Raw genomic sequence first — 57,671 nt, forward strand, 5'->3', positions numbered from 1 at the left:
GTCATTATTACAAGTGAAAAGCATACAAAGCAAGATAAAGATTTTGTGAAAAAATTCATGAACGCAACGGCAGAAGGATATAACTTTGCAATTAAAGAGCCAAAAGAAGCGGCTGATATTTTAATTAAAAATGTACCGGACATTAATAAAGAGTTAGTACAAGAGAGCCAAAAATGGTTAAGTACGAAGTATCAAGACGATGCGAAAGCGTGGGGAGTACAGAAGGAAGAAGTTTGGACGAATTATATGAATTTCTTACACGATAACAAAGTTATTAAAAAGAAAATTGATGTAAAAGATGCCTTTACAAACGAGTTCCTTCCAAGCGAAAAATGAACGGATTACAAATAAAAGATGTTGTGAAAGCATTTGATGGGAAAAATGTACTAGAAAAGATTAGTGCTTCTATACAAGAAGGTGAGTTTGTCTCGTTTGTAGGCCCAAGTGGTTGCGGAAAAAGCACGTTATTAAATCTGATTGCGAGTGTTGAAGAGGCAACTAGTGGTGAGGTAATCTATAACGATACCCTTGTTCAAAAACAGGATATTGTAAGTTATATGCCGCAACAAGATTTGTTGCTCCCGTGGCGTTCAGCACTACAAAATATTGTTCTTCCATTAGAAATTGATGGGAAGCCAAAGAAAGAGAGACTTACAGAAGGAATGGAAGCCCTACAACAATTTGGTCTAGCTGAATACGCAAATCATTATCCAGATGCATTATCCGGTGGTATGCGTCAGCGTATTAGTTTCCTTCGTACCTATTTATGCGAAAAGCCGATTATGCTGCTTGATGAACCCTTTGGTAAGTTAGATGCATTTACAAAAATGGAAGTGCATCGTTGGCTTTTAGATTCATGGCATCAAGAGAAGCAAACAATCGTGATGGTAACCCATGACTTAGATGAAGCGATTCTATTATCTGATCGTGTATTCATTATGTCACAAAGGCCAGCTACGATTGTAGGTGAAGTAAAGGTTAACTTACCACGTCCTCGAACGATGGAAATGTTAACATCTCTTGAGTTAAAAGAAGATAAGGCCGAGATTTTAGGGATATTGGCTCCTTATATGCGGAAGTAATGAAAGCTTCTTAACAGTTTTTGTGACTGTTAAGAAGCTTTTTGTTTTAGAGGGAGAAACAATGGGTTAAATGATTGAACAAAGAGTGGATTCACTCATTTTAGATTTTACAAGTCTGTATGCAATGGAGAAAATGTCCAAAGGAATTTTAAAAGAAAAAGAGGAACCAAAAGATTCATAACGAATAAAATATAAGAGCATGGTGCATGCTTATTATAAGACAATAATAATTTATAAAGGAGTGAAAGGATAAGATGACTTTATCAACTGTTCTTCAAATGGTTTTAGCTTGATATGGGAGAAGTCTGCCCATTTTTAAAGTTTAAGCCAAACTGAAGACAGCAGGTAAAGAACCTTAATCCTTTTTTACAATAGTAATGTGTAATGGGTAAGGTGTGTTCACCTTACCCATTTTTCATATATACAATTAAATAAGATCTTTATTTTGCTGTTCTCCCTATTTGGCTTGTTAGTTATAAAGAAAAGGAGAGAACAAAAATGAGCGTATTAACAGTAGAAAATCTTACACATACGTATGGAGATAAAACCATTTTATATAATGCTTGTTTTCGATTATTACAAGGTGAACATGCGGGGCTTGTCGGAAGTAATGGTGCAGGAAAGTCAACATTGCTTCGGCTTTTAATAGGAGAAGTTTTGCCTGATGGGGGAATGATTGAATGGTTTCCGCATGTAAAGGCGGGGTTTTTAGAGCAGCACATTGATTTACAAGAAGGAACAACAATTGAGGAATATTTACAAAGTGCATTTTCTCATTTGTATGCGATTGAACGTGAAATGATAGTCATTGCTGAAAAGATGGCAAAGGAAACAGACTTAGATAAGTTATTAGTACACTATGGTGAATTACAAAATATACTAGAGGGTTCAGATTTTTATCAAGTTCATACGAAAATAGAAGAAGTAGCAGCTGGTTTAGGATTGTTAGACTTAGGGATGAAAAAAGATGTTTCAAAATTAAGTGGTGGCCAGCGTACAAAGTTATTACTTGGGAAGCTTCTTTTAGAGAAGCCACATGTTTTACTATTAGATGAACCAACAAACTATTTAGATACAGTTCATATAGATTGGCTAAGGGCGTATTTACAAGCGTATGAGCATGCCTATATTGTTGTGTCACATGATGAATCATTTTTAAACAATATTACGAATGTTATTTATCATTTAGAAGGGCAAACAATAAAGCGCTATACGGGGAATTATGAAAGATTTTTAGAAAGTTATCGCTTGCAGAAGCAGCAATTGCAAGTGGCTTATACGAGACAACAAAAGGAAATTGCAAATTTAGAGAGTTTTATTCAAAAAAATAAAATTCGAAAAGCAAAGCAGGCAAAAAGCCGTGAAAAGGTATTGGAGAAAATGAAAAAAATTGGAAAACATAACGATGTACCACGGCCGCGTTTTTATTTTCAGATTCACACTGAGCCTGTGAGCCGCATATTACAAGCACAGCAAATTCAAATTGGTTACGTGGAGCCATTGCTTCCATCCCTTAATTTACAAGTGAAAAGGGGCGAAAAGATTGCAATTGTTGGTCATAATGGAATTGGAAAAACAACAATGCTAAAAACGTTGTTAGGACAATTAGAACCATTAAGCGGGAGAGTTCATATTGGAGAGCGGGTACAACCTGCATATTTTGCTCAAGAAGAATTTAGGGTAGAAGTTACACCACTTGAGCAAGTATGGTCAGGGCGTCCGGATATGACGCAAAAAGAAATTCGGCAATCCCTAGCAAGATGTGGTTTGAAGGCCGATCACATTCGGCAATCTCTATGCTCTTTAAGTGGTGGAGAACAAACGAAGGTACGTTTATGTGAACTTATGTTAATGCGGAGTAATGTTTTAATTCTAGATGAGCCGACGAATCATTTAGATGTACAGGCGAAAGAGGCATTGAGAGAAGCTTTAGAACACTATCAAGGAACAATTTTACTCGTTTCTCATGAACCTTCTTTTTATGAGTCTTGGGTGACGAGAGTTTGGAATCTGGAGGAAATGAACGTTACTAAAAAATAAGAGAGCCGTTTATTTAGGAGTGTAATGGGCAAGGCATAAAATATTTTAGTATGAAGATCATGAAGCAGCTACATGTTACGTAGCTGCTTTCATATTATTTATTGATTTACTTGTAGTCGTTCTTGAATGAATAATAGTAATTTAACAATACTGTCTTCCGTATAAATATCACATTTTTGTCGATGAAATTCACCATGTTCGTTATAAAAAATAAGTTCTCCTTTACCAGCAACTTCGTTTATCAACATATGAAAACTAAGTGGCGTTGCTACGATGGAGCCGTTATCATCTCGTAAAAGTATTTGGCATAGTGTTCCTTGTTGTGCCTCTTCATATAAAAAATCGTAATGAAAGGATTGAGAGAGTTTTTCTATCTGAGATAATAGTAGGGTTTGTATAGCATGTTTATCTTGCATACAGTATAACCTCTTTTCGTTTGTTTATATAAAGTATTTGCTGTTCTAGTATATTAACGATAGGGATACTTTGTACATAGCTATTGCTCATTACGTCTAGAGACTACCAAATAGATAATTAGAAGAAAGAAATCCATTATTCGTAAATAAATTATATTCAGAAAAATCCTATTGACAAAATTTTTCGTGAGATTTACTATTAGTACCATAGTTTTTGAAAAATTTAATACAAATACTCTTATCCAGAGAGGCGGAGGGACTGGCCCTATGATGCCCGGCAACCGAGCTTATGAATTATAAGCTAAGGTGCTAATTCCTGCAAAACGATTTTCGTTTTGGAAGATAAGAGAGGAGCCTATTTTGTCTATTCGACACCTCTCTTATTTGAGAGGTGTTTTTTGTTTAAGAACAGATATATATAAGGGGGAATTGTATATGAAAAAGTTGTTGTTAAGTATTGTAAGTGGAACGGTATTGTTATTAGGCGCATGTAGTGCTGATTCGGGGAAGGAAGCAAAAGCGCTAGATGAGAAAAAGATTACAGTTGGTGTAACAGGTGGACCACATGAACAGATTTTTGAAAAAGTAAAAGAAGTGGCGGCAAAAGATGGTCTACAAGTTGATTTAAAGGTATTTAATGATTATGTAGCACCAAATGTATCGTTAGACGAAAAAGACATTGATGTGAATAGCTATCAAACGAAATCCTATTTAGATGTATTTAAAGCAGAACGCAATATGAAATTGACAGAAGTATTTTCAACGGTAACGTTCCCAATGGGAGTATATTCTAAAAAACTGAAAGATGTAAAAGAGTTAAAAGATGGAGATGCAATTGCTGTACCCAATGATCCAACGAATGAACTTCGGGCATTAAAATTATTTGAAAAAGCAGGTGTTTTAAAGGTTGATCCAAAAGCAACCGAGAAAGCAACTGCAAAAGATGTGATTGAGAATCCGAAGAATTTGAAAATTGTTGAATTAGAGGCGTCACAATTACCAACGCAGCTAGATGAAGTGAAAGCAGCGGCGATTAATACGAATTTTGCATTAGGTGCAAAACTAAATCCAGCTAAAGATTCTATTTTCCGTGAAGGAAAAGATTCACCATATGTAAACTGGGTGGTTGTTCGTACGGGAAATAAGGATGATGCAGCTGTAAAAAAATTAAAGAAAGCGTATCAATCTAAAGAAGTTAAAGAGTTTATCGAGAAAAAATTCGATGGTTCTGTTTTGCCATCTTGGTAGGAGCTGACTATAATGATTGAACTGAAAAATGTATCCAAAGTATTTACAACAAAAAAAGGTAAGGTTGAAGCTCTTAAACCAATTTCTCTTAAAGTAGAGAAAGGAGAAGTATTTGGAATCATCGGATATAGTGGCGCTGGTAAAAGTACATTAATCCGTTGTGTAAATTTATTAGAAAAACCAACAACAGGAAATATAATTGTAAATGAAAAAGATTTAACAACTTTATCTACAAAAGAGTTAGCGCAAGCGAGACAAAAAATCGGAATGATTTTTCAAGGATTTAACTTATTAAAAACAGTCAATGTTTATGAAAATATTGCATTACCTTTACGTCTAGCTGGGATTCCAAAAACTGAAATTGAAAAAAGAGTAGAAAAATATTTACGTATTGTTGACCTTTTTGATAGAAAAGATGCATATCCAAGTGAGCTTTCTGGTGGTCAAAAACAGCGTGTTGCGATTGCGCGTGCACTATCCTATGAACCAGAAATTTTGCTAAGTGATGAAGCGACAAGTGCATTAGACCCAGAAACAACAGATTCTATTTTAGATTTGCTACTAGAGATCAATGAGAAAATAGGTATTACGATTTTGCTAATTACACACGAAATGAATGTAATTCAGCGTATATGTGATCGAGTTGCTGTAATGGAGAATGGGGCTGTGGTTGAGAGTGGCACAGTAAAGGATATTTTTACAAATCCGCAACATGTAACCACGAAAAAATTTGTAAACAGCGCTTTTGCAGCTGAAATTCCGGAAGAAGTACAGAAAGAGCTAAAAAACACTGGGGAGATTGTAACACTTTCGTTTATAGGGAACTCTTCAGGAGAACCAGCATTGGCTGTTGCTACAAAACGATTCCAAGTGTATCCCAATATTTTATCTGGTAATATTACACAATTAAAGCATGAAGCGTACGGTAAACTCGTTGTTCATATGCAAGGTGAAGAAAACGAGGTACATAGAGCTTTAGTATTTTTACAGGAACAAGGAATCATCGTAGAAGGAGGTAGGAAAGAGTATGGGAAACAAGTCCTTTTTGGATGAATGGAGTAACGTGATATGGGAAGCAACGATTCAAACGTTTCAAATGACATCAATTTCACTACTTATATCAATTATTATTGCATTGCCACTAGGAGTAACACTTGTTTTAACAAGGCCTGGTGGTCAACTAGAGAATAAAATCGTATACCCTATTTTTAATACAATTATTAATGTCATTCGTTCTATTCCATTTATTATTCTATTATTCTTCATTCTACCGTTTACAAAACTGCTTATGGGAACTTCAATTGGTGTGAAAGGTGTGATTGTACCGCTTGTTGTATTTACAGCTCCTTATATTGCACGTTTAATGGAAACAGCTTTACTAGAAGTGGATCGTGGTGTAATTGAGGCGTATCAAGCGATGGGAGTTTCTACTATAAAAATTATTTGGCACGTTATGGTTAGAGAAGCGCGTCCATCGCTTGTGCTCGGCTTGACCATCGCAACGATTGGATTAATCGGTGCAACTGCGATGGCTGGACTTGTAGGAGCAGGTGGTCTTGGAGATTTAGCATATCGATTCGGTCATTTGCGTTATGAGCCAGAAGTGATGTATGCAACAGTCTTTATCCTAATTATTCTTGTTCAAGGATTACAATCTCTAGGGAACGGGATTGCGAGAAAATTAAAGAAAGATTGAAAAAGTGCGGTAGCTCTAATATAAGAGGTACCGCACTTTTTTATTTTTTGGAATATAGGTATAAATAAAATTAAGACCTAATTTTTTTAGATATCATATCGTGGTATCATTTGAATTTTTCGTGTAAAATAATAGTAAAAATATGTAATAGAAGAATTAATAGCATATATTGAAGAACAAGGATGATTACTTTTATTCATAAAAACCGGAAATTGTGGCGTGATGTGATGTTAGAGAAGGTAAATCGTTTGTTAAAGCATTATAAAAATATGGAAAATATTGTCGTTTCGTTGGAGGATATGAAAGAAATTTCAGCGAAGTATTTAGTATTTACAGCACCAACAGTTTTATTATTTCATCAAGGAAAAGAAATACTTTGTGAGTCACGATTTATTTCCTTAGGGAATATAGAATTAATATTAAAAATATTCGGAAAATAAAAGGGGGATTTCATATGGGATTTGTAATAGCGGCATTATTGTTTTTAGTTTTAATTGGAATGATTGTAAAATCAATTAGATCAAATAAACGGAAAGTAAATCTTTATAAATCAGGTACTGGTGATAGTACGTCCACTACGGCTACTTCTACACCATTTTTCTTTGCAGGATCTGATAGCGATAATTCACATGATTGTGGAAGTTCGTTTGGAGGAGATAGCGGTTTTTCAGGTGGTGATGGCGGCAGCTGTGGCGGAGGTGGAGATTAAAAAAATACGCTCTTTATGGGCGTACTTCTTTTTAAACAAACGTTTGATTAGTTGACTTGAATCCGTATAGAATCAGCTAAACAAACGTTTGTTTAAATGCAATGTATTAATAAATAAGGAATATATGATGTTATAAGGGGAATGAACATGGAGAAGAAGCCGAAAGTTAAAAATAAAGGGAAGGTAGCTTTATTTTTATTAGTTGCAGGGGGAGTATTTATTGTTAAACTTGGTTTGAAGGTTGGAGCTATTCATACACTTCGAACATGGTTTGAGAATACTTTTTCTTAAATAAGGAATATGACCTCTTGTAAAAGAGAGTTTATATTTGTTAATATTAGACTGAACGGTCGGTTTGGTGAGGTGTGAACATGAGGAAGAGTGCAGAAGAGATAAAAAAAGAAATAGCGTACCAAGCGGAAGAGTTATTTTCACAAAAAGGATACGCTGCAACATCTATGGAAGATATTTGTGAAATTACTGAACGTAGTAAAGGTAGCATTTATTATCATTTTAAAAGCAAGGAAGAATTATTTTTATTTGTAGTAAAACAACATACGTATGATTGGCTTGAAAAGTGGAATGAAAAAGAAAAGCATTATCATACGAGTACCGAAAAATTATATGGGCTTGCAGAGTACCACGTGGAAGATATACAACAGCCTATTTTTAGTGCCGTGGAAGAGTTTTCTACAAGTCAAATTGTGAGCAAAGAAACTCTGGATGAAATGCTGGTTTTAGCAAGGGCATCATATGGTGTTTTTGAAAAATTAATTGAAGAAGGTATAAAATCTGGAGAATTCCGTCAAGGAGATACCAGGGATCTTATGTACATTGTAAATGGCTTATTATCAGGGCTTGGGGTACTTTACTATGAGCTAGACTCTACAGAAATGAAACGCATTTACAAGAAGGCAATAGATGTACTGCTACAAGGAATGGCAGCTGAATCTTAAATCAGCAGCTTTTCTTTCATACTAAATTAGACTGGACGGTCGGTTTATAAAGGAGAGATAGTATGAAATCTTTATTTAAAAATCGAGCATTTATGCTTGTTATGGCATCTGATATTTTACAGCAGTTTGCAATTTGGATTCGAAATATGGCACTTTTGTATTTCGTTATGGAGCGAACAAATAATGATCCCGTTTCAGTTTCATTATTATCGATTATGGAATACGCACCCATTTTTGTTTTTTCATTCATTGGTGGTGCGTTAGCAGATCGCTGGAATCCGAAACGAACGATGGTAGTAGGAGATATGCTGAGTATGTTATCTATTATTGGGATTGTTTTCTTGTTAAAAATGGATTATTGGCAGGCTATATTTTTTGCAGCGCTTGTTTCAGCGGTTGTTGGACAATTTTCTCAGCCTTCATCGTCACGAATATTTAAACGCTACGTAGAAGAAAAACATGTTGCAAACGCAATTGCAGTAAACCAAACGCTACAGTCACTATTTATGATTTTTGGGCCAGTTGTAGGATCGATTGTTTATACACAGCTTGGGTTGTTTATTTCACTATATAGCTTAATTGGATTGTTTGTGTTATCGGCTATTACTCTTTCGTTTTTACCAAGATGGATAGAAAAAGAGAAACCTGAGAGTATCTCATTATGGAATGATATAAAAGAGGGATGGAGGTATGTCCTTCAAACAAAAAATTTATGTATGATTACAATTACTTTCGCGATTATGGGGTTAGCAGTAGGATTAACAAATCCATTAGAAATATTTCTTGTTATTGAACGATTGGGAATGGAGAAGGAGGCTGTTCAATATTTAGCAGCTGCTGATGGAATAGGTATGCTCATTGGAGGCGTCGTTGCAGCAGTCTTTGCTTCAAAAGTGAATCCGAAAAAAATGTTTGTGTTTGGTATGGGTGTTTTGGCTATGTCTTTTCTTGTAGAAGGACTGTCTACATCATTTTGGATTACTAGTTTGATGCGGTTTGGAACGGGAATTTGCTTAGCTTGTGTGAACATTGTTGTTGGAACACTTATGATTCAGCTTGTACGGGAGAATATGGTAGGACGTGTAAATGGTACAATTTTACCGCTTTTTATGGGAACTATGCTAATTGGAAATTCACTAGCTGGGGGATTAAAAGAAGCGACTTCACTTATTATTGTATTTTGTATAGCGATGTCACTTATTTTACTCGCGATTTTACCAATTTTACGTATGAGAATAAATGAAGAAGTTAGAAATAAAAAAGAGGATGCAAATCAAAAGGGGGTTACGGATTCTTTGGTGTAGGAATTCTACTAGAACAGGAGCGATTCATGCTCCTTTTTTATCCCGCATTAACGGGCAGTAAGCCCCCCACTGATTAAAGTTTCACTTTATATGGGGATCTTTTGACAACTATATGTACCAAATATATACTGATGTTGTAAAAATAATTTTACAGGTTAGGAGAAAAGATGTGAAAAACCAAATTTACGCATTGCGCACTGAAAATCATATTTCACAAGGTGCATTAGCTGATAAATGTAAAGTATCGAGACAGACGATAAATGCAATTGAAAATAATAAATATGATCCAAGTTTAGCTCTGGCATTTCGTTTAGCTGAAGTATTAGGGACAACGGTTGATAAATTATTTTTGTATAAGCAGTAGAGTTTTTATATAAATACGGATTGAAAGACCGACATAAAACCATTCCTTTTAGGTGGGAGAGAGCATCCGCCTATGGGTAGGAGCGGTCGGTGTCTTTTTTACCCCATGCCATGTGAAAACAGAAGGAGAAAACGAGTGGAGAACTCCTTTTGTTTTCATAACCACGACTTAGATGTCGGGAAATTAAAATAGATATATATGGTAGTGGGAGGTATCGATAGAATAATAGAAAATGTCCCTTTCTGCATGCAGAAAGGGACATTTTCTATTATAGTGTTTCCGATTTTGGAGCAGGTGGTGTAACAGAAGTCGCATTTTCCGGTACTCGTGTTAGTATGAATCCGCCGATTATAAATAAAACGATAATGCTTAGTACACCAGCATTTGTTCTTCCTGTTAGCTGAGTTGTTACACCGACTAATACGGGTCCCATAATAGCTGCGAACTTACCGAAAATATTATAGAATCCGAAGAATTCATTTGCAGATTCTTTCGGTACCAACTTTGCAAAATATGAGCGGCTGAGCGCTTGAATTCCGCCTTGAGAAGTTGCGACAAGCATTGCTAAAATCCAAAAGTCGAGTGTTGTTTTTAAAAAATAAGCGTATGCACAAATAATGATATAAATAATAACACCGACATATAGCATTTTCTTGTCTTTGAACGTTTCAGATAGTTTCCCATACAGCAAGGCGAATGGACAAGCGACAATTTGTGTTACAAATAAAATAATAAGTAAGTTTGTCGCACTAATACCAAGGTCTGTGCCATAAGCTGTGGACATTGTAATAATTGTATCGACGCCATCAATGTAGAAGAAATAAGCAAGCAAGAACAAAAATACAGTGCGATATTGACGGATATTTTTAAATGTATTAGCTAAGCGCTTAAAACTCATTGTGATCGGTTTTGGGTGCCGTTCAATATAATGCGTTTGTTCCACATTTTTGAGCATCGGAATCGTAAATAATCCCCACCAAAGAGCTGTAATTGCAAAGGAAATTTGACTGGCGATACCAACTGATAATGGGATTGTTCCTTTTTGGGCAAGGATAATTAGAGTGAGGCATCCAATAAATGGAATTGTACTTCCGATATAGCCTAATGCAAAACCACGAGTTGAAATACGGGTCATTCGATCTTCTGTTGTGATATCTACTAAAAATGCATCATAGAAAATGTTTGCTCCAGCAAATCCAACTAAAGCGAGCATATAGCAGCCTAGTAGTAAATACCACTGTGATGTTGGAACAACAGCTAGCATACTTGTAAACATAATACCGAGTCCAAAAAAGAATGTGAAAAAGCGTTTTTTAAAGCCTTTATAATCGGCAATTGTACCGAGAATAGGAGCGAGAATAGAAATTAAAAGTGTTGAGAGAGAATTTGCATATCCCCAATAAGCTGTTGAAGTTGCTCCAGAGAGACCTGCTTCTTTTGCAGCAGCTTTGAAATAAATAGGAAATAGTGCAGTTGTAATGACGAGCGAGTATACCGAGTTGGCCCAGTCATACAATATCCAGCTTTTTTCTTGTCTGGACATTTTTTTCATAGAATGTTCCTCCTTATAGTCGTTCTAACATTAGTGTACAAAAATAGAAATAGGAAAAAGAGAAACAGAGGTAAGTTTTACGTATTTTTTACATAGATACACATTTCTTTACAATTGAAGTAAATCCTCTATTATAGTTCCGTCAGTTTCACCAAGGTATAATCCGAGCAACCGTGCAATGGTCGGTCCCTCGTCAATAAGACGCATATAAGGAATAATTGCACCTTGGCGAATGCCTTTTCCAGCGGCGATGAAGATGGTCTCATAGTTTGGTTTTGTTGGAGAATAGCCATGCGTACCGAACGTGTATTTTTTACTGGGAGTTACATCTTTTTCCGAGATTTCTTTTATAAACTCTCCTGTGTAGTTTTCGGTGAAGTAATAGCCTTCTCTTGCTTCAAGCATAAAAAGACAGTTTCCATCAGCACCGCGCTCTTTTGCGCCTTCATCATGAAGGATAAATTCGATTCCATTGTGTTTATCTTGAAGGAGTTCTTCAAGAAGGTGTTGGACAACTTGTATAGTTTGGATATCATTTTTATCCTTTACATGTACGTAAGCAGAGCCATCACAGCTTTGGCAATAAGCTTTCCAATTTGTTAATTTACCATCTTGATTTACTGAAATGAGTCCTTTTTGATGGAAAAGAACATTTAATTGAATAGCCTTATTCTCACTTAGAGCGCTATGATCACCGAGGGCAATAATTGTACTTGCTTCGTATATACCAGTTTCTTTTAATGCTTTGATAATCTTCCCCAGTCTCTCATCGTGCCGCTGAATAGCAGCTGTTGTCTCCGTAGAAGAAAATCCATGATAATGCCTTTGTGTATCTAAATCTGTAAAGTGAACAAACATGACGTTCGGTTTTTTTGTTTGTATGGTATGTACGGCTGAGGCGAGGACAAAATCATCAAGTTCGGGCTGTGACAATCCTTTTCTAATATGGCCAAAACGACGATTTAAATCTAGCTGATACAACGGGCTTCCACTAAATAATGAAACAAGAACTTGATTTTGCCACGGTCTGTTTGGAAAAATTTCAGGTAAGTTGTAGTCAATTTTTGCTCTTCCTGTAACAGGCCATAGAAGTGCAGCCGTTGTTAAATTCGCTTTTCGTGCCTCGTCATATAATGTCGTTCCTTTAATAGAACGGCGGTACCAATGCCAATCTGATGATTCCCTGCCAGGCTGAAGTAATGTATTGCTTACAACACCATGTTTGTTAGGATAGTTACCAGTTACAATAGTGGCGTGACTTGGATATGTTACAGAAGGATAAATAGCTTCTACTTTTTTTGCAATTGCACCTTGTTCTATTAAAGACCGAAAATGAGGAAGTTCTTGTAATATAGGAAAATCTAAAGCTGATAAACAGTCAAAAGATAAAACAATTACATGATTTGTTAATGGCTTGCCCATTGTGTATACCTCCTGTTATATAAGCTATTATTATATATTACTATTAATACCTAGTAATAAAAATGTCTTTCGGAGAAGAAAGTATTTTTTATATATTCAGACTGATAAGAGTATAATGTGCGTAAGAAGAAATCAAGAGGGAAGAAAGATGGAAATCTTTTTAATAATTAGTGTCCTAACAGTAATTGTTGTTTTCTTTGTGTCGTTCATGTTACGAAAAAGCTTTCCGAATCGCTCATTTGATATTACGTTTGGTCTTATTATCATTATAATTTGTTTTCTAATCACGTTATTTTTTATTGGTGGATTTGAAGGTATGGCATATGGTTTCTTATGTTTCTTTATACTAATTGGAACAGTTGTTGGAATGTTACTTCATCAAATTGTAAAATTGTTTAGGGCGAAAATAAAAAATTGATAAGGGACATTTAGTAGATCCCTGCAAATTTTATGATACTTATTATTGTATATCACTATTAATATCTGATTATAAAAAATCATCCATGAGGAAGGTTTATTGTTTATTTTTTGAATTTTAAAACATATAATAATTATAGGAAAATTGATGGAAGGAGGAAATGGAATGAATGGATTTGAAGTGTTTTTTATAATTGGAGCTGTAACAATTCTCATTGTATTTGCTGTTTCATTTTTATTAAAGAAGCAATTTCCAAAGAGACCGTTTGATATTATATTTGCACTTATTTTAATTCTCCTTTGTTTAGCTTTCTTTCCTTTTACTATCTTCGCTATTGGAGGATGGGATGGAATGGGTTATGGTATTGCATGTTTCTTTGTTTTAGTGGGAACAATCATCGGTATGATTACTCATCAATTTGTAAAACTCTTTCGGAAAAATTATGTGTAAATTCAGTATAAAACAGAAAAAAACGAAAAGAATATATAAAAATAAGAAAATTAGCTATTGTTTTAAAATAGAATTTATATTATGATATTCAACAAATTTATTTCGTTATAACGATGAAAAAGGATTAGTACATGTCCCACCTTTTTTCTAGAGAGAGAATCCGTTTGGCTGGAAGATTCTTAAAAAGGCGATATGGAACCTACCTTTGCGTTCTGCATATGCAGCGGGAAGTTCCCGTTATCAAAAAGAGAGCATGTACAATTTATTTGTGCATGAATCAGGGTGGTAACGCCGGCAAAAGCTCGGTCCCTATTTAGGGGACACGGGCTTTTTTTATTTTCTAAAGGAGGAAAAGAATATGGCAAAAGAACAAGTTCAAGCTATTACAAAAATGGAAGAAGACTTTGCTCAGTGGTATACCGATATTGTGAAAAAAGCTGAGTTAGTTGATTATTCAAGTGTAAAAGGATGTATGATTTTACGTCCGTATGGATACGCGTTATGGGAAAATATGCAGAAAGTGATGGATGGGAAATTAAAAGAATCCGGTCATGAAAATGTGTATATGCCAATGTTTATTCCAGAGAGCTTACTACAAAAAGAGAAGGATCATGTGGAAGGATTTGCACCTGAAGTAGCATGGGTTACACATGGAGGAGACGAGAAGTTAGCGGAACGACTCTGCGTTCGTCCAACATCTGAAACTTTATTTTGTGAGCATTTTTCAAAAATTGTCCAGTCTTATAATGATTTACCTAAATTATATAATCAGTGGTGTTCGGTTGTTCGTTGGGAAAAAACGACGAGACCATTTCTTCGTACAACTGAGTTTTTATGGCAAGAAGGTCATACAATTCATGAAACGGCAGAAGAATCTCAAGAAGAAACGTTAAACATTTTAAACCTGTATGCCTCTTTCTGTGAAGATTACTTAGCAATTCCAGTAATTAAAGGACAGAAAACGGAAAAAGAAAAATTTGCAGGGGCGAAAGCAACATATACGATTGAAAGTTTAATGCATGATGGAAAAGCGCTTCAAACAGGAACATCTCATAACTTTGGGACTAATTTCTCTGAAGCGTTTGATATTAAATTTTTAGATCGTAATGGAAAATGGCAATATGTACATCAAACATCTTGGGGCGTATCAACAAGAATGATCGGTGGACTTATTATGGTTCATAGTGATAATAACGGGCTAGTGATGCCGCCAAAAGTAGCACCAGTACAAGTTGTTATTGTACCAATTGCTCAGCATAAAGAAGGTGTGTTAGAAAAGGCAACCCAGCTACAAGGACGTATTCAAAAAGTTGCGCGCGTAAAAATAGATGCTAGTAATAAAACGCCAGGTTGGAAATTTAACGAGTATGAAATGAAGGGTGTTCCAATTCGATTAGAAGTTGGTCCAAAAGATATAGAGAAGAATCAAGTGGTACTTGTCAGACGCGATACGAAGGAAAAAGAATTCGTATCAATGGATCAATTAGAAGAGCGTATCACATCATTACTTGATGAGATTCACGATTCTCTATTCAATAAAGCAAAGGCATTTCGCGATGAAAACACATATAGTGTTACAGCCTTTGAAGAAATGAAGCAAGCGGCTGATGAAAAGCAAGGGTTTATCAAGGCAATGTGGTGTGGTGAGCTGGCTTGTGAAGAAAAATTAAAAGAAGAAGCAGGAGTATCATCGCGTTGTATACCATTTGAGCAAGAAGAATTAGTACAAGAATGTGTATGCTGTGGGAAGAAAGCAGAGCATATGGTGTATTGGGGCAAGGCGTATTAATTATGTAAGTTTTAAAATAGACCTTTATCTCGAACTTATAAAATTTGAGATAAAGGTCTATTTATATGTTTGTTTAAATTTACAGTATGTATTTTGGGGATGGAGTTATTTTGTTTTAATTATTTCATTTGTTTCCTATGAACCAATAGAACAATATCGAAAAGGAACGATGGCGGATGTGTTAAGATTAAATTAAATGATAATTTGATTTTGGCAAGGGAGGATGGCGGAAACTTAGGTGATAAGGCACAAGGCATGAACGTCATGTATGCAAGCGATGATCTTGTTCCACGATGTTAGGATTCAAAGCATTTCGTACAGCCACTTACATACTGAGTGGCATAGAAGCGATGCATATGATGAAAAAGAAGCAACTTCATCAAGGGGTAAAGCCTGCCCAAAATCAAAAAAATTTCATTGATAAATTGTTTGGTATCGCATCATAATCGGTAATTTAGTAGGAAATTTAGGTCCTACTTTTTTGAAAATTTATTTTTGCACCAGAACCAATAACTGTATACGTGCACCTTCTTAAGATAGATAATTAATGTTTATGAAAACATAAAAAAGAAGGAAGAGAATTATAAAAATTCTCTTCCTTTTTTTTTACGCGAAATTTCATGTTTATTAGCTGTTTAGTTCGTCGGAAAATACTGTAGAATTTACCTATTCTATTATGACAGTATAAAACATGGTTTTAAGATGTAATATTGCATATTAAAATATATTGCTATTTATGTAAGCGCTTACTATAATAAAGGTATAAAGATTCATAACATCTTAATATTAAAAGGGAGGAAATGATTATGGCAATCGCAATGGCAGTTTTAACATTCTTAGGTGGAGTAATTCCATTAGTAACAACACTTATAAAAGCATTCATGTAATATAATTCTCTGCACTTATTTTTTGAAATTATCATACAAATGATCTGTATATCAAAGATGAATTGATGTGCAGATCATTTGTGTGAGCAAACTTTAAACAAGAAAAAGAATCCCAGAAATCATAAGGGATTCTTTTTCTTTATGTCTTCGGAAACTTTGCAATAGAACCTAAAAAAAGCTATATGATAAGGATGTCGGAAGAGATAAGATCTTTTATAACATACATTACCCCGTTATATCATGTTTATTAAATTATACTTTATGGCATATTGAACAAGTTCACTTTTTTTAGAAAGATTAAGTTTGTTCAACATTCTCGTCTTATGAGTATCAACCGTTTTTATACTGATAGTTAATTCTTGAGCAATTTCAGACAATGAAAATCCTTTAACAAGAAACTGCAATACCTCCCGTTCACGTGGGCTTAGAATTACATAAGGATTTCGGGACTCTGTTTCGTTTTGCAATCTTTTTAGCATCGTTGAAATTTCCTTTGGGCGAAGGTATAGGTATCCATCCATAACGGAATCAATAGCAGTGTATAATTCTTCATCTACGGCTGCTTTAGGGACGTAACCTGAAGCTCCCGCGTTCATGATTAATGTTATATAGTCTTCGTCTTCGTGCATGGTGAGCACTATGACTTTCGCTTGTTCATAACGTAATTTAATCTCTGTGAGAACTTGGATTCCATCTAAGCGCGGCAAAGATATATCCAATATCAGAATATCGGGCCTTAAAATGTCGTAAAGCCGGAGTGCTTCAAGTCCATCAGAGGCTTCACCTACAACTTTTAAGGACGGTCTTTTTTGCAATAGTAGTTTTAAACCTGATCTCATCAAGGCGTGGTCATCAACTAGCATTATGTTGATTGTCTTTTTCATCATGACACCCTTCTCTCTGTTTTAATGGGATAGACACCCTAACTTCGGTCCCACCGATATTGTGAGTTTTGATAAAAAATGAACCATCCAGTAATTCGGCTCTTTCCTTCATTCCATATATTCCGATCCGATTTTGCTGGCGAGCTTTTTCAAAATCGGTCTCACGTATACCGTGACCGTTATCATGGATGCTCAACTCGATAGAACAATCCTTGATTTCCATGTTAATCACAATCTCAGTTGCTACTGTATGTTTCACTACATTGGTAAGACTTTCTTGAACAATTCGGTATAGTGCTACAGCAGTATGACTATCTATGGTAGCAATGTCATCATCGGGAGCGTGTAGAATTACAGTAAGAGCGAATTTTTCTTCAAACTTTCTTGCATGTTTCCTTAATGCCGGAATTAAACCTATATCATCAAGGATGGGTGGTCTTAATTCTACCGCTAAATCTCTAATTTCTCGCAAAATACTTGCCGCAGTTTCTCGGCTTACATTAAGTAACTCCTGTTGCTCGATATCTTTAACTTCATTAGCCAAAATCCGCATTGTAACCATTAGAAAAGTAAGGGCTTGGCTTGTTTCATCATGAAGTTCACGAGAAATTCTTTTTCTCTCCTCCTCATGAGCGGATAATAGTTTCAAAATCAACGTATCTCGAAGGGCATCCTTTTCTTGAAGTTCCTTCAATAATTTTTCTACTGCAGTGCTGGAACTAATTAGGTTGTCAGCCATTTCATTAAAAGCCCGTGCTAATTTTCCAACTTCATCGTCACTCTCTGCTTTAGCCCTTAAGGATAAATTACCGGCTGATATGCCTGTTGCTGTATCAACTAAACTATTGATTGGTCGAGTAATGATACGAGTCACATAATAAGCTATACCTGCAGCCCCCATACAGACCAAAAATGTAGCAACAACCAATTCTATTATTTTAGTAAAAATATAGCTTTTCGCCTGTTTTTCTGCCATTCCAACTCTAACAAATCCTACATCTCCCTCTTCGATTGGAACCAGTATGTCATGGATATTTCCTTCATCTGAAGTTAGTATAGCGTAATTTCCAGTATTGATATCATCAGGCTTATGTGCGTTTAATATTCCTTTCGGTAAGTGTTTGGAGAATGTATTTCCGACAAGAACATTATTATTGTTAATGACCAGTATATAACGAACGTCTTTGTTAGCTTCCTGTGCCCGGGTAATGAGAAGATGAATCGAATAGTAGTCATCAGTCAGAATGTAATCCGAAGACAATGCCGCAATATTTTCAGCAATATTTACACCACGTTTTTTAAGGTCCTCTGTCATGATTTTTGTGAGTGATTCCCAAATGATACATCCCAATACTAGAGCGAGAAAGAGTAGCGAAACGAATATAGCTCCAAATATCTTTTGGTTTATTTGTAATTTATTCATCCATTTCATAGGTGACCCTCATATAATTGGGGTTCAAATGGAACAAAACGATCAATGAACAGTCCCTGAAACGCTGGTTTTATTATTTTTTGTTCGTGCATAGAAATGAAACTTTCCTTGATAATTCGCTTCTCTTCATCAGGTAAATTACTGCTGATGACAACAGGACCGGTACCAATCGGTTCCGTTTTTTCAATAATTTTCAAATCCTTAATCAGTTCTGGATTTTTAAGTTTGGTACGCTCAAAGACTAAGCTATCAACAGCTGCAGCGTCAACAACACCATTTATCACAGCGCTTAGGGAGCTTTCATGATTATATGTAAAAACATAACGACCAAAGAAATGCTCAGGCGTTTCACTTAATTCAGCTAATTTTTTCCTCACAAAAATATATCCGGAATAACTGGTTGGATCGCTAAAAGCAATGTTTTTCCCTCTTAAATCATGTATACTGGATAGTTCATTTTTGCGGTTTACGACGACATAACCATAATAATATGGAACTCCCATTCGCTCTTGCATGGCAATTGCTTCAAGTCCTTCAACATGTCTGTAGGTAATATATGCTCCTGTTGAAAGTATGGCTATATCAGCACCTCCATTCATCATCAACATACTAATTTCATTATAACTCTTGCGCTGAATTAGAATTGCAGGTCTATGAAGCTTCTCTCCGATATAGTTAGCTATTTTCCTATAGTACATAATTGTATCAGTCGGTGATAACACACTTGAAATTGCGATCCGTACAGGAGAGGGCTTGTCACCTTGTGAACTAACAGGCATGGTGTCAGATTCGGAGAAAATAATTTGAGGGCTTGAACGCTCATGCTGACATCCCATTGAAAGTAAAGTAATAAGCAATATAAAAAAAAGCCTCAACCAATTTATCATACTTTCCTCCATTCTTGCAGGCGAGGGATTTATGTAATATGTGAAAATACCCTAATTGAATCCGATTTACCGAATCCTACTCGATTCAGGGTTTTCAAAATTTATATTTATATATTACTTCAGAACGATCCACGAAATCTATGGAAGATTGTATACAAAACTACTATTTATGTCGAAGGTGTGACAGCAAATAGCCATAAATGGTTTTATGTAGGATATTATCTTACATAAAATCAGATATTTGCTGATAGTTTAACGAGTTGACATATAAGATAATTTAACAAAGGAGGGATGATATAACACAAGTATTTTTGAAAACGTTTCCGACAAGTTGGCCTCTATTGAAATACTAAATTTCATGCCAATCTAAGTTTTTTCCGTAAATCAAAGTAAAGAAATCGAGGTAGATAGTATGTTCTCATTTTTGAAACCTAAAATCGCTACTACAAAAATAGCATCAGACCAGGTTCAAAAAACCTATAGGCTTTTCCGGCTACAATCTTTATTAGGCGTGTTCTTCGGTTATATAGCTTACTATATAGTACGTAACAATTTTGCCTTATCTACTCCTTATCTGAAGGAACAACTCAATCTTAGTGCCACAGAAGTAGGATTATTAAGCAGTTCCATGCTTATCGCTTATGGAATTAGTAAGGGTTTAATGAGTAGTATAGCAGACAAAGCTAATCCTAAAAGGTATATGGCGCTTGGTTTGCTTCTGTGCGCTATGGTCAATATTATGATGGGCTTCAGCACCGCATTCTGGATGTTTGCAGTTCTCGTTGTTCTCAATGGATTTTTTCAGGGAATGGGAGTTGGACCTAGCTTTATTACTATTGCAAACTGGTTCCCGCGTAAGGAAAGAGGAACTGTCGGTGCCATATGGAATATTTCGCACAATATAGGTGGAGGCATCGTAGCGCCTATCGTTGGTGTCAGTTTTGCTATGTTAGGCTCCAATCACTGGCAAGCGGCAAATTACCAGGTTCCGGCTGCAATAGCTATTGTTATGGCAATGGTGATACTAACCCTTATTAAAGGCTCACCGGTAAGCGAGGGCTTGCCTCCGTTAAGCGAAATCATCAAGGATGAACCCGATTCGAAAATGCAACAAAGGGCTGATTCCAAACCGCCAGTAGACATGAATGCTTGGCAGATTTTTAGGAATTATGTTTTATTTAACAAAAATGCATGGTTCGTTTCCTTGGTAGATGTTTTTGTTTACATGGTTCGTTTCGGCATTATAAGCTGGTTGCCCATTTATTTGTTGAATGTAAAACATTTCACTAAAGAAGAGATGAGTGTTGCCTTTTTATTCTTTGAATGGGCAGCCATTCCTTCTACTCTTCTGGCCGGTTATCTATCAGACAAGTTATTCAAAGGGCACCGCATGCCGCCAGCAATCATTGCTATGACATTGATATTCATCTGTATCATTGGTTACTGGCAAAGTACATCTTTACATTGGGTCACTATTTTCGCTGCTATTATTGGATGCTTGATTTACATTCCGCAGTTTCTGGCTTCAGTACAAACTATGGAGGTGGTTCCACCTTTCGCCGTTGGTTCCGCGGTTGGTTTGCGAGGTTTTATGAGTTACATTCTAGGTGCATCTTTAGGTACTACACTCTTTGGTGTAATGGTTGACAAGGTAGGATGGAATGGTGGTTTCTATGTATTACTAGCGGCAACTGTATGTTGCATCATATGCTGCATATTGACCCATCGAGGAGCAAAAGAATTCAACAAAAAACAGGTACTTCAATCCTGAAACAACTATATTCTGAGGATATTTCCATTATACAGTACTCAAAGTCAGTGTGCTGCTCAACGTAACCAATTTGGTGTCGATGCAGATATAAAGGTGATCAAATTGCAAACAGAGGCGTATATCATAGATAAAAAGACAATAGCCCTAGGTAGCCTTGAGCATTTAGAACCAGAAGATGAAAAAAAATCAGAGGAAATTGGCAACGCTCTTGGCCTATTATTGGGAAAAAATCTATTCACATTTCAGATATACAGTTAAGGAAGTGCAGAAATTGGTGGATTTTCCAATTAAAAAACCAACTTATACAGCAAAAGGCTATGAGCTAAAGAAGGAAAAAGTTGATACAGATATTACACTTGGAAAATCAAAACCAATTATTAATTCAAGATATAAAAAAGGGGAGTTCAGTTATACGATTTATCAATCAGCGATTATGGAAAAAGGAAAGGATCCATTTTACTTTTGGGTTAATGACAACGATAAGATAGAACATTATGAGCTCAAAGGGGCTAAATTCACCTTTGCAAAGACGACGGGAAGTAATGTAAAGGGTATTAAGATGATTGTTCCAGCAAAAGGAAAGGACAGTTCCTATCAAATTGTAATCATTGATGATATTTTAAATAAGGCTGAATTAGAGAAAATCATGATTTCCTTTTTGAAATAAAAAATAGAGTCTCAAGAAAAGAATCTTGAGACTCTATTTTTATTTCAGTTTGAACGAAATCTTCATGTGTTAAAAGAAATTAATAATCTATAAAACAAAAAAGTGAGATGGAATTTTTGTTTTGGGGGTACTTCAAAATATTAGCTTGATGGGCATGTGGTATATCAACTTAAGAAAACAAATCCACCCTAAAACGAAAAAAGTGAACTTAATTATCATGAATAAATGCGGCGTGAAAAATGTTGTTAGGGGCATATTTCAAAATCTTAGAGAGAATAAAAAAAGATATTGTCATATTCTTAAATCTATAATATAATGAATTTACATAATTCTTAATATTCAGAAATTAAGAGAGGGGGAATTATTATGACAATCGCAATGGCAGTTTTAAAATTTTTAGGTGGATTAATTCCAGCCATACAAGAGCTTTTAAAAGCATTTATGTAAGTTCATTATTCCGCAATTATTTATAAAAATTATCATTTGTGTGAGCAAAGTCCCTTTAGCATTATGAAGGGACTTTTTAAAATTTCTACATACTTGAGGTTCCGTCACATCAACATCAAGTTAAAAAATTGGTTATTTCCAAAATGAAAAAATGAGATTAATTCTTATAATTTTGTACGCTAAGCACATTCAAACCTAAAAAAGGTCAATTTCCCCGTTAAGAAATCGACCTTTTTTATTTTCACTTATGAAATCTTACAAAACTGTCATCTTTATGTAAGGTTATTAGATAGTTCAACTATTATTTCAATGTAATAATAAAAGTATAAGAAATACATACATAAAAAAATATATTGTAAAGAGGTAACCATACGATGATTTTAAAAATAGCATTTATCCTTTTTGGAGTAATCTTAGTATTATGGGGTATATATAGTACGAAAACATATGAATCATTTTTAGATAAAATCACTGGAATAGGACAGCTTTTAGGAGGAATTACATGTATAATTGCTGGAATTTTATCCTTTATAATTAAATAATTTATATATAAAAGAAGACCGAGATAGAAAACAATCTAGTTCGGTCTTCTTTTTCATTTAATCGAAATTAAACTTTGAAATATTAGTTTACTTTCAATACACTTGTTAACTAAATATTTTTCTTTAACAAAATAAGTTGATTTTTTCTATCCCTCGTGAATTTCTTTAATGCTTTTTCCTTCTAAAATAAAAAAAGGGCCTTATTAAGGATCTTTTTTTTATCTACTCGTTAACTTTTTTCATTTTACTTACAAAAAGACTTATTGAAGTTCTGTCGGAATTAATAAAATTTCATCAAGTATGATAACTTCCCTGACGTTAGCTGTCAGGGAAGTTATATTATAATAGGCTATATCAATTGTGATTGGAGTGTTATTGGATGCAAACAAAAAAAGTTTATCTTTATGTATTTAATACAATGTCAGACTGGGAATAAGGATATTTAATTGCTGAACTAAACTCAGGAAGATATTTCAAAAAAGATTTAGCACCTTTAAAAGTAGTTACAGTAGGAGTTAATAAAGAAATTATTACTACGATGGGAGGACTGAGCATAAAACCAGATATTTCCCTTGATGAATGTACTCTTGAGAGTAAAGATCTTTTAGTTTTACCTGGAGGGAATACTTGGAGAGAAGATATTCATCAACCTATCTTGAAAAAAATTGGCGAAGCTTTAAAGCTTGGCACTATTGTTGCTGCAATTTGTGGTGCAACTGAAGGCCTCGCGAATATGGGATACCTAGATTCTAGAAAGCATACAAGCAATAACTTAGAGTATATTAAAATGGTCTGTCCTAATTATAAAGGAGAAAAATTTCATGAGATGGGACCTGCGGTATCTGGTGAGAATTTGGTTACTGCATCAGGAGTAGCTCCTCTGGAATTTGCGATGGAAGTACTGAAAAAATTAGATGTATTTGCACCAGATACATTACATTCATGGTATAACCTAAATAAGACTCATAAACCTGAATACTTCTTCCAGTTAATGAATTCAATAAATAGATGAGCTAAAAAAATCAACTTAGCAGTTTTATATTAGTTTAAATAATTACTATGCTTTAGATGATGTCAAAGCATGGTTTTTGTATATAACTTAAAAATGTTTATGGAAGTAAAAAACTTACAAAGCACTCCTGAAGTTGTTATAAATAGAAACTTGAAAACCCTGAATTATGGCCTCTTTAATAAAGTCCATAATTCGGGGTTTTGATGTATTAAATATCCGTTTTATCAAAAGTAATCCCATATTTTTTGATTTTCTTATACAAATTAGCGCGCGACATTCCTAATTTTTTCGCCGTAATGCTTTTATTCCCATAAGTCTGTTGCAAAGTTTGAAGAATGCGTGTTTTCTCAAGACTTTCTCTTTCATCAGTGAGTGAGGGCATAGCTTGGTTAACAGGTGGTGAAAAAGATTTTGCTTGCGGCAGTAGCTTGAGAATGTCTGATTCGTATATTTCGTGGCCTTCGTGAAGGACAATCAACCTTTCTATAATATTACGTAACTCGCGGATGTTACCTGGCCAAGAATATTTATTTAATCGTTCGGTTGCCTTTTGATGAACGAAAGGAGTTGATTTGTTATATTTGAAAGAAAACTCTTTGAAGAAATGATGAGCTAAGTAGGAAATATCGTCCGTTCGTTCCCGAAGTGGAGGGATGCAGACAGTAAATACGTTGAGTCGATAAAATAAATCAGATCGGAAGGTTCCGTTTGATACCATATCTTCTAATATACGATTCGTTGCGGCGATAATTCTGACGTTAATTTTTTTCGGTGTTTGTCCTCCGATTCGATAAATCTCTTTTTCTTGTAACGCTCTAAGTAGTTTCACTTGCATATCAAGTGGGAGCTCTCCTACCTCATCTAGAAATAAAGTACCTCCGTCTGCTAATTCTATTTTTCCAGGTTTTCCTCCTTTAGCAGCTCCAGTATATGCGCCTGATTCATAACCGAATAATTCACTCTCAAACAAAGCGTTGGGAATGGCACCGCAATTAATCGGAATAAATGCTTTTTTACTTCTTAAACTCGCCTTGTGGATCGCTTGTGCAAAAAGCTCTTTTCCAACACCGCTTTCCCCAGTAATCAAAATCGTCGCATCTGTCTTCGCTACTTTTTTCATGTCATGAATGATGTGCTGGATTGCTAAGTTGTTTCCTTTTATATTGCTGAAGGGATCGTCTCTATTATTTTGAATCATTTGTTGTTTTAGTTGCTGCAATTCTTCAGATGTAGAGGATAACTTTTCATTCAATTTAATAGTCGTGGTAATATCTTTTTCTACGGACATAGAACCAATCAGTTCGTTGTTCTCATTATATATTGGAGTTGTGCTAATCAATACATGCTTATCTGGCCGCGGGAGGTGATAAATATCCCGAACAGGTTGCTGACTCTCAAGAACTTTTAAATTCATAATATCTTCTTTTGAGAAAAATTCCTGGACATTCCTTCCGATAATCTTTTCCTTCTTTATGGCATACATTTTTTCTGCTGCTTCATTCCAATAAAGCATTATCCCTTTCGTATTTACAATAGAAATCGCTTCTTCTACAGAAGAGAGAAGTGTATGCAATGTAGGAATCGCAAAGGTATCAGATTGTTTCATAACATATCCCCCAATGATTTTAAATCGTATACAAAAGTAGACACTCGTAGACAGATTTGTTGCTAAAAGGATACAACTTTTTCAAAACAATGTAAATAAAATTGATTGAATATTAATAATGTTAGGTTAATTTATGTTTGGCACGATACTTGCTAATAAAAAAGCAAGACACTTTTAAAATACAAACATGGAGGAGATAGGAATGAAGATTAGCAAAATATACACAACAATTGACGCACACGTAGCGGGGGAACCATTACGTATTATTACAGGCGGAGTGCCAGAGATAAAAGGAAAAACGCAATTAGAAAGAAGAGCTTATTGTATGGAGCACTTGGACCATCTTCGCGAAGTTTTGATGTATGAACCGAGAGGGCATCATGGGATGTATGGTTGTATCATTACGCCGCCGGCAAGTCCTCATGCTGATTTTGGGGTATTGTTTATGCATAATGAAGGCTGGAGTACAATGTGCGGTCATGGAATTGTCGCTGTCGTCACAGTAGGAATTGAAACGGGTATGTTCGAAGTGACAGGCGAAAAGCAAAAGTTCATTATTGATAGCCCTGCAGGAGAGGTTATTGCGTACGCAAAATATAGTGGAAATCAAGTAGAATCCGTATCATTTGAAAATGTTCCTTCTTTTGTTTACAAGAAAGATGTTTCTATAAAAATTGATAGCTATGAATTTCAAGTAGATATTGCTTTTGGAGGAGCATTTTATGCTGTTGTAGACAGTAAAGAACTTGGTTTGAAAGTGAATTTTAAAGATTTATCAGCTATTCAAACGTGGGGCGGAAAAATTAAACACTACATTGAAAGCCAAATGGATGTAAAACATCCTCTCGAAGAAGATTTAAAAGGAATATACGGCGTTATCTTTTCAGATGAACCAAATGAAAAAGATGCAACGTTACGAAATGTAACCATTTTTGCTGATGGGCAAGTAGATCGATCTCCGTGCGGCACAGGCACTTCCGCAAGACTTGCAACTCTTTTTGAAAAGGGTGCCTTGCAGAAGGGAGAAAGTTTCATCCATGAGTGTATCACTGACGGACAATTTGCCGGAGAAGTACTGTCAGTGACAAAAGTAGAGGAATACGAGGCGGTTATTCCAAAAGTTACTGGCCAGGCGTTTATTACAGGGTTTCATCAATTTTTATTGGACCCAAGGGATCCGCTGAAGCGAGGGTTTTTATTGGCTTAATGTTTGATGGAGAGGTTGCCTGTTGGGGTGGCCTCTTTTTTATTTGGGGTTGGGGGGCGGAATTTGTCGGCTGGTCGATATGTTGCGTCGAATCGCTGATATATTGGATAGAATGTTCGATATCATTTTATTTAGATGAATATAAATTGTAATCCAACAATTTAGCTTTGAAGGAAAAGTAGAGTGGCATATGGAACAAAATAAACATGGTGAAATATGCTATTATCTTCATATAAAAGTGCGCAAAAAAGATACCGTGGCAAGAGTGGAAGTGGTGTATCTGGTGGAGAGTTCATGATGGCTATATATTTTGTGTATTGTTTATAATGACTTTTATAAGCTATGAAAAAAAGAAGGTGTTTCAATATGTTGATAAACAAAATCGTATTAGATCTGATTGGGGAAATTAAAAAAACTGATCTTTGGAGAGTAATGCCTCCTGCTGAAAAGGAACGTTTAGAAGAAATTATAAAGTTTGTCGGTGGACAAGATATAGATAAAGTAAGAGAGGGAAAGCCTGTGAAACCCGCTATCTATCAATTTAAAGTTACATTAAAGGGAATTCGCCCACCGATTTGGAGAAGATTTCTGATCGATAATCAAATGACATTTGTAGAGTTACATGACATTATTCAAATTGTAATGGGATGGCAAAATTCTCATTTATATCGTTTTGACACTGGAGATGCGTATGTTGAAATCCAAGACGATTCATTTGATTTCTTCCCATCTTCTGTTGAAACATACGATGCACAAGAAACACAGGTAGGAGAATTAATAACAGAAGAAAAACAAAAATGTGTATATACATATGACTTCGGTGATGATTGGGATCACCAGCTAGTACTAGAGAAAATATTACCAATTGATGAGAAGATTACTGTTCCTACATGTCAAAAAGGAAAACGTGCATGTCCACCTGAAGATTGCGGAGGCGTTTATATGTATAACGAAATCCAAACCGCATTAAAAGGTGAAGATGAGCTAGACGAAGGAATGGAAGAATGGCTCGGAGAATTTGATCCAGAGGAATTTGATTTGGCGTTTGTTAATGGGGTTTTGGAGATGTATGCTGCTGGGGAAGTAATATATGGTGGAAATGATGAGGGAGAGTGAGGGTATGGCGCAAGCTGTCTCATTACAAGATTTGTGTAAGGAATTAGAGAAAGAAGAATTGATTGCATTAGTGAAGCATTTGGCAGATCAGTATATGGATATTGATATGGCTGTAATGGAATGGTATGCATTACAGAAGGGAACTGAAAAGAAAGCACCTGTATCAAATAAGCTACTTTGGGAATATTGGGACCGAGCAGAAGCAATTATTAGTGACTTTAACGATTACGGCGGTGGACCTGAACATCTTGAATATGATGTTTATGAATATTTGGAGAAAATGACGGGCGTATTATCTCAGTATTCGATTTCTACTGAAGAGAAAAAGTTACTCATTAATAGAGTGTTTACGCAATATGCAATCGGTAATTCTGGATTTGATGATGTGCTAATGGACAAAATCTATGAAATATGTGAGTCTGATTCGGATTGGAGACATATGGTTCAGTTACTTCAAAAACACCCTAGTGATTGGAATCGAACGCTTATTATGCGCATTTATAAAGATCAATTACAAGATGGAGAAGCGTATTTAGAGTTGCGCTTACAATCTTTAAAATATGGGATGGACTATTGGGATTTAGTAACATATTACCTGTCACAAAGTCAAATCGATCAAGCAGTTGAGGTAGCAGAAGCAGGAGTAGAGAACGGACAAGGTAGACAAACAGAATTATTCGCATTTCTATTAGATTACTATGCGGAGCAAGAGAAACTGAATCAATTGCAAGCTTTAATAGACCGTGCTTTCCAGAAGCAATCAGATATTGACCTAATACGTGATCGCGCATTTATATACTTTAAACAGAAGAATGATTATGAAGAGGGAAAAAACATTTTAATACGAGCATTTCGCACGGATTATCGCGATAAAAGCCATTATGAAGATTTTCATTTCATGAAAGAGCACCTCGCAGCTGAAGATTGGGCAGAAGTACAAGACGAGATGATAGGAATTGTTCAAAAAGAAAGTACAAAGGATTACTTGGAAATTTGTTATGACAGTGAAATGTATGAGGAGATATTAGAAGTCATTTTAGATACTAGAAGAATAGCGTTTGAATCTCCCTATACAAACTTTGATGACTTGGCAGATAAACTCATAGACAAGTACCCGAGGGAAATTATTGAATACTATTGGATCAAAGGCTGTCTTCTTATCCAAAACGGCAATCGCAAACGCTACAAGCAAGCTATAAAACACTTCGAAAAAGTAAAAGATATTTACGAAACGAAACTACAAGAACAAGACGTATGGAAAAAACGTCTAGAAGCACTAAAAATACAGCATAAAACGAAGCGAGCATTGTTAGATGAGTTGAGAGTAATTGAATGAATGAAGGAGCTATTTCAGTTTGAAATAGCTCTTTTTTGTGTTTAGAGTCGCGAATTTTGTCGTTTGGCCGATATATGGTGAGAAATGGTCGATATATTTGGAAAAGCGCTGATATATTTGAAGGAACGGTCGATATCGTTTTATTGATTATGATAGTTATGCGAATGTATGTTCTTTTTGAGACGTTTTGTAGTACAATTGAAGACAGATGATAGGGAAGAAAATCTTACTGCAAGAAAAATATATAATCTATTAAAATTGGAGTAGGCGTAGTCATAAATGATACGTCTACTCCGCAAACATAAATGATTACAGCCAGGTTTACCATAACTTCATATAGAACATGCCTCCATGTAGATTGAATCCCAATCATAAGTAAGGAACAGAAATATAATGTTTAAAATTCCAAAAAATGAAAGAGGATGATTGTAATGGGAGAAAAAGAAATCGATTTGCTTCTTTCTCATATGATTATGGATGTTATAGACGAGCATGTCGCTTTTAAATGGGAACCTATAAAAGAACCGTGTATCAATTCGTATACGGGAAGAGTAAGCTATGATTATTCTGGGGAAGTCAAGAAAATGACAAAAGAGGATCTAAAAGAGATTGAAAAGACATTGGGGGAAAATAATGTTTCCGTTAATTTTGATTCTAAATTGGACGAGCTGTTAGGTACAATTCATATTAATAGCTGGACTGCCACTTATACATCAAACTTCGGAAAACATTGGATCAGTTTTAGAGATTTAGTTGAGGAAAAGTATAATGAATGGAAGCATGCTAACTTTGAATTGTCTGATGAAGAAGGTGAGGAAATAAACGAAGAGTTAGCAGAAGAGCTAGATGATTTGTTTTTTTCCTTTTTACGGGATACTTCTCATGAAATTTATTTAGCTAAGCTGTTGAAAAAAATGGAATGATTATATGTTGAAAGCCCGGCAATAGCTCGTTGGTACCATTCATTATATACGACGGGTAGGTTTGTGTGCAGTTTTACAAGAATGAGTGTAACTAACTATTTTGTTGCTCGTGCTTCGTGCAGGGAGAATAGAAGTAAATCCGAATTTAGAACAAGGCCATCGTCATATGGCATTAAAGATGATTAAGTTAGTAGGTTTAGATAAAGAACCGTCGGATAATCCAAATGTTAATGCAGAGCAAAAGGATAGAAGATGGAGAGAAAGAAGAGATGCATGGCAAGTAGCAGAGAGAGCTCTAGATCGTTTGAAACGAAATGATTCTATAGCCTTTAGAGAACAAATAGTTGAAACGGCGATAGCGAGAGGGTATTTTTCTATTTGGATGAGTGTTTTTATAAATGATTTAGAGATGTTAAAACTACTCCTGAGAGGCTTTATAGGTACTGCTATTGAATGTTATGATGACAATGGTAACTATTTAAAAAGGGATCAAGGTGCGTTTTAAAATATATTGTAACTGTATGAAATAGGCCCCTTTTGCTTATATCTTTATCTAATAATAGCTCCAAAAACTTCATTGTTAAAGTAAATGATCAAAACTTATTAGTAAATAAAATTGGAAGCTATGAAGGTTCTATATTTCAAGTATTCAAAAACACAGGCACATACAGTTTTTGAGTACATACGGATGGAGATTGGAGCATTACAATAGAAATAGGAAACAAGTAGAAGGAGATTCCTTTAACTGTATTAGGGCCTCATATACGATGTTTTCATAAAACCAGACAGGCCATGATTATTTATTTCGTGGTCTGTTCTGTTTTATAATCCCTTTGTAGCATTATGATTTTTAGGATTTTTTAATTTTGGAAAATTTAAAGAGTGGATTCGTAGTTTTTTGGAAGATGAGTTATTATAGGTAGGGTTTAAAGTGTTTTGTGAAGTGAGAAGAGAGTACCTCTTAATGATAGAAAGATAAGTGGAATTCCAACTTTTCAGCCGAAAGTTGGAGTTTTTTTATTCAATATACTGATGTTTATTACTTCTACATTACTGCTGAAAAATGTAAATAATCAAGAAAGGTTTCTTACCTAAAAAATCCCTTGATAAACAAGGGATTTTTAAGCTGAATTATCGTTTTAAAATAGCTATTTATGACATTTAAGAGTGTCGTGAACCAGACTTGTGAGCAGCTAACGTATTTTCATCGGTCAGTTCGGCCTCGATGTGAGAGGTTTTCGATGACTCAGCCATACGCCAATAAGTGATGAAGCTTATGGCAATGCAGCCAGCTACGTAGAAGTAGAAGAGCGACTCGAGCCCAATACTTTTCAGCCATAATGCGATGAACTCCGCCGTTCCGCCGAACACTGCAACAGTGATTGCGTAAGGGAATCCTACGCCAAGGGCACGGATTTCAGTCGGGAAGAGCTCAGCTTTCACGATTGCATTGATGGAAGTATAACCGGTGACAATAATGAGACCTACCATCATAAGCAAGAAAGCAACGATAGGGTACTTCGTTTGCTCCATGATTAGAAACAGTGGCACTGTCAGCAAAGTTCCGAGGATGCCGAAACCAATCAATAGCGGACGCCGTCCAATCCGATCGGATAACATACCAGCGAGTGGTTGAAGTACGACGAATACCAATAGGGCGATAAAGTTAATCCAGCTAACGACTTCTTTAGGAAGACCTACAGTATTCACCATAAACTTTTGTAAATACGTCGTGTAAGTATAGAAGGCAACAGTTCCACCGAGTGTTAGCCCGACCACTGTTAATACTGCCTTAGGATGTTTCATCAGAGTCCGAATAGTTCCAGCGCTCTCGCGGCTTTCAGAACCCATTTTTGAGAACTGCTCCGATTCATCCATCGTACGACGCAGCCACAATACAGCTACTGCTCCCATTGCTCCGATGATGAAGGGAATACGCCAGCCCCAAGACTTCATATCCGGTTCGCTGAGTATTTGCTGGAGGACGATCTGAACACCTAGTGCTACCAGCTGTCCCGCAACGAGTGTTACATACTGGAAGCTCGAGTAGAAACCACGTCGGCCGCTGCTTGCCATCTCGGACAAGTATGTAGCCGAAGTTCCATATTCTCCACCTAATGACAACCCTTGAAGCAGACGTGCGAGAACTAGAATAATAGGGGCCATGATACCAATGGTGCTATAACCTGGGGTACAGGCAATGATTAACGAACCACCGGCCATGATGGTGATGGAAAGCGTCAGTGCAGCACGTCGGCCGTGGCGATCGGCATAACGCCCCATCAGTAGGCTTCCTAGCGGGCGCATTAAGAAGCCAACGGCAAAGATTGCTGCCGTGTTAAGCAGTTGACTGGTCGAATCTCCCTTAGGGAAGAACTCTGCTGAGAAATACACGGCGAAAGCAGAATAGACGTACCAGTCGTACCATTCAATCAGATTTCCAACTGAACCTTTGAAGATGTTTCCTGTTATGCGCCTTGTATTTGTGCGATTGGTGGATTGAGACATGATTAAAACCTCCCTATTTAATTGAAGTAATTTGAAAAATATCATTATGAACTAAGTATGAAGGCGTATAAATGTAAATAAATTATATCGTTTTGTTTGAAAAATCTCAATATAATGAAAAATAACTCTATTTTATAGTTGAGCAAATTGTTTGGAGGAAATCTGGAAGAGTTTGAGTTTTTTGTGTATGAAAATAAGGGGGAGCTGTAAGTGCTTTAATTGATAGGCGGATTGCTGTGATGGCAATGACTTTGTCAGAAGCGGAAAGACAATACAAAGTAGAAAAGAGAATGTTTGACTATATCTCCTCCTGAAAGGTTATTTAATCATGAGTTATAGCGTATCATTTTTCTTTTGTATATAGTTTGTTAAAATAGTAGTAATTGTAATTAATTGTAACTGCGGAGGTAAAAATGTTGGACCAACTCATAATTGAATTCGCTAAAGTAACCAATCAAGTTAATGACATACACACTAGTAAATCTTATTTGATTATAAAGACAGATGATGAAGGACTATACGTTGAAACAGAACTTTTACGTGAGAAGTACCAAGGAGGAGAAGAATCACATCCATATTTTATGGTAACTTTTGAAACTCTCCAGCAAGCTTGGCAAAAATTCATAAATATACGTACGGTAACGAGTGAAGATTTTGGACAAGTAAGTGAATACAGTGCTTTTTTGATTGCTTTCTTTTCACAACTTCCTTTTGTGAATGTAACTGACTCAAAATCTATTACACTTAAAGAATTTAGAACGGATGACTTACCCTGTGAGCAATATCATAAAGTAATCACTTTTTTAGAAGAGGTAATAGATAATACATATGATCCGAAAGATCTTAGTCACCAAATTGATGGGAATTTATATAGAGTGAAATCTCGTGGACGGCAAGATTTGAGATTATTGGGCTTTTTGGATGAAGCTCATGAGATTAATCGGGCTCTATTAAATGAATATATTGAATCAAAAAATAAGGATGCTTTTATTCGAAATTTGATTTTGAAACAGGAATATTTTCAAATTGTTCTATTTGTACTCGAACTTTTAAATAGTTATTCAAAGGCTGAAAAGAAAGCGGCTTTAGTGAATTTAGGAATGACGATCGTTCGAAATTCACGAGGAGATAATTTAATGGTTGAATCAGTAGCCAAGGAACGTACTCATAATTTGTTAATGTGGCTTGAGAAGGTAGGGTTAATTAACGAGAGGTGGGTTCCAGTTGAACAATATTTAAAAGAAAATGATGAAGAGGACGATAATATGAATAGTAACTTACGTGAAAAATTTTTAACTGTTATGTATGAGTATTTAGAGGCAAGAACGGAAAAATTTGCGGGTCATAAACTTGGTTCAGTCGTTCGAAATGAAATGACAACGGAGGTAACTCGTTTATCTTTTATCGATCATAATCAGTACATTGTTACGGGCTCAGTTGGACAAGGGAATTGGGCCGCCGTGCCATGGCTTGCTATCATGAATAAAGACATTACGACATCGACGCAGAGAGGGTATTATATCGTTTATTTATTTAGTGAAGATATGAAGCAATTATATTTAACAATGGCACAAGGAGTAACGGAAACTTCTAAAGAGGAAATGGAAAAGATTAAGTCTGAGATCCGTCAACATATACAAATGTCTAAAAAAAGATGATGATATTTTCCTTGGTACAAGTCCAAAAGCGAAGGGATATGCCAACTCTACAGCTGCATACATTCCATATGATGTTGAACAAATGCCAAGTGAAGCAGAATTAGTGGAAGATTTAAAAGAAATGCTTCGCTATTATGAGGGATACATTGCCTTTAGAGAGAAAGGAACTAATCGTGCAGTGATTCACGAGGAGAAAAAAGAAATGGATTTGAATGGGAAGGAAATTGTAGATCATGTATCTTCCTATATGAAAAGCAAAGGTTTCTATTACGATAAGCAAGATATTATTAACTTTTTCCTTTCTTTAAAAACGAAGCCCTTTGTTATTTTGTCTGGTATTTCAGGTACGGGGAAAACAAAAATTGTTCAGTGGTTCGCTGAAAGTTTAGGGGCAACTGAAGAAAATGGACAGTTCACGCTTATTCCTGTGCGACCTGATTGGAGCGATAGCTCTGATTTACTTGGCTACGTGAATATTCAAGGTGAATTTCAGGAAAGACCGTTAATTCAAGTTCTTGAAAAAGCTGCAGGGAATCCGGACAAACCTTATTTTGTCGTGCTCGATGAGATGAATCTAGCACGTGTAGAGTACTATTTCAGTGATTTTCTAAGTGTCATTGAAAGCCGAAAATGGGAAGGAAGAGAGATTGTTACATCGGCTGTTCTTCCAGAATCGATTGTTGGGAAACGAATTACGATTCCATCAAATGTGTACGTCATTGGAACTGTCAACATGGATGAAACAACAAATCCGTTAAGTAAAAAAGTATTGGATCGTGCGAATACAATTGAATTTAATCAAGTAAAATTAGATTCCTTTGAGTTTTTAATGGATGTAGAAGAAGTACAGGGAAAATGTGTTTCTAATCATTCCTTGACAGCCACGTTTCTTCATTTAAAAGAATGCTTTCAGCTCAATAAAGATCTTGTGAAGGAAGTATCTCATATTTTAATCGAAGTTAATAAAATTCTTGAACCGATCGGAGCACAAGTCGGGTATCGGATACGTGACGAAATTTGTTTTTATATGGCTTACAATGAAAAAAGTGAACTATTATCGTTTGACGAGGCGTTAGACTATCAAATATATCAAAAAATCTTACCGCGTATTGCAGGGAGCGATGGGAGAACAGAAGAGGCATTAAAGAAATTATATACGCTATGTACAAATCAAGAGTTTGATAATGAAGATATGATGTCTTATGCGAAGTATCCTCGTTCTGCTAAGAAGTTGTCTCATATGTTAAGGAGGTTCGAGTATGATGGTTTCACCTCTTTCTGGATCTAATCGTGATATAGAGCTAGTTAAGATTGAAACAGCGGATTTGTCATTGACTATCAAAGGGAATCCCTATCATGAAAAATACGAGAGCTTAAAAAAACATCAATCCATTGCCTCAGATGAGATGATGCATTTTCATGTGTCTGGAACAAGTGATTCTATCATGGTATATGATGCTCAGTTACAAAAGCTTAGCGAATTAACCGAGCACCCCCCTATCTTTTTCGAGAATAGGAGTTATCAGCTCGTTGTCGTTCCTAAAAATGATCAAGAATTGTCTTTTTACCATGAGCATCCATCTCTTCGAAAGGCAATCAGCTCTACTCAAATGGGTTCATTGAAAGTATTAATGGGAAATCTCTCATTTCCCAATGAAGTAGGCTATACAACATTTGAAATTCGAGATGATAAAAAGTCTCTACTAACAGTCACACTAGAAATTTTTCCATCAAAGCTCGATTACAAAGATGACTATCGAGCTTTATTGGAAGAAGTGAACGATGAAATTTATAATCTAGCATTTCATTTATTAAAAAGAACTTATTTGGGGGCATCAACAATCTATGCTACAAATCCATCTAAAAGTGAATTTTATCATATTTTAAATGACTCTTTTCATAGATTTATGAAGGCAATTTCTCATATTAAAAGACAACCGCATCATGCGCTTACTACACGTCATCAGCTTGTACAAGCTGATGACGTGTAGTAAGCGCATGATGCGGTTGGGATGAATTACTTACGAAAAAGACCTCACTTGTTTCAAGAAGTAGGAAGAAACATGCTTCCATCGAAAGGAATTACAGCTTATAAGGAAGTATCCTACGATACATTGGAAAATCGGTTTGTTAAGTGGATGGTTCAGAGGGTGATACATAAAATCGAGGATTTACTTAAATCTTTGGAAAAGGATTCTGGATTTAAGAGTTTGCCAATTGACGATGATTTGATTCAAAACGTAAGAAAAATGAAATCTCGAATGAAAAACGAGTTGAATGATCCGTTTTGGAATGGGATCGGGAAATTGGATCGTTCTGTCTTTTCTCTAGTCATTCAAATGGCTGCTGGTTATAGGGATGCGTATCAAATCTTTCTAATGTTATCGAGAGGTCTCACGCTAAGAGGGCAGATCTTTAAAATGTCTGTAAAGGACGTCGCAAGGTTATATGAATATTGGACGTATTTAAAGCTTGGACAAATTTTATCTAAAAAATATGAAACAGTGAATCAAGATATTATTAAGGTTCGGCAAGATGGATTATATGTGACACTTGATGAAAGTAAAACTGCAAAAAGAACATTTAGGCACCCTGAAACAGATGAAGTGATTGAGCTTTATTTTCAAAAAAGAAATAAAGCATTACCAACTGTCACTCAAAAGCCGGATACGATGCTTGCTATTGAGAAGAAAGGGAAAAACTATCAATACCAATATATTTTTGATGCTAAATATCGAATCGACTTTGCCAAAAATGGTTCCCATTATAAAAGACAGTATGGGACACCGGGTCCAATGGAAGAAGATATTAACACGATGCACCGATATCGAGATGCATTAGTAGTAGATCAAGGTGGACCGTTTGAGAGAACAGCCTATGGAGCTTATGTATTATTCCCGTGGAATCAAGAGGAAGAATATGAGCATCATCCTTTCTATAAAAGCATTGAAAAAGTAAATATTGGCGGTTTTCCATTTTTACCAAACGCGACAAGACTAGTAGAACAATTTCTTGATCATCTCATTGAAAAAAGTCCAGAAGAGATTATAAGAGAAGGAATCCTTCCAAGAGGAACAAAAGAAGAATGGGAATCCTCTTTAGATGAAAAGGTATTAGTCGGTAATGTGAAAACAGAAAAGGATTATGAAACATATATGAAAGAAGGTTTCTATCAAATTCCTGTTTCACAATTAAAACCAGGCTGGCAAGAAATAAAATACATAGCCTTATATGCACCGAAAAAGTGGTATGGAGAAAACGGTGGGATTCAACATGTCGCAAGGATTAAAGATATCCATATAAACAGAGAGAATGTACTACCTGGCGATGAAACAAATGATTGTGTTTATTTCGAACTAGAGCCATGGAAAAAGTTAGGTCATCACATTTGTCCGGTAGGATATGGAATTCAAACATATATGTTAACGAGCATGTCATTATTAAAGGAAGTACAAGAGCTTCCTGAATTATTTATGAAATCGAAAGAAGAGCGAGCTCTTTGGAAAACGCTGCGCCGATTTACGAAACAGGTGAAGGTCGAGCTTGATCATTCTGATTTGGACAAGGCATCTTCCATTAAGGGTTATTATGTTCAAGATGTTCAAATTAAAATTGATTATGAGCAGGGGAATGTGATGGTTGGAAAAGGGGGAGAGTTTAAAGAGCTGGCTTTGGATGTGGTTGTTAGGAATTCTTCGATGTTGTTTAAGAGTGTTTTGGGGCAGTTAAGTAGAGATTAAGGTGTATTGAAAATAATAAATATAACAGGGACAACAATTTGTATATCGTAGGTGAGAATTGTATCATGGACAAGAGATCTAATCTATTTTCATATGCGACTAGTGAGTCATCTCAAGATGCTTTTATTTGTTGGCTAGCAGAGTAGGCAGATCCAGAGTATAAAGAAGCAAACCCAGATTTACATAAAGCGGGTACCGATTTTATTAGAAAGATATATGATTTACATAAAAAGAATTTCCCAGTATCTATTTCTGTCTTATAGATCCGTTTCGAAAAATACGCTTTCCTCACCTGTTCTCACCTCATTTTGTTTGATAAGATCATTATACAACAAAACAAACGTATGTTCTATTAAAAAGGACATTTTCTTTAAAAAAGACAAAACCGAGAAGACCCCCACCTTCACTTCGTTTAGAGGAGGGGGTCTTCTCGGTTAAAATGATAAAGTCGGTACTTTTACTTGTTACAACAATGCTCTTCTTCGCATCCATTGCGTCGCAACCCATTTTTCACCTTTGATAACAGGTGCACCGCCATGTAAAGTAAGTTTGTTTATTGATTCATCCTGATAAAAATACTCGAAATATACCGCCATTCCTTTTTTCGGAGATACGGAAAGGTTGAGTTTTGGAAAGAAGGTCTCTCCACCTTCTTCTACATGATTTAAATACATCACAAGTGTACTCATACGATTGTTACTTGCTGCCGCACTATTTTCTACAAAAAAATCATAATGAGCTTGATATTCTTGGCCAACTGTATACTTTAAAATCTGCAGCCCTTCTCCATGTGGGGCAGGAACATTCATGATCGAAGCGATTCGTCTTTCGATTCTAGTAGTAATCTCGCTTTCTTCTAAAAATGCACCACTGCTCGTCCGAATGTCATTTGTTTTGCGCGAAACACCAATTTTAGAACGTTTCATTTTATTTTTAGACATTTCAATTAACGTTTCACACTCTTCATCACTTAATACATTTGCTAAAACGACAATAAGAGGCTCTTCTAGTCTTGAAATAATTTGTATTTCTCTGTCTTCTGTCACAATGGTGTTCCCTGTGTGGTTAAAAATCGTTAGTTCTGTATTTTCAACTGTTTCATTTTTCGTTGACATTTACCCCATCTCCCTAAAAAAATGATTAGATAGCATTAATATATCACATTTTTCTTACTATTCATTCTTTACAAAAAAATAGAGTGATGATTGAAAAAGAGGACATGTAGTTACCTATTCAAATTAACTATTCCCACACCAAAATTTTGTTAAGTTAACACAATTTAAAGATTCATGCTCTATGCTACATTCAATGATACACTGTACTTCTTGTTCATAAGTACGGAAGTCGGCCATGTACAGATTAAAAGAACCCCTCCCAAGCCCCTTACAACCCCCTACCAACAAATAAATCACTAAAAAGAAACAAAATAAAAAACAAAAAACTACTACAAGCACGCATTCAAAAAACAGTAGTCGTAGTAATCGTAAAAAATATAAAATAACCCCGCCAAACTTCCTCCCTTATCCCTATATACATTATGGAACCACCGATTACATATGTTTCATTAAGGGATAGGAGGAATACACATGGCAGTATACCGTAATGTGCAGGTGAATTTTTGGCAGGATGATTTTGTACTCGATTTAACACCGGAGGAGAGGTACTTTTACATATATTTGCTGACTTGTTCGAAGACGACGCAATGCGGGATTTATCCGTTGCCGAAGCGTTTGGCGGAGATGGAGACAGGTTATAACCGGGAGACTGTTGAGAAGTTGCTGCAGCGCTTTGTTGAGTATGGAAAGATATTGTATGATGCGGAAACGAAGGAGTTATGTATTTTAAATTGGCTGCGCTATAACCCGGTTACGAATACGAATATGGAGAAGTGTGTGTTACGTGAGCTGAAGAGCGTGAAAAGTAAAGCGTTTGTACATATGTTTTTGCAAAAATGTTTGGAGGAAGAGATGAATATTCTGCTACTTTTAGAGCATTTTGGTATGCCGGGTGAGTTGTCTGAGATTATTCCGCAAGCATCTATTGAAAGCTATGAAGAGGATGAGGAAGTAGAAGAGACGGAGCCAGGTGGTGGTGTGTTCATGTTTTATGAACAAAACTTTGGTAGTTTGTCGTCGTATGCAGCGGAGGAATTAAGTGAATGGATGGCAGATTTATCGGAGGAGCTTGTCTTAAAAGCGCTCCAGATCGCTTTTGAAAATAATAAGCGGACGCTTGCTTATGTGAAGGGGATTTTACGGGATTGGCACGGTAAGGGATATACGAAGGTTATTGAAGTAGAGGAAGCGGCAGCGAAGTTTCGGAAGAAGGAGCCGACTGCTATGCATGAGACTGAGAAATTTCTAGAGGAGTATGAAGAGTGGGAGAAAAACGTGCCGTCTGAAGAAGAGTTGCGGAAGTTCCTCAAGGAAGAGGGAAGTCGGCCATGAGCATTCAGAATGTTGAGGCTGAACAGACGGTGTTAGGGTCTTTGCTGCTTGATGGTGAACTGATTAAGGAGTGTAGGCTGACCGAGCAACACTTTTCTACGGCTGTGCATCAAGCTATCTTTAAGTTGATTCGGAAAATAGAGGAGGAAGGACAGCCGCTGGATCTTGTTGCGCTTGTTTCAAAAATGGAACCTGCTTTTTTGGCGCAAATTGGTGGTATGGAATACCTTGTAAATATAATTGAGAGTGTGCCTACTACTGCTAATTTCTCCTATTATGAGGGGCTTGTTCGGAATGCCTGGAAAATGAATCAGGCGGGAAGTATGGCGCACAGCATGTGTGAACGGCTTCTTGCGGAGAAGGATGAGAAAGTAATCGGTGAGACGATTACAAGACTTTGTGAACTGGAAGAGGTGGATTGCACACTTGATTTTGATTTGAAGGATACGTTAGTCGATCTTTATGAAGAGCTTCATCAAGATACAGAAGAACTTACTGGTATTGAGACAGGTTTTTCAGCTTTAAATAAGATGACGTGTGGTCTGCAGGAAGGGGATTTTGTTGTGATTGGGGCACGGCCTTCGATGGGAAAGACGGCATTTGCCTTAAACATTGCGCTTCATGCGGCAAAATCGGGTACGGCAGTTGGGTTGTTTTCTCTGGAGATGAGCAACAAGCAACTATTGAAACGAATGGTTTCTTGCTTGGGTGAAGTATCTGGGAAAAGGCTGAAAAACCCGAAGCATCGTTTTACGATAGAGGACTGGGGGAAAACGAGCCGGGCATTTGCAGAAATTGGGGATCTGCCGCTAGAGATTTATGATAAGGCAGGCGTTACAACGCAGGAGATTTGGGTGCAAGTGCGGAAGCTGAAACGGAAGTATGCAGATAAAAAATTGCTTGTGATTATTGATTACTTGCAGCTCATTACAGGAGATTCGAAATATCGGGGAAATAGGTTTCAAGAAATGAGTGAAATTCCCCGTAAGCTGAAGTTACTAGCACGCGATTTAAATGTGTGCGTCGTAGCGCTGTCGCAATTGTCTCGTGGGGTGGAGTCGCGTCAAGATAAGCGTCCGCTTTTGTCTGATTTAAGGGAGACAGGGCAAATTGAGCAGGATGCGGATGTCATTATGCTTATGTATCGGGAGGATTATTATGAAAAGGAGACGGAGCATAAAGATATAACAGAAATTCAGATAGCGAAGCATCGGAATGGTCCTGTTGGGATGATGAGGTTACGGTTTTTGAAGGAGTTTGGGAGGTTTTTGGAGGATGGTTAAAAATAGTCTGGTGAGTTCCACACCTAAAATAATCTTGATTCTTTTTTCAAACAGTTTAGATAAGATTAAGAGGTTGCTAATTAAAATTTCTTCAAGCATTAGGTAATGTAATCGAATTGAGGTCTATATTAGGAATACAAAAAAGACACTTCATCGAGTGTCTTTTTATTGAAATGATATCTTTTATCCCGCATTAACTGCCCGTAAAAGCCTGATTGGTCGGGCTGATTAAAGTTTCACTTTATCTAGCATATATGGTGAACTAGTTGGTCCACCATGCTCAGATTATTGCATTTACAAGAGAAAGTGATCGGTTGAGCCATATGTTTTCTGCTGATACTTCGGACGTAAATCTTTAAGGAAAAGAAAATGGTAAGCCTATACACCTTTTGCTTGCAAAAAACATCTATCTGCAAGAAAATAAAAGAGGTAATATAAATAATGGTTTAAAACCCAATTATTCTCTTTTTGGTAAAATATCCCTTATAAATAAAGTTTAAAAGCTACTTTATAAAAAGGTGGATTTTTATACTTCCTGCTTAGGTGAGATCATATCAGTTCATAAAGAATGTATGGTGGTCTTTTTATCTTTTAATCTCGCTTCATGACAGTGTTAATACTTGAAGCTATTGAAGACAACAATAGAGTATTCATATATAACGGACCGAAGAAAGGAAGCTAAATATGGGGATGAGTACGATGAAAAAAATGATTGGTTTAATCGTAGGTATAGTGCTAATTATTTTTCTTTTTTACTATCAGAATCATTCTAATTCAGATCGAAAAGAGAAGATATATGTTGAGGATTTTAAAGGGACAAATGATTCTGATAAAATTCAATCAGCTATTAATAAAGCAAAGGATACTAAAATAAAGACTGTTTTGCTTGATGACAAAAAGTACAAGATTACTTCACCTATCGTTGTGAAGCAAGGTGTTAAGTTGTTATTCGGGTATGGAACCCAGTTTATTGTTGACGGTGACTTCAGGGTGATTGAACTTGAGAAGAATGCTTCAATTGAAGGGGCCTATATTGCCATTGATGATGCGAATTTTAACTCGGAAGTGATCTATTTAGATGGTAAACATAAATATTATAACACTTGGAACAAAACACATATAAAGGATATAAATATCATCAATTGGTCTGAAACGAACAAGGGGACAGGGATATCGTTATACGCTGGTGGAAGAGAACATGAGATTTCTTTTGTTAACTTCGAAAACGTTAAGGTAGTAGGAATGAAGAATGGAGTAAAGTTAAAAGTGGATAAACCGAATTCTGGATATGCTTGGATAAATGCTAATCGGTTTCTGAATTTTTCTTTAGAGGATTGTGTAAACATGATTTACATGGATAGTCATTCAACGATACCGAATGAGGCTAGTGGGAATCAATTTACCAATTTACAGATACAACCTTCAAGTAAAACAAAAAGTGTTTTGAAGGTGAGCGGGCAACATAATGAGTTTCATGGGATGCTGTGGGATTTGAACCAAATCAATCATGGAAACACGATTGTTGAGCTTACGGATAAGAGTATGGATACGACCATTGATATTTCTTCTGTGCCTACGAGCAGAATCTCTGATAGGGGACAAGCAAATAAAGTGAAACAGTAACTGTAAGTTCTCTCAATCGGACATTGCTTTTTTAGGAGGAGCCCCCTAGATTCATGTAGAGACGGGGACAATTATTACGTATAAGTTGAATTGTTAGAGTATTTCGTGTCTTTGGTATAAGAGGTGATAGTTACGCAAAGTTTTTTGAATCGTTAACATTTGAAGATATCGAAGGGGAGCATTTTAATATTTACTAATGGGAGTAAATGAATCTTAATTTGTACTATTTTCATAGTTTAGATGTGCTAATTTGCCCTTGATCATTTATACTCAATCTCCATTTTGTTCCATTTGGAGAAGTCAACGTCACAGCATTCCCTTTTTGAAATTCTAAATCTCCATATAATGTGCCACCAGTAGTTGGCAACCATGAGGAGCCATGCTGTAAAGATGATTTTGCGAATATTCGATTTATCCGAAAACGTTTGTGATCTTGTGTATATCCGCTTAGTGTTAGTTTAACTTTATACAGCATAGCTGACCTTACTTCTGAAATCACAGTGTCTCCGACATTAAACTGGAGATCTTTAGCCACCTCCCATGGTCCATTTAGGCTCTGTTGATATTCAATTAAAATACGACTTGGGCTTTCATTCCATCCAAAATAGATACCGATGCAATTAAGCATGTTAATAGGCTGCTTAGAAAAATCTAACTCGATTACAATTGGCTGAGTGCTAGGAACATCCACGTAATTTACACTTTGCTCATCGAGTAAGTTAAAACAATTATTAATATGTCCTCCATAGGGGGCTTTTCCAGAAAGTTGGCGCACTGCGTAGCGGACATTTGCATTTACTAATATATCATCTTGATTCCCAACTAGATGTGCTTTTCCTAATGCAAGAGGAGGATATATAGGAAGGGATTCTTCATGTGGTGAGGTACACCGATTGTATAGGCCACGATCGAGAATAGATGTGGAAACTTGATTTGAGAATAGGTAGTTATGATGAGAAATGGAAGAGAATTCGATAACGAGGGGAGGAGCATCCATACGAAAGACGTCCCATATCACTCCTTCAAACATATTATAGGCGCCTGAACATCGGATTACCTTTTTTGTTTGTTTCCGGCATTGAACTTGGATTCCCGCAAAGGTGTTCCCTGAAATTTCGTAAGGTAATGCACTATTTCCTATAATCTCGATACCATACTGACAACCATCTATAAAAATAGAATGGAAGGAGTTTGCATTAATCCAACAAGGATTGTTTAAATCCTCAAGCTTTTCTGTTTTTAAATAGATAGCCGTATTAAAGTTTGTGATTTGGATTGAGTATGCCTGAAAGAAACTTATGAAGTCCCATGCCTTTTTACAGGATAAATGAATTGCAATACCTTGGTAAGTTGTTGTACGGTTTATAATATTGATATTTGATATAGAAGTATGATTAGGAATTTCTATTTGTTGGGCACCAGAAAGATAAAGAACGGATGAGTTAAAACTATTATCCACGATTTCAATCGAACCACCAGAGATTGAAGTGTTTTTTTGAAGTTCAAACACTTGGAAATTCCCTTTGACGATTAATGTCACAGTGAGATCCATTTCAAGATGTACATTTGACTTAATAACAATAGGAGAGGATATAGTATATTGTTTCTTCCCGGTGATAACAACTTTGGAATAACTGTTGGCCGCGCAATAATTAATGGCTTCTTGAATAGCTTGGGAATTATCGAGTAAATCTGGACTGGCACCAAAACAATCAATATTAACAACACTTTGATTTTGGCAGTCTTCAGCAAAATTAAGAGGTTCTGTCAACTTATAACACTCCTTATATGTGGGATATTATATAGTATGCATGTTTGAAAAAAAGCATATATATAAAAGAAAAAAACAAACGATGCCCTCGTTTGTTTTTTAATATTGATAGGTTTCAAGCGTAGAATGAATCATGTTTGAGAGGGAAAAGGATTTTTCTACTTTTTCTCTTGCCGCTTTGCCTAAACATTTTCTTAAGTCTTGATTGTCATGAAGTAACTGGATTTTCTTTGCAAATTCTTTTTCAGAATGATGGGAAATGAGAATTCCGGTTTCATCATCTATAATGGCTTCTTGGATACCACCAACATCTACAGAAATAATAGGTGTTCCAGAAGCCATTGCTTCAAGGACTACCATTGGAAACACTTCTCTTAGGGACGTTAGAAGCAGCAAGTCCATACTGCAAATAAATTCATATGGATTAGATGTATTACCTAAAAGCGTCACCTTATGATTTAACTTGAAATCACGAATCATTTTTTCAATAAAGTCCCGTTCAGGTCCATCTCCAGCAATATAAAACATTACGTTACGTACATCTTTTAACTCATTTGCAATTTTTAAAAAAAGTTCATGGTTTTTCTCTTTTGATAATCGGGCTAAAATTCCTATATTGAGGGTTTCTTTAGGTTGTATTTGTTGAAAAGAAAAATGTTTTACATCAACACCATTGTAAATCGTTCGGATAAGGTCTTTTCTTATACCCAATTGCAGTAATCTCTCTTTCTCGAAGTTACTCACGGCGATAATCTGATTAACATGTTGATTTAACACTTTTTTAAATAGCGCGGGAAACTTTTTTTCAAGTATTGTAACATTATGTTTTGTATAAATGAGCTTAATTCTTTTTTTCGTGATTTTTTTAATTACGATAGAATACAGTAACATTCTGAAACTATTTGCATGGATAACATCAATGTCCAATTTCATCACTTGTTTACTTAATGTATAGAGGTTAGCAGGATGATTTTTTAAACTTAAAGGAATAAAATGATGCTTATTATGAATTTGATGATACAACTCACCTGTGGCAGCTGCTGAATAAAACGTCATATTTTCATCTTTGAGATGGTTTTCTAATTTGCAAAAATACATCTCAGCGCCACCTGTTATGAGTTTATCGGTTAATAGTAGAATATTGTTCATTTTTATTTCCCCCCACTGGTCATAGAAGGAGGTCGGTCTCCTCTGTTTTTCTTGTATGCATGATAGGCATATTGACTAAAATAAAAGTTGGTTTTTACAAAGTTTAACTTTTCTTGGTTTCGTAAGAGTTTCCAATATCGGTAGGCAGCTTTTAATTTATTCCTTGAAGTAGAGTTACTTACAATACGATATTTAGATAAAATCTTTTGTAAGCCATAGGCTTGATATCCTAGCCGTAATAATGCTAACCATAGGGCAGTATCTTCAGGCTGGATAACGGGCATTTCAATTTGTTTAAATTGATGCCTATCTAACATCACGGTTAAACAGCCAATCGTCGTATTTCCCAGCAGATATTTATAATCTACAACTTTCGGTGCATTAACTTTAATATTCATTGAATTTCCTTGTTCGTCAATTAAAGAATAAGAGGTAAAAGAAAAAGCAAGATTATCTTTTTGCATAAAAGCGACTTGTTCTTCTAGTTTGGTAGGTAACCAGAGATCATCGCTGTCTAAAAAGGCAATATAATCTCCTTGAGCTTCTTTTAATGCTATATTTCTAGCTCTAGCAGCACCAGCGTTTTGAGTTAAAGTAATAAGTTTAATTCGTGGGTCTTTTTCTATATATTGTTTGATGACATGAACGGAGTCATCTTTCGACTTATCATCAACGATAATCATTTCCCAGTTAGCATATGATTGGGCCTGAACAGATTCAATGGTTTCTTTTATAAATGGAGAACTGTTATACGAGGGGGTTATAACGGAAACCAATGATTCGCTATCTTTTTTGGTGTATATCATAAAAATCAGCCTCTTTTCTTTCATATACAGAAATATATTTTAAAGTAATTGCTAAAAAGGAGAAAAGCGCTTCATTAATCATGAGAGAAAGGGATACCATCTGCAATAAAAAAGCAAAAAGTGTAAGAATAATAAAAGGTTTTTCAATATGCAATTTAGTTCTAAAGAGCTTGATAATGAACAGTAATAAAAAAGAAAAGTAAAAAAGAAAACCAATAATTCCAGCCTCTACTAAGATTTCTAGATATGTATTATGAACATATAGTTTTTCATTATGTTCAAATGCGTAATAATCCGAGAAATTAAAGGCACCGATTCCCAAAAGGGGATGAGACATAAAATAGTTAATCGCCTGTTTCCATAATTCGAATCGACCACTTCCTTTATCAGAAGAAAAGTCATTGATACGGCTGGAAATGATCTGGTTTAAATCAATCTGAATGAAAGAACATGCGGCGTAGATTACAACTAGGCATAACAGAGCAACAAGTATCATTTTTACCTTTTTTAGAAAATCCGCTAATATTATATACAAAATGATAACGAGTATTAGGGCAACAATACCGCCTCGAGAAAAGGTAAGAAGGTTGGTAATTATACATAAGATAAATCCAAAGGAGTTTTTAAATCCTTTTAAGTGTGTTAAATAAAACGAAAAAAACAATGTATTATAAAAAATGAAGATGTTTGGATCATCAAGTAGTCCAATTAACCTTGGATAATCTCTATCTAATAATAATCCGTAAGAAGTAATCTCAACGCCTGTTGGGGATCCCCCGGTTATTTGTAGTCCAATTATGTACAATAACAAACTAATCATGTTAAATAGTATCCCGACATTTGCAATGGAAGCTTCAATAGCACGAATTGAAGCTTGCTCCAGCATATATCTCATGATGAAATAGCAGATAAGGACAAGGATTACTCCTAGAATGACGCGAATACTTGATTCTGGATACTGTGAAAAAGCACCACTTAGACAATAGGTAAAATAAAATAAAAGCAATAAAATTTCATAATGATAAAGGGGACGAAAGTAAAAGTCTCGAAAATAAATACAGAAAAAAATGGCTAAAAAAATCATGTAAATTTTTAATGAAAAACCGATGGACAAATTATATTTACTAAGTGTAATAAAAAATAACAAAAGAAAGACTTCTAAAGTAGAAGTATTTCTTTTAATTTGTAATCTTTCCATTCCCTCGTTGTCTCCCGTCTTTTAAATGGTTGATATTCTGTTGTTTTTTCTTTCTTATAAAATTTTTAATCAAGTTCCGAGTAGCTTGATCAAATAATAAAACCATCGTAGACATTAAGATAATGGTAGAGAACATGGCTATAAAAGGAAACTTATATAATAAGTAGTGTAATAGGATAAAACTTATCGAAAAGTAGGATCCGTATGGAATAACGACTTTGGTTAATACTGTTTTTCTGATTGGATTTGCTAATATATAACCAATAAATGATACGATTTCCATCGTTAAAACAGAAAAAGCTGCCCCCGCTATTGCATAAGTAACACTCAGATAATAAAAAGACACTAAGCCAATAGAGATGGTTATAAACTGAACAATAGTACGGCGATTTTGCATTCCTCTTGTTGTGAGACCATCAGCGATGGCAATGTTAAATCCTTGTAAGACAATAATAAAGGACAATATTTTTAAAGGTTGAACCGCAAATCCCCATTTATCTCCAAATAAAATCGTGATCAGATAGGGGGATAAATAGAATAAAGTTATTGTCATACACATCCCAATCAAGGACATAAATTTCATTTGCAGGATATTTAATTCTGTATGTTTCTTTACCTCCCCATGACTATGATGCTTAAATAACAGTGGGAAAAATGCACCTGCAATAACCCCGGGTATTTGATAGAGAGCTGAGGGGATTCGGTAAGCTACTGCAAAGAGCCCAACAAGCCCTAAGGGAAGTGTTTTTTCTAATACTAATGGACCTAGTTGAGGAGTTAATATAATAAATAACCCACTAATTAAGAACGGGCTAATATTGATCAATAATTCTTTTTGAAAAGGGACTTTCCATTTGAATTCCATGTTTTTTCTGAGTAAATACAGGCAGTAAATGCCTCCAGCTAAATAAGAAAAACCATATAAAAAAGCTGTTACATGTATATCCACTTTTAAGCTTATACACAAAATGGTTAATGTGACTAATACAATGGCTGAGAAGATTTTTATGGATGCAATAAATTGCATTCTTTCAGATAATTGAAAGTAGGTTATGCCTATGCTTTGCAGCACTAGGCCGATGATTAAAGGAATCATTAAACTATACATCATATAAAGAATTTGTTGTTCATGATAAAAGACGTGGATACCGAAAGAAAAAATAACAAATGTTAAAAGTAAACATACTACTCGAACTTTTATATAAGAAAAAAATGTAGTGCCTGGGTTTTCCTTTTTTGCTCCTTCTCGAAGGAACGTATTACTGATTCCTAAATCTGTAAAAAAATGCATGACCATGGAAAGAGCTAGTGCTACACTAAATATTCCATAGTTCTTTGAGTTAAAGTAATTTGCCAATAGTATGAGCGTACTTGCATTTAAAACATTAGCTAAAATCGTGCTGTAAAGTAAGTGGAATATATTTTTAATAATTGAGTTTGTTTTCTTATTCACTTATTTCTCTCCCAATTTACAACTGTAAAGTCACTTAAGTACAGATGTAGGTTCTTTTCCACTAGGTAAAATAGCGTCTTTTTGCTTAAGGTAATAATCATATGTATTCGCAAGACCTTTTTCCAATGCATATATAGGTTGCCAGCCTAATTTTTGAATGCGCTTTTTATTGCAGAGCAAACTTTCTTTGACGTCACCGTCTTTTGCAGGTTGGTAAATGGGGGAAACATTTTGTACACTAATTTGCGCAGCTTGGTGAACTACAAAGTCAGGTTTAAACGCTTCTATCGCTTTTTCTAATGATCTTTCATCTTCTACATTATCAAAGAAAGCTATACTTTTCGAATGAACATTATTTACGGATCAGGTGGATAAGTTATCATACACAGCCACTTCATAATGATTATGAATTAATTTGTCTACAATATGGAATCCGATAAATCCGAAGCCCCCCGTTACTAGCACTTTCTTCATTTTTTATTCTTCCCTTCAATATTTATCTAGCTCCATTTCCAGTAAATACAATGGCCAATGTTCGACATAAAATCTTGATTTCCATAGCGAATGATCTATGCTGGATATAGTATAAGTCGAATGCTAATTTTTCTTCGGGAGTTAAATCATATCCACCATTCACTTGCGCCAATCCTGTTATTCCAGGCGTTACAAGTAAACGATGTTTAAAATTAGGCAATGACTTATCAAACCTTTTATAGAAATATTCTCTTTCAGGTCTAGGGCCAATGAGTGACATATCTCCTTTTAACACGTTAATAACTTGAGGGATTTCATCAATTCTAGTTTTTCTTATAAATGTACCTATTCTTGTAACCCTGGGGTCCTCTTTACTTGCCCACTGAGGACCGTTTTTTTCAGCATCTAAAAACATGGAGCGTAACTTTATTAATTTGAAATCTTTTCCGTTTTTTCCTAGACGCCGTTGATAAAAGAAGGGAGAACCAGTTGATTCGATTGGGATAAGGATGCAAAAAAGAACTAAAATGGGCGATAAAAGTAACAGCATGAAAAGCGAAAAAACAAAATCTATAAGTCGTTTAACAAGAAGGTAGGATGAAGTTGATAGAGGTTTTACTTGTATTTCTACCTGTCTATCAATCTTTATTTTTGGGTCCAAAAGTTACCCCCCTTTATGAAATAATGACTGTACCGATTATTTCATGGTTGCTATGTTCTAGTTGTTTTTTTACATTCGTAATCTTATCTAACTTATCACGGCCTTCCTGTATCACTAAAACAATGCCATCACAATGTTTCGCGAGGATTTGTGCATCTGGTGTGTTTAGGAAATCGGATGTGTGAAACAGAATGATATCAAAATGCTCTTTCCACTCCTCAATTAGGATTGGGAAGGTCTCTAATGTTAACAATGTCACTGGCTCATAAAGATCTTCACCTGTAGATAAACAAGATAGATAATCCGTTATTTTTATTGTAGTATCCTTATTTTGCTCTCTTAGGAGTAAGGTGGTTAGGCCAAATGAATGATCGATATTAAACACATGATGTAAAGAAGGTTGACGCAGATTCGCATCCACTACCAACACTCGTTTTCGTTGTTCTGAAAAAGCTAGGGCCAAATAAGCAGTAGCATTGGTTATATTTTGTGTTTGTGCAAGTGAAGTAATCATTAATATTGGTTTTTCCTTTTGAAGGTTCGGTTCAATATGGTTACATATGCTATAAAATCGTTCTTTGATGGTGATATCGTATGGATTAAAGAAATATTTCCTCTTAAATTTGATGGTCATTATGTTCACCTTGTTTCATTGAAGATAAGCTTTTATAAGCTGTTTTTTGCTTGTTGTTTCTTTTTTTGGTATTTAAGTTTACTCTTCCTAATAATGGGAGTCCAAGATGTTCGAGTTCTCGATTGTTGTAAGTTGAATCATCAAAGTGTTCTCGTAGAATTGCCAAGCCAATTCCGACAAAAAAGCTAATTATGATTGAAATGGCTATAATGAATTTGGGTTTTGGAAAAAGTAGTTCGGCTTCTTCCGTTACCCCGGAATCATTAAGAATATTAAGGCGGTTTACATTTGCATAGTCTTTAAATTTAGATATGGATTGCTTTGCGACAGATTGTGCAATTTTTTTAGCTAATTGTGGATTAGAGTCTTTCACTGAAATCGTAATAATCTGTGAATCATTTCTATTAGTAACGGAAACCTGTTGAAGCAAATCATAGCTTGAACGAGTTAGCTTTAACTCTTCTTTTACACCTATCATGATATATGGGCTTTTTATGATATCCATATATGAAAGAGCTAGCTGTTTGTTATCTTGTACTCTATTTACTGGATTTTCCTCTTTTTCTACGCCTAAAGATCCAGCAAGAACTTGGGTGGAGTACTGATAAATCGGTTTCATAAGGTACATGGCTGAAATAATAATGAACCCGCTAGTACAAATTGTCGTAAGTATAATAATTAAGAATCGCCTTTTTAAAACTTGCATAAACTCTTTTATTTTTACTTTTTCATTCATCTAGTTCACCACTTTTTCAATTTAATAGTAGAGTTTTGGCGTGATTTTCCGAATGGGAATTATCACCTTTGATTTTGAAAAGGTCCTTATAACATTTATACTAGGGTGAAAAAATTATAAACCTAGCATCTGAACAAAAATTGAACAGAATGCTTCTTCCTAAATTTTTACTATGTAGGGCATAGCCACATCGTCATCAAGCTAAGAGTGCCAAGGGGGTATATGTGAGTATGTTTTTTGAAATTTCTATGACTACAAAAAAGGTGTACATAACAAATAAATTAATCAAATGGCTACTTAAATAAAGAAGTCGATCATTATGCTATTGTTCTTATAAATCTAAATAATAAGTGTTTTTTCTGAATATTTATGGTAATATTTTGATATAAATTGTGTTTTATTGAAAATACTAGTAATTTTTGGGTATATTTAACTTTCCGCAAATTTATTTATAAATCCATAAATGTATGAATTAAAATGTTTGGTTTTTATATGAAGCTTTATAATCTTATCTAGTTAAAAGGAGAATATAATGAATCATTCTATGGATATACAATATTTGTGTGATATTTTATATAAAACATTTCAAGTATCTATTCAATTTTTATCTACAGATGAAAAAATCTTATATAAATCTACTTTTAATGATATTTGCAGTCCTTTTTATTCTTCTAAGGAAGAACAACTTAGTGAAATTTTTCAGGAAAATGATCTCTATGATTTTCCGCTTATGAGAGGGAACAGTTATCTAGAAAATTTCGTTTTTATTCACATAGTAGATCATGAATATATAAAAGGAACCTTTGTTATTGGACCCTCAACATATCCCAAGGTATCAGAAGATATGGCCATTAGACTTATGAATGAATTTGGGGGAAATGTTAGAATACAAGATGGAATTGAATACTATCATTCCATACCTGTGATAAAAAAAATAACTTTAATTGATATAGGAATTTTATTACATTACATAATTTTTAAAGAAAAGTTAGATGTAGGTGCTGTTTGGAGAGAAAATAAATTATTGGAGAAAACCTCCTATGAAATTGCGAATCCTGATTTATATATTTCAGCCCGGCGTCAAAATAATTCTGATCATTATGATATATCATTGGAACGGAAAATTTTCACAAGCATTAAAGAAGGGGACAAAGAAAAATTAATAAAATATGCATATGCATTTCCGCAAGAAGACGCTGTAATTTCATCAAAAAGAAATCAACTAAGAAATCAAAAAAATAATGGAATAATGGCCATTACTTTAGCTACTCGTTATGCAATAGAGGGGAATCTCCCGCCAGAAATTGCTTTTTCGCTTAGTTCTCTCTATATGGAGACCATTGAACAACTAGATAACATGTATTCGGTCAATAGATTAATTGAGGACGCTTTATGTGCTTTTGCTGATCGTGTTAAAGAATATAGTATTCAAAGATATTCGAATACAATTACTACATGTTTAAATCATATTAGAAAAAACATTTACCATGAAATATCTCTCAATAATCTCGCTACGTTGCTTGACATTAATCCTACTTATTTATCTAAATTGTTTAAAAAAGAAGTAGGAATTCCTTTAAGTGAATATATTCAAAGGGAACGAGTAGAAGAAGCAAAAAAACTATTAACATTAACTACATATCCATTATCAGATATTTGTGCTTGGCTTAACTTTTATGATCAAAGTTATTTCACAAGAGTTTTCAAAAAAATATGTAACATGACTCCTAGACAATATCGTGAAAAGCATACCGTGATATAGGCTTGATATCTTAACAGCTAGGTGAGATATGTGTAATACTTGATCACATATATATAATGCATCAACTCAATTTACCTCGCTATTTATAAGAAATAATACTCTTACCTCAAAAACTTTCTCTGTTTATCCCGCATTAACAGGCAGTAAGACCCCCACCTCAAAATTCAGCAAAAGCAAAGAAGATAGGTGGGGGATCCTGCCCGTAAAAGCCCGATTGGTCGGGCTAATAATTAGTAGGGATGAAGAAAACCCCCACTGATTAAAGTTTCACTTTATTTGAAAATATGTAGAATCCATTTCCTTATAATTCTGCTCACTACATGAACATAATAAGGAAATGGATTTTAATACTTTAAGATTTCCACCTTTACTTTCAGTATGTAATAGTGCAGAAAGAATATTAAAAAATCCATTTGAATTAATATAGGAATAGAATGCGATAGCTAAGAAACTTTTGCTTTTCCATGTTTACCTTTTTAGCGTGGATTAAATGAATGTTCGAAATAAAAAAGAATCCCTTATTCTTTATGGAATTCTTTTTTAGCTGCCTATTAAAGAATAATCATTCCGTATTTTCATTTTTTACCAATACATGTTATATTTGGTAGCATAAAATATTTTGTGTAAATATACTTGTCTTGTGAATAGGGAAAATACAAGAGATTTTTAAGTTTGCCCCCCTTAATGAATGAAAGTGCATTTATATAAGCAACTAGAGAAAAGTATCACAATTCTTAAAAGAAAGAGTAGATTTGCCAATTTCTTTCGCGTAAGTAGGAAGACGTAGCGAATAGTCGAAACGATTGCTACCAACGAACAATCGATACAAAATATGGGGAAATATAAGCTTTATCTGTTCCATGTGATCAAAACGGAGCCTTTCAAACGCAATCATTCGCTCCATATCATCGTAGAAATGGATGGCTAGTATTCGTATGTATCAAAGTGAAATGAGTATATAGAACGCATTTTAGAACTCCATTATTCTCCTGCAACTGTAAGTAACATTATAATTCTGTAAACAACAAGATTGAAGTCACCTTGTATTTTAATAAAAATCTTTTTAGTAGGTGTAATATGATGAAAAGATATGAGGAGTTTGACTCTCTAAGAGGATTAGCAGCACTTCTTGTAATAATCGGGCATCATATGATGCTATTGCCTGCGTATGAAAATTATCAGTATGAGTTAAACAGTCCCTTCATAATTTATTTATTCAAGGAAACTCCTTTACGTCTTTTTTTTAGTAGCGGCAACGAATCTGTTATTCTCTTTTTTGTATTGAGTGGTTTTGTTTTGTATTTATCTATTAATAATGAGAAATTTCATTATGATACATACATAATAAAACGGATTTGCCGAATTTATATACCATATTTAGTAGCAATCAGCATTTCTATTATTGCTAAAATGCTTTTTAGTCATAATGATATGCCATTTATTAGTGATTGGTTTAGTAAATCATGGACCACTGCAGATACACCAGCTTTATTATTACAACATCTTGTTTTTATCGGTGAGTATAACACAGACGCATATAACAATGTTATATGGTCTCTTGTTCATGAAATGAGAATTTCGATTATATTTCCATTTCTGACTTTCTTTTTTATACGCAAAAGGCTCAGATATTCCTTATTGTGGTTTATTGTTCTAAGTTTTTCTTCGACTATGGGTTTGTATTTGTTTAATCCTAGTGGAAGCATAACTAGTAGTTTTTTAAGTTTTCACTACATCACTCTTTTTTTTATGGGAGCTCTATTAGCGAAGTATCGTTATTTTATTTTCCATTATGTTTTAAATATGAATAAAATGGTGAAAATTGCATTACTGCTAATTGCAATTATTTGTTTTATGTACGAAGGAATGATTGGCGAAGTGGATTTTTTGAACAATTATGTATTGAGAGACTACGTTGTCTCATTTGGGGTTTGTATAGTAATGATTATGAGTGTCGCTTCATGGACATTTAGTGCGTTATTAAGAAAAAAGGTATTTATTTTTCTTGGAAAGATTTCTTATAGTCTTTATTTATATCATCTTGTTTCCTTATTCTCAGTTATGTATTTATTTTATGATAAACTACCTACCATATTAATAGTGTTTCTTTCCTTTTCTCTTTCTTTTTTACTATCTTCATTGGGGTATCTATTTATTGAAAAACCCTGCATAAACCTTGGGCGGTATTTAACTAGGAGATGGAGAAATATATTCTGGAAGGAAATAAAAATAAGGGATCGGATTTCATAGGAGTTTATATAGTAAGAGATCAAAGTTGAATCTTCTCGAACATGTAAAGAAAAAACGAGGATGTTAGATATAACAGAATCGGATATTTTCAAATTCATCTTATAGAAAAACATTCGTAAAAGCCGCTTCATTATACGATAGAGGGCTGGGGGAAAACGAGCTGGGCATTTGCGGAAGGCATTTTCCCTTAAAAGGATTGACAGCAACCTATATAAAGAAACATTTAGAATGTGACATTCGAGAGAGACAGGATGTAAACGTTGTTGTACCTATGTGCAAGGCTTGTGATGCATGGTTCGATGAAGGATATATTACTGTGAATTCGTTAGGATATGTAGATTGCATAGAGGATATGAACTCTGAAAAAATTGTAAAACAGATTTACTAAATGAACTTACGAAAATAAACGGTAGAAAGTGTTTTTATTGGAATCAGGAAAATAAGAAATATTTTGAATGGCACTATCATTATCATAGAATGACAACTTAAAAATTCAGAACTTTGGTGAGGGGAAAATCCAGTTGTTTGATCCAGAATCTTTTCAAACGATTCGATATACAAAACAAAAGTAAATGAGAGGGAATTTGGGACGGGGTTGTCATGAACCTAGTTCTTTCTTCATATGGAGGGATAAGTCTGAAACCTTTCTGATTACGGAATCGTCTTTTGTATAGGTATAAATTATTTGATGATTCTGATTGTTTATCCGTAGGCGCATAAGCGTCGTTATCCCTATATCTATCATATTTATATAGTTCTCATAGACCACTGTGATGGAGTGAATTTTTGTTTTGAGGTAACTTATTTTCTTAGTTTGATAGGCATGGAGTGCTCCCCCTATAAATACAGATTAAAAGTATTGTTGCTGTAGATATCCTGAATAAAAGGTATACTTTGATTAATATTTTTTAATTTATAAGATAAAAAAGATAGATGCAGTAGAATGTTCTACCACTATCTATCCTTTTTATCGTATGAATTATTGAGCTTTAAATTCGATCACTTGCTCTTGATTGATTGTTTTACCATCTAAAAGACCTTTTGCTGTTATGTAAATAATTGTTTTCTTAGAGTCTTCCAGCTGACCAATTGCATACTTTACATTGAAGTTATCATTGCTTAGTCGCCACTGTTCACCATTCCATCTACCAGTTATTTTTTGACCATCAGCAGCTTCAATTTTATCATCGTAATTTAGTGTACCAAACTCTGTTTTTAATGTATTGCTAGCAAAATCAATTTGAACTTTGTTTAATAATTTGATTGGAGAACTCGTTTGAATCTCGTATACATTGTCACTGATTTTTTTGAAGTGAATTTTCCCTTCTTGTCCTTTAACAAGTTTCATATATTGA

At 35.1% G+C, this 57,671-nt stretch carries 47 protein-coding genes, 6 pseudogenes, 1 riboswitch and 1 other annotated feature (2 of these 55 running past the window's edge); of the genes and pseudogenes, 34 read left to right on the top strand and 19 right to left on the bottom strand.

All coding sequences use genetic code 11. The features are described 5' to 3' along the window. The 3 genes from JDS96_RS02650 to JDS96_RS02660 all read left to right on the top strand — a co-directional run. Positions 1 to 336, top strand: the 3' portion of a protein-coding gene (locus tag JDS96_RS02650) for an ABC transporter substrate-binding protein (protein ID WP_018766537.1). It extends 663 nt beyond the left edge of the window; the window shows 336 of its 999 coding nt (coding positions 664-999); the start codon falls outside the window, past its left edge; it ends in the stop codon at positions 334 to 336. Continuing rightward, a complete protein-coding gene (locus tag JDS96_RS02655; protein WP_098610477.1) occupies positions 333 to 1,082 on the top strand; it encodes an ABC transporter ATP-binding protein in 750 nt (249 codons plus the stop codon). Before JDS96_RS02650 ends, JDS96_RS02655 begins: the two co-directional genes overlap by 4 nt. A gap of 498 nt (positions 1,083 to 1,580) precedes the next feature. Then, positions 1,581 to 3,122, top strand: coding sequence for an ABC-F family ATP-binding cassette domain-containing protein (locus tag JDS96_RS02660; protein ID WP_199665908.1), 1,542 nt, complete (start codon positions 1,581 to 1,583; stop codon positions 3,120 to 3,122). Positions 3,123 to 3,220: 98 nt separating this feature from the next. Here the strand turns inward: JDS96_RS02660 and JDS96_RS02665 are convergent, their stop codons facing one another. Further along, positions 3,221 to 3,538 carry a hypothetical protein gene (locus JDS96_RS02665; RefSeq protein WP_199665910.1) on the bottom strand — a complete coding sequence of 106 codons (318 nt, stop codon included), beginning with the start codon at positions 3,536 to 3,538 and terminating at the stop codon, positions 3,221 to 3,223. A gap of 235 nt (positions 3,539 to 3,773) precedes the next feature. Further along, positions 3,774 to 3,887, top strand: a riboswitch (SAM riboswitch). 86 nt (positions 3,888 to 3,973) lie between these two features. Between JDS96_RS02665 and JDS96_RS02670 the strand changes: the two genes are divergently transcribed. The 9 genes and pseudogenes from JDS96_RS02670 to JDS96_RS02710 all read left to right on the top strand — a co-directional run bounded on the left by JDS96_RS02670 (position 3,974) and on the right by JDS96_RS02710 (position 9,815). Continuing rightward, positions 3,974 to 4,786: a MetQ/NlpA family ABC transporter substrate-binding protein gene (locus JDS96_RS02670; protein ID WP_018766541.1), complete on the top strand. Its 813-nt coding sequence runs from the start codon at positions 3,974 to 3,976 to the stop codon at positions 4,784 to 4,786. A gap of 12 nt (positions 4,787 to 4,798) precedes the next feature. Then, positions 4,799 to 5,839 carry a methionine ABC transporter ATP-binding protein gene (locus JDS96_RS02675; protein WP_199665911.1) on the top strand — a complete coding sequence of 347 codons (1,041 nt, stop codon included), beginning with the start codon at positions 4,799 to 4,801 and terminating at the stop codon, positions 5,837 to 5,839. Continuing rightward, positions 5,814 to 6,482: a methionine ABC transporter permease gene (locus JDS96_RS02680; RefSeq protein WP_018782580.1), complete on the top strand. Its 669-nt coding sequence runs from the start codon at positions 5,814 to 5,816 to the stop codon at positions 6,480 to 6,482. The genes JDS96_RS02675 and JDS96_RS02680 overlap by 26 nt, the downstream gene beginning before the upstream one ends. A 147-nt stretch (positions 6,483 to 6,629) precedes the next feature. Continuing rightward, positions 6,630 to 6,922 (top strand): annotated as a pseudogene (locus tag JDS96_RS02685) (thioredoxin family protein). A gap of 14 nt (positions 6,923 to 6,936) precedes the next feature. After that, the gene (locus JDS96_RS02690) at positions 6,937 to 7,191 is read left to right on the top strand and encodes a hypothetical protein (protein ID WP_003205752.1); all 255 of its coding nucleotides are present in this window, start codon (positions 6,937 to 6,939) and stop codon (positions 7,189 to 7,191) included. A gap of 147 nt (positions 7,192 to 7,338) precedes the next feature. Further along, positions 7,339 to 7,482, top strand: coding sequence for a hypothetical protein (locus JDS96_RS02695; protein WP_003194771.1), 144 nt, complete (start codon positions 7,339 to 7,341; stop codon positions 7,480 to 7,482). Between the two features lie 80 nt (positions 7,483 to 7,562). Next, the gene (locus tag JDS96_RS02700) at positions 7,563 to 8,147 is read left to right on the top strand and encodes a TetR/AcrR family transcriptional regulator (RefSeq protein ID WP_003194773.1); all 585 of its coding nucleotides are present in this window, start codon (positions 7,563 to 7,565) and stop codon (positions 8,145 to 8,147) included. A gap of 62 nt (positions 8,148 to 8,209) precedes the next feature. Continuing rightward, a complete protein-coding gene (locus JDS96_RS02705; protein WP_199665913.1) occupies positions 8,210 to 9,451 on the top strand; it encodes an MFS transporter in 1,242 nt (413 codons plus the stop codon). A gap of 112 nt (positions 9,452 to 9,563) precedes the next feature. After that, positions 9,564 to 9,815 (top strand): helix-turn-helix transcriptional regulator, encoded by a 252-nt coding sequence (locus tag JDS96_RS02710; protein ID WP_199665915.1) that lies wholly within the window; start codon positions 9,564 to 9,566, stop codon positions 9,813 to 9,815. Between the two features lie 268 nt (positions 9,816 to 10,083). On the opposite strand, the gene JDS96_RS02715 is transcribed toward JDS96_RS02710, so the two are convergent. Together JDS96_RS02715 and JDS96_RS02720 are read right to left on the bottom strand one after the other, a co-directional pair. Then, entirely contained in the window at positions 10,084 to 11,367 is a 1,284-nt protein-coding gene (locus tag JDS96_RS02715) for an MFS transporter (RefSeq protein WP_199665917.1), read from the bottom strand. Positions 11,368 to 11,475: 108 nt separating this feature from the next. After that, positions 11,476 to 12,789: an alkaline phosphatase family protein gene (locus tag JDS96_RS02720; RefSeq protein WP_199665919.1), complete on the bottom strand. Its 1,314-nt coding sequence runs from the start codon at positions 12,787 to 12,789 to the stop codon at positions 11,476 to 11,478. A 148-nt stretch (positions 12,790 to 12,937) separates the two neighbouring features. Between JDS96_RS02720 and JDS96_RS02725 the strand changes: the two genes are divergently transcribed. From JDS96_RS02725 to JDS96_RS02740, 4 genes and pseudogenes are all read left to right on the top strand, one after another. Further along, positions 12,938 to 13,207 (top strand): YesK-like family protein, encoded by a 270-nt coding sequence (locus JDS96_RS02725; protein WP_199665921.1) that lies wholly within the window; start codon positions 12,938 to 12,940, stop codon positions 13,205 to 13,207. 165 nt (positions 13,208 to 13,372) lie between these two features. Next, positions 13,373 to 13,657 (top strand): YesK-like family protein, encoded by a 285-nt coding sequence (locus JDS96_RS02730; protein WP_018766549.1) that lies wholly within the window; start codon positions 13,373 to 13,375, stop codon positions 13,655 to 13,657. A 104-nt stretch (positions 13,658 to 13,761) separates the two neighbouring features. Next, positions 13,762 to 13,971: a binding site (T-box leader), on the top strand. 44 nt (positions 13,972 to 14,015) lie between these two features. After that, positions 14,016 to 15,446 (top strand): proline--tRNA ligase, encoded by a 1,431-nt coding sequence (gene proS / locus JDS96_RS02735; protein WP_006093398.1) that lies wholly within the window; start codon positions 14,016 to 14,018, stop codon positions 15,444 to 15,446. Between the two features lie 290 nt (positions 15,447 to 15,736). Then, positions 15,737 to 15,892: pseudogene (locus tag JDS96_RS02740) on the top strand (IS6 family transposase); the annotation flags it as partial. A gap of 674 nt (positions 15,893 to 16,566) precedes the next feature. Here JDS96_RS02740 and JDS96_RS02745 read toward each other — a convergent pair. From JDS96_RS02745 to JDS96_RS02755, 3 genes are read right to left on the bottom strand one after another with little or no spacing between them, the layout of a single operon-like run. After that, the gene (locus JDS96_RS02745; protein ID WP_033796868.1) at positions 16,567 to 17,217 is read right to left on the bottom strand and encodes a response regulator; all 651 of its coding nucleotides are present in this window, start codon (positions 17,215 to 17,217) and stop codon (positions 16,567 to 16,569) included. Beyond that, positions 17,186 to 18,649, bottom strand: a complete 1,464-nt coding sequence (locus JDS96_RS02750; RefSeq protein WP_033796869.1) for a HAMP domain-containing sensor histidine kinase — start codon at positions 18,647 to 18,649, stop codon at positions 17,186 to 17,188. The genes JDS96_RS02745 and JDS96_RS02750 overlap by 32 nt, the downstream gene beginning before the upstream one ends. Continuing rightward, complete coding sequence (locus JDS96_RS02755) at positions 18,646 to 19,536, bottom strand: substrate-binding domain-containing protein (RefSeq protein WP_033796870.1); 891 nt, start codon at positions 19,534 to 19,536, stop codon at positions 18,646 to 18,648. The genes JDS96_RS02750 and JDS96_RS02755 overlap by 4 nt, the downstream gene beginning before the upstream one ends. 412 nt (positions 19,537 to 19,948) lie before the next feature. Between JDS96_RS02755 and pgtP the strand changes: the two genes are divergently transcribed. From pgtP to JDS96_RS02775, 4 genes and pseudogenes are all read left to right on the top strand, one after another. Then, positions 19,949 to 21,307: a phosphoglycerate transporter PgtP gene (gene pgtP, locus JDS96_RS02760; RefSeq protein WP_003195572.1), complete on the top strand. Its 1,359-nt coding sequence runs from the start codon at positions 19,949 to 19,951 to the stop codon at positions 21,305 to 21,307. Positions 21,308 to 21,581: 274 nt separating this feature from the next. Next, a complete protein-coding gene (locus tag JDS96_RS31840) occupies positions 21,582 to 21,974 on the top strand; it encodes a hypothetical protein (protein ID WP_240523105.1) in 393 nt (130 codons plus the stop codon). An 821-nt stretch (positions 21,975 to 22,795) separates the two neighbouring features. Next, complete coding sequence (locus JDS96_RS02770) at positions 22,796 to 22,963, top strand: hypothetical protein (protein WP_170957053.1); 168 nt, start codon at positions 22,796 to 22,798, stop codon at positions 22,961 to 22,963. 379 nt (positions 22,964 to 23,342) lie between these two features. Then, positions 23,343 to 23,975, top strand: a pseudogene (locus tag JDS96_RS02775) (type 1 glutamine amidotransferase family protein). A gap of 208 nt (positions 23,976 to 24,183) precedes the next feature. Here JDS96_RS02775 and JDS96_RS02780 read toward each other — a convergent pair. Then, positions 24,184 to 25,581, bottom strand: a complete 1,398-nt coding sequence (locus JDS96_RS02780; RefSeq protein WP_199665923.1) for a sigma-54 interaction domain-containing protein — start codon at positions 25,579 to 25,581, stop codon at positions 24,184 to 24,186. Between the two features lie 202 nt (positions 25,582 to 25,783). Here JDS96_RS02780 and JDS96_RS02785 point away from each other — a divergent pair, with 202 nt between their 5' ends. The 5 genes from JDS96_RS02785 (at position 25,784) to JDS96_RS02805 (ending at position 30,668) form a co-directional block, all read left to right on the top strand. Then, positions 25,784 to 26,788, top strand: a complete 1,005-nt coding sequence (locus tag JDS96_RS02785; protein ID WP_199665925.1) for a proline racemase family protein — start codon at positions 25,784 to 25,786, stop codon at positions 26,786 to 26,788. Between the two features lie 366 nt (positions 26,789 to 27,154). Continuing rightward, positions 27,155 to 27,904 carry a plasmid pRiA4b ORF-3 family protein gene (locus JDS96_RS02790; RefSeq protein WP_033796871.1) on the top strand — a complete coding sequence of 250 codons (750 nt, stop codon included), beginning with the start codon at positions 27,155 to 27,157 and terminating at the stop codon, positions 27,902 to 27,904. Between the two features lie 4 nt (positions 27,905 to 27,908). Further along, positions 27,909 to 29,240 carry a hypothetical protein gene (locus JDS96_RS02795; RefSeq protein ID WP_199665926.1) on the top strand — a complete coding sequence of 444 codons (1,332 nt, stop codon included), beginning with the start codon at positions 27,909 to 27,911 and terminating at the stop codon, positions 29,238 to 29,240. 431 nt (positions 29,241 to 29,671) lie between these two features. After that, positions 29,672 to 30,163 carry a hypothetical protein gene (locus JDS96_RS02800; protein ID WP_199665928.1) on the top strand — a complete coding sequence of 164 codons (492 nt, stop codon included), beginning with the start codon at positions 29,672 to 29,674 and terminating at the stop codon, positions 30,161 to 30,163. Between the two features lie 109 nt (positions 30,164 to 30,272). Then, positions 30,273 to 30,668 (top strand): hypothetical protein, encoded by a 396-nt coding sequence (locus JDS96_RS02805; RefSeq protein WP_199665990.1) that lies wholly within the window; start codon positions 30,273 to 30,275, stop codon positions 30,666 to 30,668. Positions 30,669 to 31,324: 656 nt separating this feature from the next. On the opposite strand, the gene JDS96_RS02810 is transcribed toward JDS96_RS02805, so the two are convergent. After that, a complete protein-coding gene (locus JDS96_RS02810; protein ID WP_033796874.1) occupies positions 31,325 to 32,671 on the bottom strand; it encodes an MFS transporter in 1,347 nt (448 codons plus the stop codon). Positions 32,672 to 33,084: 413 nt separating this feature from the next. Here JDS96_RS02810 and JDS96_RS33200 point away from each other — a divergent pair. The 4 genes and pseudogenes from JDS96_RS33200 to JDS96_RS31855 all read left to right on the top strand — a co-directional run. Next, positions 33,085 to 35,617: pseudogene (locus JDS96_RS33200) on the top strand (MrcB family domain-containing protein). A 322-nt stretch (positions 35,618 to 35,939) separates the two neighbouring features. Continuing rightward, positions 35,940 to 36,692, top strand: a pseudogene (locus JDS96_RS33205) (DUF2357 domain-containing protein); the annotation flags it as partial. A gap of 57 nt (positions 36,693 to 36,749) precedes the next feature. Beyond that, positions 36,750 to 38,069: a nuclease domain-containing protein gene (locus tag JDS96_RS33210; protein WP_374220970.1), complete on the top strand. Its 1,320-nt coding sequence runs from the start codon at positions 36,750 to 36,752 to the stop codon at positions 38,067 to 38,069. 65 nt (positions 38,070 to 38,134) lie between these two features. Further along, positions 38,135 to 38,320 (top strand): annotated as a pseudogene (locus tag JDS96_RS31855) (PD-(D/E)XK nuclease family protein); the annotation flags it as partial. 213 nt (positions 38,321 to 38,533) lie between these two features. Here JDS96_RS31855 and JDS96_RS02825 read toward each other — a convergent pair. Further along, the gene (locus tag JDS96_RS02825) at positions 38,534 to 39,184 is read right to left on the bottom strand and encodes a 2OG-Fe(II) oxygenase (RefSeq protein ID WP_018767102.1); all 651 of its coding nucleotides are present in this window, start codon (positions 39,182 to 39,184) and stop codon (positions 38,534 to 38,536) included. 471 nt (positions 39,185 to 39,655) lie between these two features. Here JDS96_RS02825 and JDS96_RS02830 point away from each other — a divergent pair, with 471 nt between their 5' ends. The 3 genes from JDS96_RS02830 (at position 39,656) to JDS96_RS02840 (ending at position 43,422) form a co-directional block, all read left to right on the top strand. Then, the gene (locus JDS96_RS02830) at positions 39,656 to 40,516 is read left to right on the top strand and encodes a DnaD domain-containing protein (RefSeq protein ID WP_199665930.1); all 861 of its coding nucleotides are present in this window, start codon (positions 39,656 to 39,658) and stop codon (positions 40,514 to 40,516) included. Then, positions 40,513 to 41,799, top strand: a complete 1,287-nt coding sequence (gene dnaB / locus JDS96_RS02835; RefSeq protein WP_199665932.1) for a replicative DNA helicase — start codon at positions 40,513 to 40,515, stop codon at positions 41,797 to 41,799. Before JDS96_RS02830 ends, dnaB begins: the two co-directional genes overlap by 4 nt. A gap of 684 nt (positions 41,800 to 42,483) precedes the next feature. After that, on the top strand, positions 42,484 to 43,422 hold the full coding sequence (locus tag JDS96_RS02840; protein WP_199665934.1) for a hypothetical protein: 939 nt from the start codon (positions 42,484 to 42,486) through the stop codon (positions 43,420 to 43,422). A 229-nt stretch (positions 43,423 to 43,651) separates the two neighbouring features. Here JDS96_RS02840 and JDS96_RS02845 read toward each other — a convergent pair whose 3' ends face one another. The 9 genes from JDS96_RS02845 to JDS96_RS02885 form a co-directional block, all read right to left on the bottom strand. Further along, the gene (locus tag JDS96_RS02845) at positions 43,652 to 45,193 is read right to left on the bottom strand and encodes a hypothetical protein (protein ID WP_199665935.1); all 1,542 of its coding nucleotides are present in this window, start codon (positions 45,191 to 45,193) and stop codon (positions 43,652 to 43,654) included. Between the two features lie 99 nt (positions 45,194 to 45,292). Then, on the bottom strand, positions 45,293 to 46,342 hold the full coding sequence (locus JDS96_RS02850) for a glycosyltransferase family 4 protein (RefSeq protein ID WP_018782948.1): 1,050 nt from the start codon (positions 46,340 to 46,342) through the stop codon (positions 45,293 to 45,295). 2 nt (positions 46,343 to 46,344) lie between these two features. Further along, positions 46,345 to 47,148 (bottom strand): glycosyltransferase family 2 protein, encoded by an 804-nt coding sequence (locus JDS96_RS02855; RefSeq protein ID WP_018782949.1) that lies wholly within the window; start codon positions 47,146 to 47,148, stop codon positions 46,345 to 46,347. Then, positions 47,126 to 48,346 carry an O-antigen ligase family protein gene (locus tag JDS96_RS02860; RefSeq protein WP_199665937.1) on the bottom strand — a complete coding sequence of 407 codons (1,221 nt, stop codon included), beginning with the start codon at positions 48,344 to 48,346 and terminating at the stop codon, positions 47,126 to 47,128. Before JDS96_RS02860 ends, JDS96_RS02855 begins: the two co-directional genes overlap by 23 nt. Next, positions 48,327 to 49,799 carry an oligosaccharide flippase family protein gene (locus JDS96_RS02865; RefSeq protein WP_199665945.1) on the bottom strand — a complete coding sequence of 491 codons (1,473 nt, stop codon included), beginning with the start codon at positions 49,797 to 49,799 and terminating at the stop codon, positions 48,327 to 48,329. Before JDS96_RS02865 ends, JDS96_RS02860 begins: the two co-directional genes overlap by 20 nt. Positions 49,800 to 50,162: 363 nt before the next feature. After that, positions 50,163 to 50,273 carry an NAD-dependent epimerase/dehydratase family protein gene (locus JDS96_RS02870; protein ID WP_199665947.1) on the bottom strand — a complete coding sequence of 37 codons (111 nt, stop codon included), beginning with the start codon at positions 50,271 to 50,273 and terminating at the stop codon, positions 50,163 to 50,165. 22 nt (positions 50,274 to 50,295) lie between these two features. Beyond that, the gene (locus JDS96_RS02875) at positions 50,296 to 50,934 is read right to left on the bottom strand and encodes a sugar transferase (RefSeq protein WP_199665949.1); all 639 of its coding nucleotides are present in this window, start codon (positions 50,932 to 50,934) and stop codon (positions 50,296 to 50,298) included. 13 nt (positions 50,935 to 50,947) lie between these two features. Further along, positions 50,948 to 51,568, bottom strand: coding sequence for a CpsD/CapB family tyrosine-protein kinase (locus JDS96_RS02880; RefSeq protein ID WP_199665950.1), 621 nt, complete (start codon positions 51,566 to 51,568; stop codon positions 50,948 to 50,950). After that, positions 51,552 to 52,304 (bottom strand): YveK family protein, encoded by a 753-nt coding sequence (locus JDS96_RS02885; protein ID WP_199665952.1) that lies wholly within the window; start codon positions 52,302 to 52,304, stop codon positions 51,552 to 51,554. The genes JDS96_RS02880 and JDS96_RS02885 overlap by 17 nt, the downstream gene beginning before the upstream one ends. A gap of 532 nt (positions 52,305 to 52,836) precedes the next feature. Here JDS96_RS02885 and JDS96_RS02890 point away from each other — a divergent pair. Together JDS96_RS02890 and JDS96_RS02895 are read left to right on the top strand one after the other, a co-directional pair. Further along, complete coding sequence (locus JDS96_RS02890; RefSeq protein ID WP_199665954.1) at positions 52,837 to 54,066, top strand: helix-turn-helix domain-containing protein; 1,230 nt, start codon at positions 52,837 to 52,839, stop codon at positions 54,064 to 54,066. 1,077 nt (positions 54,067 to 55,143) lie between these two features. Then, entirely contained in the window at positions 55,144 to 56,316 is a 1,173-nt protein-coding gene (locus tag JDS96_RS02895; RefSeq protein ID WP_199665956.1) for an acyltransferase family protein, read from the top strand. A 979-nt stretch (positions 56,317 to 57,295) separates the two neighbouring features. On the opposite strand, the gene JDS96_RS02900 is transcribed toward JDS96_RS02895, so the two are convergent. Next, positions 57,296 to 57,671: the final stretch of a hypothetical protein gene (locus tag JDS96_RS02900; protein ID WP_242479839.1), read on the bottom strand. 437 nt of this gene lie beyond the right edge of the window; 376 of the gene's 813 nt are visible here — the last part of the coding sequence; its start codon lies off the right edge, out of view — the gene reads right to left on this strand; the stop codon is at positions 57,296 to 57,298.

Origin of the sequence: Bacillus cereus group sp. N21 (assembly GCF_016483395.1) — a bacterium.
GTDB lineage: Bacteria > Bacillota > Bacilli > Bacillales > Bacillaceae_G > Bacillus_A > Bacillus_A pseudomycoides.

Excerpts from the sequence above, each read along its gene's own strand:
- JDS96_RS02655 (WP_098610477.1), top strand. The coding sequence starts at position 333 with ATGAACGGATTACAAATAAAAGATGTTGTGAAAGCATTTGATGGGAAA.
- JDS96_RS02660 (WP_199665908.1), top strand. The coding sequence starts at position 1,581 with ATGAGCGTATTAACAGTAGAAAATCTTACACATACGTATGGAGATAAA.
- JDS96_RS02665 (WP_199665910.1), bottom strand. The coding sequence starts at position 3,538 with ATGCAAGATAAACATGCTATACAAACCCTACTATTATCTCAGATAGAA.
- JDS96_RS02670 (WP_018766541.1), top strand. The coding sequence starts at position 3,974 with ATGAAAAAGTTGTTGTTAAGTATTGTAAGTGGAACGGTATTGTTATTA.
- JDS96_RS02675 (WP_199665911.1), top strand. The coding sequence starts at position 4,799 with ATGATTGAACTGAAAAATGTATCCAAAGTATTTACAACAAAAAAAGGT.
- JDS96_RS02680 (WP_018782580.1), top strand. The coding sequence starts at position 5,814 with ATGGGAAACAAGTCCTTTTTGGATGAATGGAGTAACGTGATATGGGAA.
- JDS96_RS02690 (WP_003205752.1), top strand. The coding sequence starts at position 6,937 with ATGGGATTTGTAATAGCGGCATTATTGTTTTTAGTTTTAATTGGAATG.
- JDS96_RS02695 (WP_003194771.1), top strand. The coding sequence starts at position 7,339 with ATGGAGAAGAAGCCGAAAGTTAAAAATAAAGGGAAGGTAGCTTTATTT.
- JDS96_RS02700 (WP_003194773.1), top strand. The coding sequence starts at position 7,563 with ATGAGGAAGAGTGCAGAAGAGATAAAAAAAGAAATAGCGTACCAAGCG.
- JDS96_RS02705 (WP_199665913.1), top strand. The coding sequence starts at position 8,210 with ATGAAATCTTTATTTAAAAATCGAGCATTTATGCTTGTTATGGCATCT.
- JDS96_RS02710 (WP_199665915.1), top strand. The coding sequence starts at position 9,564 with ATGTACCAAATATATACTGATGTTGTAAAAATAATTTTACAGGTTAGG.
- JDS96_RS02715 (WP_199665917.1), bottom strand. The coding sequence starts at position 11,367 with ATGAAAAAAATGTCCAGACAAGAAAAAAGCTGGATATTGTATGACTGG.
- JDS96_RS02720 (WP_199665919.1), bottom strand. The coding sequence starts at position 12,789 with ATGGGCAAGCCATTAACAAATCATGTAATTGTTTTATCTTTTGACTGT.
- JDS96_RS02725 (WP_199665921.1), top strand. The coding sequence starts at position 12,938 with ATGGAAATCTTTTTAATAATTAGTGTCCTAACAGTAATTGTTGTTTTC.
- JDS96_RS02730 (WP_018766549.1), top strand. The coding sequence starts at position 13,373 with ATGAATGGATTTGAAGTGTTTTTTATAATTGGAGCTGTAACAATTCTC.
- proS (WP_006093398.1), top strand. The coding sequence starts at position 14,016 with ATGGCAAAAGAACAAGTTCAAGCTATTACAAAAATGGAAGAAGACTTT.
- JDS96_RS02745 (WP_033796868.1), bottom strand. The coding sequence starts at position 17,217 with ATGAAAAAGACAATCAACATAATGCTAGTTGATGACCACGCCTTGATG.
- JDS96_RS02750 (WP_033796869.1), bottom strand. The coding sequence starts at position 18,649 with ATGAAATGGATGAATAAATTACAAATAAACCAAAAGATATTTGGAGCT.
- JDS96_RS02755 (WP_033796870.1), bottom strand. The coding sequence starts at position 19,536 with ATGATAAATTGGTTGAGGCTTTTTTTTATATTGCTTATTACTTTACTT.
- pgtP (WP_003195572.1), top strand. The coding sequence starts at position 19,949 with ATGTTCTCATTTTTGAAACCTAAAATCGCTACTACAAAAATAGCATCA.
- JDS96_RS02770 (WP_170957053.1), top strand. The coding sequence starts at position 22,796 with ATGATTTTAAAAATAGCATTTATCCTTTTTGGAGTAATCTTAGTATTA.
- JDS96_RS02780 (WP_199665923.1), bottom strand. The coding sequence starts at position 25,581 with ATGAAACAATCTGATACCTTTGCGATTCCTACATTGCATACACTTCTC.
- JDS96_RS02785 (WP_199665925.1), top strand. The coding sequence starts at position 25,784 with ATGAAGATTAGCAAAATATACACAACAATTGACGCACACGTAGCGGGG.
- JDS96_RS02790 (WP_033796871.1), top strand. The coding sequence starts at position 27,155 with ATGTTGATAAACAAAATCGTATTAGATCTGATTGGGGAAATTAAAAAA.
- JDS96_RS02795 (WP_199665926.1), top strand. The coding sequence starts at position 27,909 with ATGGCGCAAGCTGTCTCATTACAAGATTTGTGTAAGGAATTAGAGAAA.
- JDS96_RS02800 (WP_199665928.1), top strand. The coding sequence starts at position 29,672 with ATGGGAGAAAAAGAAATCGATTTGCTTCTTTCTCATATGATTATGGAT.
- JDS96_RS02810 (WP_033796874.1), bottom strand. The coding sequence starts at position 32,671 with ATGTCTCAATCCACCAATCGCACAAATACAAGGCGCATAACAGGAAAC.
- JDS96_RS33210 (WP_374220970.1), top strand. The coding sequence starts at position 36,750 with ATGTCTGTAAAGGACGTCGCAAGGTTATATGAATATTGGACGTATTTA.
- JDS96_RS02825 (WP_018767102.1), bottom strand. The coding sequence starts at position 39,184 with ATGTCAACGAAAAATGAAACAGTTGAAAATACAGAACTAACGATTTTT.
- JDS96_RS02830 (WP_199665930.1), top strand. The coding sequence starts at position 39,656 with ATGGCAGTATACCGTAATGTGCAGGTGAATTTTTGGCAGGATGATTTT.
- dnaB (WP_199665932.1), top strand. The coding sequence starts at position 40,513 with ATGAGCATTCAGAATGTTGAGGCTGAACAGACGGTGTTAGGGTCTTTG.
- JDS96_RS02840 (WP_199665934.1), top strand. The coding sequence starts at position 42,484 with ATGGGGATGAGTACGATGAAAAAAATGATTGGTTTAATCGTAGGTATA.
- JDS96_RS02850 (WP_018782948.1), bottom strand. The coding sequence starts at position 46,342 with ATGAACAATATTCTACTATTAACCGATAAACTCATAACAGGTGGCGCT.
- JDS96_RS02855 (WP_018782949.1), bottom strand. The coding sequence starts at position 47,148 with ATGATATACACCAAAAAAGATAGCGAATCATTGGTTTCCGTTATAACC.
- JDS96_RS02860 (WP_199665937.1), bottom strand. The coding sequence starts at position 48,346 with ATGGAAAGATTACAAATTAAAAGAAATACTTCTACTTTAGAAGTCTTT.
- JDS96_RS02870 (WP_199665947.1), bottom strand. The coding sequence starts at position 50,273 with ATGAAGAAAGTGCTAGTAACGGGGGGCTTCGGATTTATCGGATTCCAT.
- JDS96_RS02880 (WP_199665950.1), bottom strand. The coding sequence starts at position 51,568 with ATGACCATCAAATTTAAGAGGAAATATTTCTTTAATCCATACGATATC.
- JDS96_RS02885 (WP_199665952.1), bottom strand. The coding sequence starts at position 52,304 with ATGAATGAAAAAGTAAAAATAAAAGAGTTTATGCAAGTTTTAAAAAGG.
- JDS96_RS02890 (WP_199665954.1), top strand. The coding sequence starts at position 52,837 with ATGAATCATTCTATGGATATACAATATTTGTGTGATATTTTATATAAA.
- JDS96_RS02895 (WP_199665956.1), top strand. The coding sequence starts at position 55,144 with ATGATGAAAAGATATGAGGAGTTTGACTCTCTAAGAGGATTAGCAGCA.